This window comes from Pseudomonas sp. NPDC086112 (assembly GCF_044746425.1).
Taxonomy (GTDB): domain Bacteria; phylum Pseudomonadota; class Gammaproteobacteria; order Pseudomonadales; family Pseudomonadaceae; genus Aquipseudomonas.
Genome location: NZ_JBIVCD010000014.1, coordinates 1 through 50,322 on the forward strand (window position 1 = coordinate 1; position 50,322 = coordinate 50,322).

The window sequence follows — 50,322 nt, forward strand, 5'->3', positions numbered from 1 at the left end:
TCTTTGAGGAACTTGGTGCTGAAGGTCGCGAATGGGCCAAACAGGATGACGCGCTTGCCGTCCAGGACACGGGTGTCCAGGTGCGGAACCGACATGGGCGGTGCGCCAACGGAGGCTTTGCCGTAGGCCTTGGCCAGGTGTTGCTCGGCAATGGTCGGGTTTTCGGTCACGAGGAACGAGCCGCCAACCGGGAAGCCTGCGTATTCCTGGGCTTCAGGAATGCCGGACTTCTGCAGCAGGTGCAGTGCACCGCCGCCCGCGCCGATGAAGACGAACTTGGCGTCGGTTTCGGTTTTGGTGCCGTCTTTCAGGTTTTTGTAGCTGACGCGCCAGCTGCCGTCTGCGTTCTTGGTGATGTCTTGCACTTCGCTAGACAACTTCAAGTCGAACTTCGGCGTGGTTTGCAGGTGCGCGACGAACTGGCGGGTGATCTCGCCAAAGTTCATGTCGGTACCGATCGGGCTCCAGGTGGCCGCGACTTTCTGGTTCGGGTCACGCCCTTCCATCATCAGCGGAACCCACTTCTTGATGACAGCCGGGTCTTCGGAGTACTGCATGCCGGCGAACAGCGGGCTCGCTTGCAGGGCTTCGTAGCGTTTCTTCAGGAACTTGATGTTGTCATCGCCCCACACAAAGCTCATGTGTGGAGTGGAGTTGATGAACGAACGCGGGTTCTTCAGCACGCCTTGCTGAACTTGCCAGGCCCAGAACTGACGGGAGATCTGGAAGGCTTCGTTGATTTCAACGGCTTTCGCGATCTGAACGTTGCCCTTGTCGTCTTCCGGGGTGTAGTTCAACTCGGCCAGGGCGGAGTGACCGGTACCGGCGTTGTTCCAGCCGTTGGAGCTTTCCTGGGCGACGCCGTCGAGGCGCTCGACCATTTCCATCGACAAGTCGGGTTCCAGCTCATTAAGCCAGACACCCAGTGTTGCACTCATGATGCCGCCGCCAATGAGCAGCACATCGACTTTCTTTGCCTCTTCCGCGTAGGCGGACGTGATCCCCATCGACAAAGCCAGCCCCAGCAGGGCCGTGTTCAGTTTCTTAAACATCTGTAGCACCTATGATAAACGCCATCCGCCTCCAATCCTCAACATGAGCAACCCAAGAGTACGGGTACGCAGGCAGCGTGCCGTGGGTTCCTGCACTTACAAGGATTTGAAGGTGGGCACACAAGGCCGACGTGTCTCCATCGACCTCAGTTATATGTCCCTCGTGCACTGACTTTTTATCATTATTGGCTCAGTTACTTGAGCGACATTGATTCTGTCGGACGTCTGTGGACGTACGAACCGAATAAGTCAAACCAAGTTAATGCGACAGAATATCACGCCTCGGCCAGCCTGCGCGCCCGAAAGGACTCAACAGTCTAGTCGGGACGAGGTCCGCTCACGGCGTCTTTGCTCAAACGATCCAGCACAAACGCCTTGGCGTTGCGCGTCATCTGGTCGAGATGCCGGTCGCGCTGCTTCTCCGCATCGATCATCGCCCGCTTGCCGTGTTTCTGCAGCAGGTACGTATGTATCTGCCGCACCTCCAGAGAACTGTAGATTGATGTGACATCCAATAAGCCCATCAAGCCTTCAGTGCCGTGATCACGGGTGTTCATCAGTACCTGAGTGCCACGCACGCCCAGCACCTGGAAGCCCATCGACTCGAACCAGGGCACCTTGGCGACGGTGCAGGTCAGTTCGGCATGCGGGTAGCGATCGAGCATGTCTTGCAGCATCGCCCGGGCGACGCCCCGCCGCCGGTGGCTGGCCTGCACCGCCATGTACGCCACGCCGCACGCCTCGGGGTCGTCCTTGACCGGCAGGTACAGCAGAAAGCCGATGACCTGCTCAGGGTCTTCATCATCCGTGGCGACGATCAGTTCGACCGCAATGCCTTTGGCGCCGTTGAGCGCTTCGAGGTAGAGATGAACCTCATAGCCCACCGCGTATTGATAGACGTTGTACAACGGGTTGCTCGGCGCGATGCCCACCATGCTGATGTCGGTCAGGTTGTCGACGACCATCTGCAGAATCTGGCTGTTGATGGGCTCTGGGCATGGGGTGGCAAAGTGGGTGAGCTGGGGCATTGCGTTTTAGACTCCGGGTTAAGCCCGCTATTGTCACAGATCGAGCCCTCGCAGGAAAATCACCGCTCGGGCGCGACGATGCGGAAGCGGATGTTGATGTCGTTGGAGACAACATTGTCCGCCCACTCCCCTTCGCCGATCTTGAAGTCCCTGCGTTTCACGATGATGTCGCCATCGAAGATGCCGATGGCCTTCTCCGGCTTCAGCAGCACCTTCACCTGCAACTCACGCGTCATGCCCCTGAGCGTGAGGTTGCCGGTGATCAAGTAGCGATGGTCGCCCAGCGCTTTCACCCCGGTTGATTCAAAGGTCGCCACCGGATACTCCGCCGTGTTGAACCAGGCAGGCTTTTGCAGCTCGCTGTTGGCGTCGCTGCCCCCGGCGTCGATGCTGGCAAGGTCGATGGTCATCTTGGCCTGGGCCGCGGTGGGGTTCGCCGTGTCGAAATCGATTGTGGCGTCGAACTTGCCGAAGGTGCCATACGCCCTGGAGCCGAACTGGTTATAGGTGAAAGAGATCTTGCTGGCGGTGGTGTTCACCTGGGTGTATTCGACGGCGTGGGCGCAGGGCAAGGTGCCGACCAGGAGGATGGCGAGCAATGCGGCGAAACGCGGGAATCGAGGGGGCATGGGATTCTCCGGTTGAAGCGCCTTGGGATTCAATCACCGCACAGGTGTGTCAGTGGACTTAAGCAAATATTCGATGTTTATTCCAGTGGAGCAGTGCCCCTGCGCCTCAAAACCCCAGCCCTACAGCCTTTGGACTCGCAGGAAAGCCCCATGCGCCTAAAGTTGTGTTCTTGGCCGCCGACTCCCTTTTGTTAATCCCTCTTGCGAAGGACCGTAAAGTAATGAACCTGCAGCGTAAAATTGATGAGGTTTTCGCGGGAAAAGCCTTCGAACGGCCGCTGTTCTATTCCTGCCCGGGAGGTTTGCGATTTAGCCTTTCCGAAAAGGGAACTGCCATTGAACAGTTTCTTCTCGCGCTTCAAAAAGCACGATGCATTTGCGAGGACATTTTCCCTGACGAAGGATCGCTCGTTGTGTGTCTTCGTGTTCGCTCCGGGACAAATCCTTTTGCACTCCGACCTGTTTTAGCAGAGCTTCGGGCCGCGGGCTTCAGAATTCCCTCGAATCATTCCCGATGGCATAACCTCCTTCATCCGGACGATTGGTTTGATGAAAGTGAAGAAGAGTATTGGGTAAATGTCGCCTTTCATGCCCCTTTGTCGCTACTTCAGAATTTTCTATGGTGTGCATTGGCGAGGGACTTCGGAGACATTCGGCCCCGCCCGTTTTGTGACATCTACTTTTTCAACCTGAGCCTGCAGGTTATGGCATTTCCCTACGATGATCGCGGCATGGATGTCGTCGGTCCGAACAGGACTCCCTTGGCGCAGCTGTATCAGAAACATCAGCGTTATTTGTTAGCCCATGATCGGCCAGTGATGGATGAGACATTCCGCGTTTAGAATCTCATCGTTGATAACGCTGATCAACATCATCAATCAGACCGACTTGACCCCGAAAGCGCTGACAACAATCCCTAAACGGTCCTTTACCCACCGCGCCATTACTGGATAATGCCAAGCTGGCACCATCAGGCCCTGACCTTGATTTTTCAAGGTTTTTATTGCTACAGCCTGACAGTCGCCTTCAAGGATGGACGATCGACTACGGAACAAGGAGTCAGCACTGTGATGTCACCGCAAGATTCAGCAATACCGCTTACCCGCACTCAGAAATTCACTTCATTGATCACCCGCGGCATGGCAGGCCTCGGCGTCGTGCTGGGCGCCATGTGGGCGTTGATCACCTATGCCGTGCCAGACCCTAGCGTGTTCGGTTTCAGCTTTATCAGCTGGAAAAACGTGGTGTTGCTGGTGAGTACTTTTTTGTTTCTGGGGGCCGTTTCAATCGGCTGGCAGATTCGTAACTTCACGCCGATGCTCCGCGGCACATTGCAGTTTCTCATGGTTGCCGGCTTGTCTTTTGGCTTCTTCATCTTGGGCACCGAATACTCCAAGCCCTCTTTCGAGTTCGCCAAACTGCAAGCCAGGATCGTCGAAAACGAAGGCAACAACCTGCTCGGCAAACGCATGGAAGTGCTGGATAACGTACGCATAGAACTGGAGGGCTGCGAAAATATCGGCCGCTTGCCCACTTGCACATTTGAACTGACCAATCTGAACGTGGACCGCAGCTTTCGCTTCGACGACGGCACCCGACTATTCGACGAGTCTGGTGGCCCTCTCAAGTTCGAGTCGATCCGGGTAGGCCAGGTCGAGGACAACGCCTGGCTACGCTTCCCGCTGATTCGCAATGTACCGACACGGGTTACGCTGATCTTCCAGCAGAGCAACAGCAAGCTGAGCAAAACACCTGCGATCAAGTTAGTGTTTCGGGATGGGAATGATGAGGCGCTTACCGTTAAATTCAGTGAGATTGTAATGCGCTAGTTGTTGGAATAAAGGCACTCTACTGACCACTGGAAAGCCCTCGACGTTGAAGACTTTCCGGGTTTCAAACGGTAGCATCACCCACCCGAGGGATCAGGCGATCGGGTGAGCTTGGTAGATCTTGCTGACGATGGCCCGAGAAGAGGGAGTGTCAGTCGACATTGATGTTGCTTGGCACTGCGCCTTCGCGGGCAAGCCCGCTCCCACAGGTATTGCGCTTGGCTGACTGGCATTAGCGCCGTCCCCCTGCTGATCAGTGCGGCGCAGGCACATACTCTTCGGTAATAACGAGACTATGTGTAAGCCCCAATCATCCACTTCACTTTTTCCAGCGCCTCCCTCAATGCACCCATCTCCACAGAGCCCAGCGCCAGACGAAACGCATGCGGGACGTTGACCGAAGTGGCGAACGGTTCGGCGGTGGAAACCGAGACGTTTTCGCGCATCAATGCCATGGCGATCTGGTCCGCCCTTGCGTCTTCCGACAACGGCAGCCAAAGAAAATACGACGAGGGATGGCGAATGCAGCGCAGCCCCGCCAGTACCTCGCCGGCCACGACTTGCCTTGCTTGCGCGTCGCGACGCTTTTCGGCTTCCAGTTGCATGACGGTGCCATCGTCGAGCCAGGCAGTGGCGATCGCCGTCATCACGCCCGGAGTATTCCAGGTCGTCGCTTTGATCGTGCGCTCCAGCGCGGGCACGTGTTGAAGGGGGGCGACGACGAAGCCGACGCGCAGTCCGGTGGCCACGCTCTTGGAGAGGCCTGATACGTACACCGTTCTCTCAGGGGCGAGGTCCGCCAGCGGTGCGGGGGGATTTTCCGCGAGGAAGGCGTAAGCAGCGTCCTCAATGATCAGCAGCCCATGCCGACGCGCAATCGTCACCAGGTATTCCCGTTGATCGGCACTCATCACCCATCCCAGCGGATTGTGCAGGGTCGGCATCGTGTACACGGCCCGCACGCGCCGATGCTGGCACAGGCTTTCCAGCGCCTCCAGATCCGGGCCGTGATCGAGCACGGGAATGGGCACGATTTCAAGGTGCAGTGAGTCGGCCAGAGCCTTGAACCCTGAATAGGTCAAGGCATCCGCCGCAATCACGTCACCGGGTTGCAATAGCGCCATCATGGTCACGGCCAGCCCCTGCTGGGCACCGGTGACGATCAGCACCTGCTCTGCCTCAACCGCCAGGCCTCGGACGCGCAGATGGCGCGCCACCGAGGCGCGTTCATGCAGGCGCCCCGCGTGTGGCTGATAGCGCAGCAGCGATTCCAGATCGCCGGCCGATGCGAGCTGGCGCAGGGCATTTCGTAGCAGTTCTGCCTGCCCGGGAAGCGCCGGATAGTTGAAGTTCAGGTCCGTCATGCCAGCGGCAACGCTATGCTGGTCAATACTCTGGCCCGGCGACCATGACGTTTCCCTGACGAAAGTCCCCCGCCCCATCTCTCCGCTGACCAGGCCCATGGCTTCCAGCTCCGCGTAAACGCGGCTAGCCGTCACCAGCGCCAGGCCTTCCGTTGCCGCCAACTGACGGTGGGTCGGCAAGCGCGTGCCCGGCAACAGTCGTCCTGAGCGGATGTCCGCGGCAAATTCATCCACCAGTGATTTGTAGCGGGAACGAGGCATGCGCAAGTGTATCCATGACAATATTTTGATTGTATTGAGTTTCGTCCATAGGATGCCTCCCATGCAACCGGCATAAAGGGAGTCCTCAATGGAACGCACATCGAATCTGCAAACCCACACCACGGAAAAGACCGCGAGCGGCTGGCTCAACGGGTTCATCGGCGTGCTCATTTTCAGCGGCTCGCTGCCGGCGACGCGGGTGGCCGTTCTGGAGTTTGACCCGGTCTTTTTGACGGTTGCGCGGGCCAGCATCGCTGCCCTTCTGGCGTTGTGCATGCTGCTGCTTTTCAACGAGAAACGACCGGCCAAGAGTCAGCTTCTCTCCCTGGCAATAGTGGCCTTGGGCGTTGTATTGGGGTTTCCACTGCTGACGGCGCTGGCGCTGCAATATGTGACGTCTGCGCATTCCATCGTCTTCGTAGGCCTGTTGCCACTCGCCACGGCAGCCTTCGGCGTCTGGCGCGGTGGCGAGCGTCCCCGGCCGGTCTTCTGGTTCTTCTCAGTGTTGGGAAGCCTGCTGGTGGTAGGTTTTGCCGTTTCCCAAGGCCTGACCGCCTCTCCTGCGGGGGACATTCTGATGTTGCTGGCCATCCTCGCCTGCGGATTGGGCTATGCAGAAGGCGCAAAGCTTTCAAGAACACTGGGCGGCTGGCAGGTGATTTCCTGGGCCCTGGTGCTGTCGCTTCCCGTCATGGTGCCGCTGACCTGGTTCCTGACCCCGCCTTCGCTCTCGGGAATCACCCCGACCGCATGGATCAGCCTGGCTTATGTCTCGCTGTTCAGCATGTTTCTCGGCTTCGTGTTCTGGTATCGCGGGCTGGCCCAGGGCGGGATTGCCGCCGTCGGTCAGCTTCAGCTGCTACAGCCGTTTTTTGGCCTGGCGCTGGCGGCCACGCTGCTGCATGAGCAGGTCAGCCTTGGCATGTTGGGTGTGACCGTTGCGGTGATCCTTTGCGTGGTCGGTGCGCGCAAGTTCTCGAAATAGACGGCTCGCCGTCAGAAACCGACTGTTGGTCGGTCTGGCGGCTGCAGGAATACTAACCTTTTAAGGTAAGGCCTGAATTTGTCGTGGTGGACCGGCCTCCGAGACGTTCCCGGCCCACCGCAGTGCTCGATAGGAGGAATGAAAAATGGCCAATTTCGAGAAGAAAATGCCGGTGCAGACCGACGACGAAAAAACCGATCAGCAACCGACGGTGGCAGACCCTTGGCGGCCCCTGGAAAAACTGCGCCAGCAGGTCGATCACCTGTTCGAAGACTTCAATCGTGGCTCGGGGTTGACCCCTTTCCGGCGTGGGCTGTTCGATGTCGAACCGTTCTGGAGTCGGGAATTTATCGGCCGCAGCCTGCCTGCGGTGGACATTACCGAGAAGGATGAAAGCTTCGAAATCACCGCCGAACTGCCGGGCATGGATCAGGAAAATATCGACATCAAATTGTCCAATGGCAACCTGATCATCAAGGGTGAAAAGAAAGAGGACAAGGAAGAAAAAAGAAAGGGCTATCACTTGTCAGAGCGTCACTATGGCTCCTTCCAGCGGGCATTCAGCCTGCCCAAAGGCGTCGATGCCGACAAGATCGAAGCGAACTTCAGTAAAGGTGTGCTGAGCATTTCGCTGCCGAAGAAGCCCGAAGCCATGAACGCGGACAAAAAGGTGCAAATCAAATCAAGCTGAATCGCCCTTCGCGCGACAGAAAGCCCCTTGCCGGGAAACCGGTCAGGGGCTTTTTTTGTAGTCGCGAGGGCGCCAGGCAGAACCTGTCAGTCGACCCGGGGCAATGGCTTGACGATCGTCAGACTGGAGGGCGACCGGTTCAACACACTTTCGGCCGTACTGCCGATGAACATATCGATCCCGCGATGGTAGGTTGTCCCCAGTACTACCATGTCGAAGGCATGTCGTTGTACAAAATGTGCGATCACCTCAGAGGGAATCCCAGGCAGTAGATGTTGCTGTTGTTTCTCGATTCCGTAGCGCTCGGCAAGCACCTCAAAGGCCTCCAGCTGAGCATCGATGACCGCGTCTCTCAAACTGCCATCCAGTGTCGCTGTCGGCACGTTCACCTCAGACTCCCCCAACTCCGACCAGCCGTCGACGTTGAGCAGGTGCAAGGTGGCGCCGCAGGATTCAGCCAGCGTCGAGGCCAGGTCGAGAATCCGGTCATTAAGCCCTTGGGTCAGCGCCTCCAGATGGGACAGGTCGACGGTGGCGAGTATGCTCAACGGGTTTGGATTTACGGCATCGGTGACCAGGTGCAAAGGGGCCGGACAGTTGCGCAGCAACTGCCAGTCCAGAGGCCGGTGAAAGGCGCGATCGAGTGCCGACACGCGATGTGTGTCCTTGATCACCAGGTCCGCATGGAAGTCATTCACGTACTCAAGCAGATGCGCCAGGCTCGGTCTGGCCCAGACCACTTCAGTGGTCACCTGCAACCCTTCGCATCGTTGAAACCGGGCTTGCTGTTCCAGCCAGTGACGATGCACCTGCAAGTAACCTTCCCGTGCCTGGGCCATTGCGTCGTGGTCAAACAGGCCGGCCACCGCCAGTGCCTGGACATGGTCGAAAGCGACGATGTGCAACATTGCACCGGTTGCACAGGCCAGGGCTCGCGCCCGATCGAAAGCCGGGGTGCGGACCATTTCGGTCGGGGCAATCAATAGCAGACGTTGAATTTTCACCTCTACTCTCCTTGCAACATCGGCAATTGCATCGCGCGGGCCAACATGGCGGCCCGGTCGAACGCTGGAGTACGAGTCATGCCGAAAGGAGCGATCAGCAGTAAACGCTGTGTCTGCGACATAGGGCACCTCGGCGCACGGCCATCTCGATGCAGTGGGTAGAACCACAGAGTGAGCGCTTCAGAACCGGGGGATTTGATCTTTGTCAGCTATAGGGTCGACCGTTCTTCTGAATCGTCAGTTTGCTGGAAACAAACCCGAAAGCGGCTCTACAACGCCCCCCACCACACGTCGGGGCGCATGCTGCATCACTCGCCAGGTTGATAAAGATCAATCCCGTTCCTCCCGTCAGTGACAGGATAAAAAACAGAGCATCGGTGCCCAAACGCATGGGTGCCATGGAGCACAGGTGTTTCCGCAGTTTTTGACAGGAGCTTTGTCATGTCTGAGCAATTACGCTTCATGCTGGTCGTCTCGCCGCTCATGGAAAACAGCCCCGCGTTCGATCGGGCCGCCGCGTTGGCCAAGGCCGCGGGCGCGGCCCTGCACATCGTCGCCTTCGATTACCTGGAAGGTTTGGCAACGGCCAGCCTGGTCAATGAACAAGTGCAGGAGCAGATGCGGCTCGGGTATGTCGAGCGCCATCGCCAGTGGCTCGAAGAACAGGCCCGTCCCTTGCGTAAAATCGGTGTGCCTGTCACCACTGAGGTGGTTTGGGTAGAAAGACCGTTGCAGGAAATCCTCGTTCACCTCAAAGAACAGCCGATGGCAGTCCTGATCAAGGCTCTGGAGTACGAGTCGCTGCTGTCACGGATCATGTTCACGCCCCTGGATATTCATCTGCTGCGCGAATGCCCGGTTCCGCTGCATTTTGTCAGCCATGTGCAGCACGCGTTGCCACGCAAGATCGTCGCCGCGGTCGATCCCTTCCACAGCAATACTCAGTACAAGGATTTCAACGACAGGATTCTGCGCGAGGCGTCAAAACTGGCCAGTACCTGCAACGCCGAGCTCGATGTTATCTATGCCCATGACCTGTCATCGATCAGCGCGGACGAGTTCGATTTCGACAACAGCTCGACGTTTTTCTCTTCAGGCAAAGCCAAGACTCTGTTCGACGCACAGGGCGATGCCTTCCGCGAATTGGCCGAACGCAACGGTATTGCGCCGGAGCAACAGCACATGATCATGGGCAACCCGGCCAAGGTCCTTACCCATTACGCCGATGCGTACAACGTCGATGTGATTGTCATGGGCCGGGTCGGCCATCGTGGCATGGGTCGATTGGTGGGCAGCACCGTGGAGCATCTGCTGTACAAAATGCCGTGCAGTGTATGGGTGGTTTCACCTGAAGATCTGTAGAGGGACGCTGCGACAGCGCTCGGACACTACTGTCGGGCGCTGAGCCGCGCCATGAAACTCAGGACAATTTTTGGCACAGGTCCTTGCTCCTCTCATCCCCGGCCCTTTGCCGGAAAACCGGCCAAGGGGTTTATTGTCAGAGTGATGAGCTTGAGGGCTGATCGAGGGGGGTTAATTCAACACTGTCGCGGTACTCCGGCACCGAAACCGACCAGCCCAGTTCCAGACTGATACGCCGGCGCAGTACATCCGAGGCATTCGGTTCCCCGTGCACCACATAGGTGTGTTTCGGCGGCCGTTTGAACCCGCGCAACCACTGCATGATTTCATCCGCATCGGCATGCGCGGACAGCGTTTGCATCGGTACCACTTCGGCCCGGATCGGCACGTCTTGGCCATGGATACGCACCGATGGAGCACCGGCGATGATCTGCGCACCACGGGTACCGCCTGCCTGGAAGCCCGGCACCAGCAGCGTATTCAACGGGTTGGGTGCCAGTGCCTTGAGGTGATGAAGTACGCGCCCACCGGTGGCCATGCCGCTGGCGGCGATGATCACCGCCGGGGTGCGTTGCTGGTCCAGTTCGATAGAGTCTTGGGTCGAGCGCACGAAATGCGCGACATGGCACATGCCTTCGCATTCCTGCGGTGACAACCGGTGCTCGCTGCGAAAACGCTGGTACAGGCGCGTGACGTCGGTGGCCATGGGGCTGTTGAGGTAGATCGGCAGGTCCGGGATCGCCCGCTTCTGGACAAGCCTGTACAGGTAATACATCAGCAATTGCGCACGTCCGACCGCAAACGATGGCACCAGCGTGATGCCGTGGCGCAAAGCGGTGCGGGTGATGACCTGCGCCAGTTGCTCCTCCGGGGATTCAACAGGGTGCTGTCGGTCACCGTAAGTCGACTCCACCAGCAGGTAATCGGTCTGCTCGATGATTTCCGGGGCGAACATCAATGGATCGTTCGGCCGCCCCAGGTCCCCGGAACACACCAGCGTCATGCCATCGGCCACCACTTCCACCGTGGCGGCGCCCAGTATGTGTCCGGCGCAGCGCAACAGGATGCTCATGCCCGGAACAATCCCGACCCGGTGGTGCAACTCCACCGGATGCAACAGTTTCAGCGCCTGTTCGGCGTCTTGCTCGGTATAAAGCGGCAGCGCCGGAGTGTGTTTGGAGAAGCCATGGCGATTGGCAAACTCGGCCTCTTCTTCCTGCAAGCGGCCACTGTCACGCAGCAGGATTTTCACCAATTCACAGGTCGCGGGGGTGGCGTACACCGGCCCGCGATAACCGTTGCGCACCAGCACCGGTAAATAGCCACTGTGATCCAGATGGGCATGGGTCAGCACGATGGCGTCGAGGTCGCGAACCGGTACCTGGAAACGGTCCCAGTTGTGCAGACGCAGTTGTTTATAGCCTTGGAATAAACCACAGTCGATCAGCACATGGTGGTCGTGATGTTCCAGCAGGTACTTGCTGCCGGTCACCGTGCCCGCCGCACCGAGAAATGTCATTCGCATCGTCATTTCCTCAAGCCAGGTAACGCTTTACCCGACGGATAAACGCTTATCCATGGTTTCCCCTCGGTTCATCGCGGCAGGGAAGTGTCAGGCTGTGATGAACAGTATCTGGCGTTATCGCCGCGGGGCTCTGATTTTTGTCAACTAATGGCCGGCGAGTGATAGCCGGACGCACTCACAGAAGCCTTGTTGATTTAGCTCAATGTCTTGATGTCGTTCCAGTGTAGAAAAAACTGATCGGGCCAGGCTTGCGTCCGTTGTAATCCACGTATCAGACAGAGGGCATCACCATGAGCGACTTGAGTTTGCGTCAACATATTCTGGAAGAGCTTGAATTCCAGCCTGATATCGATGCTGCCAACATCGGTGTGACCGTGGACAACGGCGTCGTCACACTCTCCGGGCACGTCAAGAGCTACATGCAGAAAATCAACGCAGAACGCGCGGTAAAAAGCATCAAAGGAGTACGCGCGCTGGCCGAAGAAATTCAGGTCAGACCGGAGAAAAACGCTGGCACGGCGGATGACACCATCGCAGCCCGGGCCTTGAACATCATCGCGTGGAGCTCAGACGTTCCCGAGGATGACATCGAAATCACGGTGCAGAACGGCTGGGTCACCCTTGAAGGCGAAGTGGACTGGCAATACCAGAAAGAAACCGTGGAGCGGGCCGTGCACAAATTGTCGGGAGTGGTCGGCATCGACAACCTGCTGACCCTTCGTGCACGGGTGAATGCGGTCGATGTCCAGCAACGTATCGAAGAAGCCCTCAAGCGCAATGCCGAAGTCGATGCCAAGGAGATCCACGTCAAGGTCGAAGGCGACGTCGTGAAGCTTGAAGGCAGGGTTCATTTGTGGCGCGAACGCAAGATCGCGGAACGTGCAGCCTGGTCGGTGCCCGGTGTAAAGCAGGTTGAAGATCATTTGCTGCTCGCCTGAGTCAATGATCTGGGGAAATCGTGGATCGCACCGGCCGCGTTTCACTGGAGGTGCATGATGTTCGCGGTCACATTGATCAATACGCTGGTGGTGATCGTCGCAGTGGTGATCCACTACGAATGCCTGTTACGCCTCAATGACTGGTTGCCGAGGCTTAAACTCTGGAGCCGCTTCAGGATTGTCGTCGGGGTGTTCGGTGCTCTGCTGGCCCATGCCATAGAGGTGTGGTGCTTCGCGCTGGTTTATTACCTGATGGTGCGCTCCGGAGAATGGGGCAGCCTGATCGGCAATTTCGATGGTTCACTGATGGACTGCGTGTACTTTTCATTCACCACGTACACGACAATCGGTTTCGGCGATATTTCACCCGTGGGCAACCTCAAGTACCTGACGGGTCTGGAGGCCCTGACCGGTCTGGTACTCATCACCTGGACGGCATCCTTTCTGTTTATCGAAATGCAGAAGTACTGGAAGCGCAAATAACCCGCCGCCCTTCCCTTGCACGGATCGACTGAGACCGGCTTTTCATTAACGTCTGTCGAGATAACGGAACAGTTCCTCCTCCTGGTCAAAGTGCAGTTGCACAAGGGTATCCAGACGAATCAACTGGTGCTGAATCTCATCGGCGCAAGCCGTTGCAGGGTCGGCACTGAAGTCAGCGCTCATGCGCGCCAGCACATGGATAAGGCGAAAGATCTCTCGATGGGCATGGCTCAATGTCGACAAGGGGTCCTCACCCTGCATGCTTCGTGTCAGCAGCGGGTACAGGTTTTTTTCATCTTCGCGTTCATGGAGGGCCAGTGAGGTTTGCAGCTTATCCACCAGTTCACCCAAGTCGGCCTGTGCTTGCTCAAGTGGACGCAGGGCAAAGTCATTTGCCATCTTATGCAGATCGCTCAGCACCGTGGAAAGCTGATCGTGTTCATCCTGCAGGCGATCGATATGCTCCCCGGCAAGCTGTTGGTGCAGACCTCGCGACGGCATCAATGCACGCAGAGCATTGATAATGATCACCACGTCGATGCCTTCCTGCACAATGGCGCCGATAAGCGGCGGCAGGTAACCGAAGGCCGCCACAACCATGGCCAGCACGGACATGCCCATGCCGACCAACACGCCTTGGCGGGCGATGTGACGGGTGCGGCGGGCAATGTCCAGCGCCTCTACCAGACGATCCAGGCGATCCACCAGCAGCACAACCCCCGCGGCTTGCGCAGAGGCCGTGGCACCACTGGCCCCCATCGCCACGCCGACATGGGCGGCCGCCAGTGCGGGGGCATCGTTAATGCCATCGCCCACCATCAGTGTGCTGGCGCGCAGGCAGCCTTCCTGGACCGCACGCACTTTATCCTCAGGGGTCAACCCGGCACGCAGCTCGTCAATACCGGCAGACAGCGCAATCATCTCGGCGGTTTCCAGGCGATCACCCGTGAGCATGACGATTCTCTCAATGCCTCTGTTGCGCAGTCGACGCAGGGTTAGCGGGGTTTCCCGACGCAGGTTGTCCGAGAAAACCAGCAAACCGGCGAGTGCCCCATCCACTTCAATGAAACTGCCACTACACGCCAGGTAATCCATGTGGCGCAGCATGGTTGTGGCCCAGCCAGGCACGGGCATGTCTTTTTGCACAAACGACAAGGTGCCGAAGCGCACTCGCAGGCCATCGATCAGCCCGCAAAGACCCGCGCCCGGAATCTCCTCAACGTCCTGCGGCAGACTGAGCGGCAATCCACGCTGATAGGCCGCTGTGACAATGGCCTGGGAAATCGGGTGCGTCGAGGCCTGCGCCAGCGAAGCGGCCAGGCCAAGCAGGCGCTGCGGATCGAACGCTCCGTTGGTTTCAATCGACTGCAGACGGGCATGGCCGCTGGTCAGCGTGCCGGTCTTGTCGAGAAACACCTGCTTGACCCCGGCCAGCGCTTCCAGGGTCACGCCGTCCTTGATCAGGATCCCGCGCCGCGCCGCCCTGGAGATACCTGACATAATCGCGATCGGCACCGCCAGAATCAAAGGGCAAGGTGTGGCCACCACCAAAACCGCCAGCGCTCGCAAAGAATCTCCACTCATGTGCCAGGCGATCCCGGCAATCAGCAATGTCAGAGGAATGAAGAGCAATGCATAACGGTCGGCCAGACGCACGAAAGGCGCGCGCGAGCGTCGTGCGGCTTCGGCCAGGCGCACCACCCCGGCATAGGTGCTCTGCGCTGCCGTTCGCGTGGCTGTCAGGAGAATGGGCGCACCGACATTGGTCACGCCACTGGGCAATTGCTCCCCTGCCTGGCGGGTGACCGGCAGTGACTCACCGCTGAGCGCCGATTCGTCCAGAATGGCTGTAGAACTGAGGAGAAAGCCATCGACCGGTACCACCTCCCCCAAGCGCACAAGCAGTGTCTGCTGCGGTTGGATCTGCTCAACCGGTATCTGCCGTAAATCGCCACTTTCTTGCAGCCAGGCAAAGCGTGGCGCCCGGTCTACCAGCGCACGCAGCTCGCGTTCGGCGCGTTGTTTGGTAAAAAACTCCAGGATGCGACCTGACGCCAGCATCAAGGCAATCACCGCCGCCACCAGCGTCTGTTCAAAAAACAACGCCGCTGCAATCGACAGCAGTGCAATCAGATCTACACCGGCCTCGCGTCGGGCCAGGCGCCTGGCAATCTCGACGAGCAACACCAGGGCCATCACCAGACTACCTGCGGCCCAGAAAGTCGATGCCCAGTCAGACTTCCCGACGACCTGCGCAATGCCCCCGACCAGCAGGGTCAGGGTGGTGAGCAGCAATAGAGCCGGATCCAGCCACTTACCGAACATTGATGTGAGTTCCTGCACGCGACATGAATGGATAGAGCTTAGGACTCGAATGCCCGGCATGTTCGCAATGCGTCATCGGTATTGATCAGTATCGGCTTGATTATTTCGGTGGGTGGCGCCCTGCTCGCCTGGACGCTGCTAGCGGCCGAATCGGTGTTTACCCCGGCCAGGGAAAACGTCATGCCGGGGGCGCTCGCCGTGGAGAACAGCCAGGGTGTGCCGGCCAATGCGCTGTGGATCACCAATGGCTGCATTCAACTGTTCCTGCTGCTGACGCTGTATTCACCTTTCCATTTGGCGTATGACAAGCATCAGACGGTGGGGGTCGACGCTGGACGACTACCGTGCAAATACCGCTCGAACCAGTCGCCAGCCAGCCTGGCGACTGTTTCAAGCGCGCCTGTTTCTTCAAAAAGATGCGTAGCGCCCGGCACGACTTCCAGACGTTTCTCACACCGCAAGGCATGACTGCTTTGCACATTCAGATTGATCACCACCGGATCTTGCTCACCGACAATCTGCAGGGTCGCAGCCTTCACGCGGGCCAGCGCCGCACCCGCAAGGTCGGTCCGCCCTCCTCGGCTCACCACGGCATGCACCCGGTCCGCACGCTCGGCCGCTGCCATTAGCGCCGCAGCGGCACCGGTGCTGGCGCCGAACAATCCGATCCGAAGCTGTTGCAGTTCGGCATCCTGGCCAATCCAGTCGATCACCTTCACCAACCGCCCGCAAAGCAGTGCGATATCGAAACGCAGCTCCCGTGTCTGATTATCCAAGTGTTGCTCCGGTTCCGTGAGCAGGTCGAACAGTAATGTGCCCAGCCCTCGCCGGGCCAGCGACTCGGCAACTTGTTGATTACGCGGGCTTGAACGACTGCTACCGCTGCCATGGACGAAGACCACCAGGCCGACAGCGTTCTTGGGCAGACGCAGGTCGGCAGACAGCGCCACGTCCCCCAGGTCCAGCTTTCGATAGCGAGCCTCAATCATTTCAATCCTCCTGACCGGGAACACTCCCGCCGGATTCTCTGTGCCAGGCCCGTTGCAAAAGATCGATGACTTCATCGTCCGAGGTCTGGGAAAAGTTCATGTACCAATAACCGATCGACATCATCCACTCAGGAATGAGCGGGCAGATCACCTCATCGACTTCGCTATACAGGGCCTCTAGCGTATCAAGCGGTGCCACTGGCACCGCAACGACGATGCGCGACGGTGATTGCAGGCGCACCGCGTGTATCGCCGCCATCATCGAGGCGCCGGTCGCCAGGCCGTCGTCGACCAGAATCGCCACCTGATCCTTGAGTTGCACCGGTGCCCGCGTCCCGCGGTAGGCACGCTCGCGCCGCACCAGCTCCTGCGTTTCCCGTGCAACCACGTTATCGAGTGTGCGTTGATCGATACGGTTCGCCCGCAGCGCCTCTTCATTGACGATTTGTATGCCGCCACTGGCAATCGCGCCCATGGCGAACTCCTCATGGAATGGCACCCCCAGCTTGCGGACCAGTATCAGGTCGAGGCGCACCTCCAGGGCCGTGGCAATTTCATAGGCAACCGGCACGCCGCCACGGGGCAAAGCGAGAACGATGACATCGGGTCGATGAGCGTATTTGAGCAACGGTTCTACCAGTCTCCGACCGGCATCAACCCGGTCGCGCAAGAGGGTTTGCGATGAGGGGTTCTGAATCACTTGAAACCTCCCCGGCGATCACGCCTGTCGGTTCGTATCACTCCGCCCTGACTTCTCCAGACCGTGGGCAGCCGTCGCGTCCTCACTGAATCAAGCATCATCCTTAGTTTAGATTCCGCTCCTGAAGTCTCCTTGTTGTTGATTTATATCAAGTGCCCGCGCAAGGCTGTCCAGTGGTCCTCCCAAGGCGCATGCTCTACACAGCCCTTACGTTATGATTCACCCATCGGGCTTTCGACGGGAGACTGCCATGCCTACTCTGCCTTCGAGTCAGCGGTTGCGCTTGTACGACAGCGATGAACTCGAATTGGTGCTGCAGGCAATGGCGCGCCAGGCCGCAACACTGTTGCCGCCCGCTCAAGCGGCATTGGTCGGCATCCAGCGCCGTGGTGAGCCTCTGGCACAGCGTTTACGGCAACATCTGTCACGTCAGACCGGCCAGCCAGAACTGCCTCTCTACCCACTGAAGGTCAAGCGCTATGCCGATGACCTCAAGGTGCTGCATGCACACACTGCACTGACCGAGAACCCGCTTCTCAACACGCTGGACCTTGCCAATACCACCCTGCTGGTTGTCGATGATGTGCTGTTTGAAGGCCACTCGCTCCTGCGCACCTGCGCGTACCTGGCGCAACTCGGTGCTCGTCGGGTCTACACGGCAGTACTGGTCGACCGGCATGTCTGCCAGCAGCCGATCCATGCCGATATTGTCGGCGTGCACCTGCAAGTGGCCGCCCATGACATCGTCGAATGCAACGTGCCGCCCTATGAACTGGAGTTTTGCATTGAAGTGCTGCGTCATGGCGCCGCCCGCTGACTCGCTTTCCAGCCAATTGAGCGTAGTCGGCAAGGTCCGCCCCTAGACTGCCAGAACGCTGCAAGGCACCTGATACAGGATATGTTCGGTGGTGCTGCCCACAAGCTTGTTCAAGCCGTGAGACTGCACCCTGCCCATCACGATCACATCCACGTGTTGCTCAAAGGCGAACTCACTCAGCGCCGAGACGGGATGTCCCAGGATGAAATGCCGACGGTCAGACGGCACACCGTATCGACCGGCCAACTTGAGGAACGATTTCTCCAGGGCTTTACGCATTTGCCTGGTCAGTTCCGACAGCGTCAGACCACCACCGCCCATATCACCCAGATAGTCTGTCGAAGTGTCGCAGGCGTACAGCAGGTGCAACTCGGCATCACACTGCAGCGCGAGCCCGGTAGCCTGCTGGATAATCCGCTCATTCAGCTCGCTGTCTGAAGGGTCGGTATCGCAAGCATCAACCGCTGCCACCACCTTGCGCGGCAAGGCATGGCCACTGGCGCCCACCAGATAGACCGGAATCGGACAGTGGCGCAGCAGGTGCCAATCCTGAGGGGTGAAGAGCGCGCGCTTGAGCGCAGATTCATGCTGAACTTCCTTGATCAACAGGTCGGGCTGCATTTCCGTGACGTGATCAAGAATGTCCTGCTGCAGGTCATCGGCCCAGGCCACCTCCGTCGTCACTTCGATCCCCCGACCACGGATATTTTTTGCCTGACTCTGCAGCCAATCGCGATGGTCCTGCAGGTAACTCTCCCGAGCCGTTTCCCGCACGCCCTCTTCCAGCAGGGACAGAATGTCCAACGACTTTATCAAGGCAACGATGTGCAAAGTTGCCCCGCTGGCCTTGGCCAGGGCCGCTGCATGGTGTATTGCAGGCGAGTGGCGCAGGGCCGGGTTGATGATCAGCAATAACCGTTGGTACTGGCTCATGATCTGACTCCAGACAGGTGGCTTTTCAACGCCTGCACTACCTGTTGCGGGAGGCAGCCGTTGCGTCCTCGCTGGGTCAAGCACCAGCGTTAACCTCAGACTCCTCCGTTGGGATCTCCCTGGCGTTGATAAATATCAAATACCTGCGCCAGGCAGGCTACCCGCATAAACCTGCCTGGTAAGCGATAGCAGTTTGTGCGCGTCGATGCTTCTAGTCGTCACGCGTCCAGCTGACGCTCAGCCCGTACTCATTATCGTTGTACTGATAATCGGAGTGTCCTTTGAAAGCCGCTTCAAGTGCGTGACCCAGACGGTTCGCGAGATGGATACCGGTGGTGGTCACAATCAGCGCATCCTCTGAGTCGGTCAGGCTGATGAGGCGCTCCAGGGCATGTTCCGCTTTTTCCTGTTCCTCGGTATTTTTGATCAGGTTGACGATTTCATTCAGATGCTCAAGCAAGAAGCTGCCCGATAGCGTCAGCGTGCCGGCAGGCCTGTTGTCATTGGTACGCCGACAGGCTGGGCAGATCATCGATTGCGCGTCATGAATCACCGTGTTTTCAGGAATCTTCCAGGTCCAGTTACCCGCTTGATAAGCGGCTCCACACTCCGAACAGATGGCAGAACCTTCGACTCGCGGCAAACAATACGGATCATGCGCCGGGGTTTTGAACAGGTTGTTTTTTTGACTCTGCTGATACTTGTCCATGGTCTTTTCCTCACAAATGACTTGGATAAAAATCCCACGCGAAGCCGTGCTTTCAAATCGCCCCCTTGCAGTGGCGCGCATTGAAAACACCGTGAACCTCAAGACTTAATTTGGACCCGGTTCCTTGCTGCACAGGTTGATAATTGTCAATTCGGGCCAACAACCGACAGTCGGTCACCCCGCTATTGCCAGGGTCCGCATGGCGTAGCGCTTCACCCGCGAGGGAGAAGCTGAAGCAGGCTATCTTTAGTAAAGGGGTCGGTCGCTGGCCTGTAGAAACAGGGTGTCGCTTTTCAATGACTTTTCATCCCCTGGGCGTGGAACAACCCTGACCGCGCGGTGGCGGCCCGTTATAAACGACCCTGCGTTCCCACTCTGAGCCAAGGCCATGAAAAAGAACGACCAGTGGAATCTGTCCTACTTCGCGATCGCTTTTATCGTGCTGAGCCTCGCACAGATTTTCTTCGGCGAGCGCCAGGCGGTGCAGCCCCTCCCGTACAGCCAATTCCTGCAACTGTTGAACGAGCAAAAAGTCAGTGATTTGCGGGTCGACAAGGACCAGATCAGCGGCAAGTTGCAAGAGCCCATCGACGGACGCGAGCGGTTCTCCACCGTGCGGGTCGACCCGGCGCTGGCGACCGAACTGTCTCAATCGGGCGTCGGTTTTACCGGAACCACCGAAAACACCTTTTTGAACAGCCTGTTGGGCTGGTTGTTACCGTTTGTCCTGATCATGGTGTTCTGGAATTTCCTGTTTCGCGGGATGGCGGACAAACAAGGTCTTGGTGGGCTGATGAATGTCGGTAAGTCCCGGGCCAAGGTGTTTGTCGAACGCGACACCGGGGTCACCTTCGCCGATGTCGCGGGCATCGACGAAGCCAAGGCCGAGTTGGTGGAGATCGTCTCGTTCCTCAAGGACAAGGCCAAGTACGCACGCCTGGGCGCACACATTCCCAAAGGCACCTTGCTGGTGGGCCCGCCAGGCACCGGCAAGACGCTGGTGGCCAAAGCCATCGCAGGGGAAGCCGGTGTGCCGTTTTTCTCGATCTCCGGCTCCGAGTTCGTCGAGATGTTCGTCGGGGTCGGCGCAGCCCGGGTCCGCGACCTGTTCGAGCAGGCCAGGCAGGCGGCGCCCTGCATCATCTTCATCGATGAACTCGACGCATTGGGCAAGATGCGCGGCGTCGGTACGCTGGGCGGCAATGACGAAAAAGAACAGACCCTCAACCAGTTACTGGCCGAGCTGGATGGCTTCGATCCCCGTGAGGGCGTGGTGTTGCTGGCCGCGACCAACCGGCCTGAGGTCCTCGACCCGGCGTTGTTGCGGGCCGGGCGCTTCGACCGGCAGATTCTGATCGACCGCCCCGACCGCAAAGGTCGGGAGGCGATCCTCAAGGTCCATCTCAAGAAAGTCATTGTGGAGCCAGGGCTTGATGGCGCACGTATCGCCGAGATCACCACCGGTTTCACCGGCGCCGACCTGGCCAATCTGGTTAACGAAGCGGCCATCGTCGCCACTCGACGCGGCGCCGAAGCGGTCAGCCTGAACGATTTCACCGCGGCCGTAGAGCGGCTCATCGCGGGGCTTGAACGCAAGAGCAGCCTGCTCGATCCCGACGAGCGCCGGGTAGTGGCCTATCACGAAATGGGGCATGCTCTGGCCGCCAGCACGCTGCCGGCGATGGATCCGGTGCATAAAGTGTCGATCGTGCCCCGCGCCATCGGCTCGCTCGGCTATACCCTGCAACGACCGACCGAGGATCACTTCCTGATCAGTTGCCAGACCCTCAAGGACCGGATTGTCGTGCTGATGGCCGGGCGCGCCGCCGAAGACCTGGTCTATGGCCAGATCTCCACCGGGGCCGCCGATGATCTGGGCCGCGCGACTGATATCGCCCGCCAATTGATCACCCGGTTCGGCATGAGCGCCGAACTCGGACAATCGGTGCTGGAGCGGCAAAACGCAACGTACCTGGGAGACCGCATGGCCACGGTGGGCGAGAAGGATTATTCGGAACAGACCGCCCGGGAAATCGACCTGGGTATCCGCGCCCTGCTCGATGAAGCCTACCAACGGGCCAAGGCATTGCTGGAGAGTCGTCGGGCCGACCTGGATGAGGGGGCCCGCCTGTTGCTGGAAAAGGAAACCCTCACCCCCGAGGAATTCCCGCCGCTGATGCCACTCAAGCCTGCCCCGGCATTACCGAAACTGTGATAACCATCAAGCCCGGTTATCCGGCGCCGGTGTCCATTGCCACTGCATCACTTCGGGCATGTCTTGCCCGTGTTCGATGAGATAAAGCTTGTGCTTCTCCATCGTCGCCCAGTAGCGCGCCCGGGCGGTCTGGAGCTGATCATGCAGCCGGGGCACGCGCTCGATGACATCCAGTGCCAGCTGATAACGATCCAGGTTGTTGAGCACCGCCATGTCGAACGGTGTGGTGGTCGCCCCCTCGTCCTTGAAGCCGCGGACATGAAAGTTTTCGTGATTGGTGCGCTTGTACAGCAGTCGGTGGATCAGCGCGGGATAGCCGTGGAAGGCGAAAATCACGGGTCGGTCGACGGTGAACAGTTCATCGAATGCGTTGTCCGGCAAACCATGGGGATGGTGGTACGACGGTTGCAGCACCATCAGATCGACGACATTGATCACCCTCACCCGCAAATCCGGCACGTATTCGCGCAGCAAGGTGACCGCGGCCAGGGTTTCAAGGGTCGGAACGTCGCCGGCACAGGCCATGACCACGTCGGGATCGCTATCATCCTGGCAGGCCCAGTCCCACCGTCCGATACCGACCTGGCAATGACGAATCGCCGCATCGATATTCAACCATTGCCATTCCGGTTGCTTGCCGGCCACGATCACGTTGACGTAATTGCGGCTTCTGAGGCAATGATCGGCCACCGATAAGAGGCAATTGGCGTCGGGCGGCAGATAGATCCGGACCACGTCCGCGGTTTTGTTCGCCACCAGATCAATGAACCCCGGATCCTGGTGGGAGAAGCCGTTATGGTCCTGGCGCCAGACATGGGACGTGAGCAAATAGTTGAGCGAGGCAATGGGTTTGCGCCATGGCACTTCAGCGGCGGTTTTCAGCCATTTGGCATGCTGGTTGAACATCGAGTCGACGATGTGGATGAACGCCTCGTAACAGGAAAAAAGCCCATGCCGGCCCGTCAGCAAATAGCCTTCGAGCCAGCCTTCGCACACCTGCTCGCTCAGAATCTCCATCACCCGGCCATCGGCTGCCAGATTGACGTCGTCGACGCCCAGTGGCTCCATCCATGCCTTGGCGCTGACTTCATACACCGCATCCAGCCGGTTCGAGGCGGTTTCGTCCGGGCCGAACAGACGAAAATTGTTCGACGTCAGATTGTCTTTCATCACGTCTCGCAAAAACGCTCCCAGCACCCGTGTGGCTTCTGCGCGCAGACCACCGGGAACCTCGATGTTCACCGCATAATCGGTGAACCGCGGCAGCTCCAGCGGTCGCAACAGCAGCCCACCGTTGGCGTGGGGATTGGCGCTCATTCGCCGGTGGCCGGTCGGCGCCAGGGCGGCGATTTCGGGCAGCAAGGTGCCATTGGCGTCAAACAGCTCGTCAGGGCGGTAGCTGTAGAGCCATTCCTCCAATTGCCGCAAGTGCGTGGGTTGCTGAAAATCGGCCAGCGGGACTTGATGCGCGCGCCAGGTGCCTTCGACCCGACGACCATCGACGAATTTCGGTCCCGTCCAGCCCTTGGGCGTGCGTAATACCAGCATCGGCCACAAGGGCCGTTCCGGTGGGCGGGTTTGCGGCCGTTGGCGCGCGATCCGTTGAATTTCACGAATCTCCAGCACCATGGTGTCCAGCGTCCTGGCCAGGGCCTGATGAACCTCTGCCGGGTCATCCCCTTCGACGAAATACGGATCGTAGCCATAGCCATACATCAACGCCGATAGCTCCTCCTCGCTGATGCTGGAGAGCACGGTCGGGTTGGCGATTTTGTACCCGTTCAGATGCAAAATCGGCAGCACCGCCCCGTCACGCGCCGGGTTGAGAAACTTGTTGGAGTGCCAACTGGCCGCCAACGTCCCGGTTTCGGCCTCGCCGTCGCCAATGACACACGCCACCATCAAATCCGGGTTATCGAACGCGGCGCCGTAGGCATGGGCCAGGCTATAGCCCAGCTCGCCTCCTTCATGGATCGACCCCGGAATCTGCGCTGAAACATGGCTGGAAATGCCGTAGGGCCAGGAAAACTGCCGGAATAGTCGAGTCAGACCGTTAGTGTTGCACCCCACCGACGGGTTGAATTCGGTGTACGTCCCTTCCATGTAGGTCTGGGCCACGACCGCCGGGCCGCCATGCCCGGGGCCGGCGATGAAGATCATGTTCAGGTCGTGGGTCGTGATCAGGTGGTTGAGGTGCGTATAGATCAGGTTCAATCCCGGCGTCGTGCCCCAATGCCCCAGTAGCCGTGGCTTGACATGCGCCAGCGTCAGCGGCTCCTTCATCAGCGGGTTGTCCTTGAGGTAGATCTGCCCGACCGCCAGATAGTTGGAGGCCCGCCAGTAGGCATCCAGCCCTTCCAGTTGCTCGGCACTCAAAAAATCGCTCATGACGTTCTCCGCGAGGGGCTCGGTATACCGATTAAACATGCGCCAATTCTGGGAGTCTGCAACGCGCAAGACTTGATTTACATCAAGTCCTGCGCCGGCCGCCCCGTCTCGACGAGGACGAGCCTTTTCCCGCTCGTCGATTGCCCCCGTAAACGCCCGATTTAAGTTGCGATCCAAACTATCCTTTACCCACTATCAGGGGGCTACAAGTGATGCCCGAAACCCGACCCTACCAACATCATTATCTGAAGGCCGCGTGCTCCAACTGCAGCGTCCTGGAGTTATGCCTGCCGATCGGCTTGACCGGTCAGGAGGTCGAGCGGCTGGATACCCTGATCGTTCAGCGGGTAAAGGTGAAAAAAGGTGCCGCCCTGTACCGGGCCGGTGATCCGTTGCGCTCGCTGTATGCGGTACGCATTGGTGCATTCAAGACCAGCATGCTGTCGGTCGATGGCCGCGAGCAGGTGACCGGTTTTCAGATACCCGGCGAGATGCTCGGTCTGGACGCCATCAGCGACGATCGGCACGCCTGCAGCGCCTTTGCCCTGGAAGACAGCGAAGTCTGCCCCCTGCACTACGCACAACTGGAGAAACTCGCCCAGGAGTTGCCCTCACTGCAACACAACATGAACAAGCTCCTGAGCCGGGAGATCGTGCGTGATCACAGCATGCTCATGATGATGGGTAACATGAACTCCGATGAACGCCTGGCAACCTTCCTGCTGAACCTGTCGCAACGGCTGAGCATTCGCGGGTACTCGTCCAGAGACTTCGTGCTGAAGATGCGCCGTGAAGAGATCGGCTCGTATCTGGGCCTGCGCCTGGAAACCATCTGTCGGGGCATCGCTCATCTACGGGATCAGGGGTTGGTCGAGATTTCCGGGCGTAATGTCAAAGTCCTGAATCTGGAGGGGCTCAAGCAATTGGTCGTCGGCTGTCACCAGCAGTCGCCCCCCTGACGCCCCAGGTGCATCGGCTTTTGGAGAATCGTCATGCGCGCGATGGTTTTGCATGCCCCCGGCCAGCCGCTGCAACGGGAGGAGCGTGCCATCCCGATACCCGACGCACGCCAACTGTTAATCAAAGTCCTGGCCTGTGGCGTGTGCCGCACCGACCTGCATCTGGTGGATGGTGAATTGCCGCAAGCAGTGCTGCCGCGGGTGCCGGGCCACGAAATCGTCGGTGAAGTGACGGCGGTGGGTACCAACGTCGCGCCCGACTGGGTCGGTAAGCGCGTGGGCGTTCCCTGGCTCGGCTGGACGTGCGGTGAGTGCACATTCTGCCGCTCGGGCCGGGAGAACCTCTGCGATCGCGCCCGGTTCACCGGCTGTCACCTGGATGGCGGTTATGCCGAGTACACCGTTGCCGACGCCCATTTCTGTTTTCCCATCCCGGACGCGCTCTCGGCCGCCGAAGCCGCACCGCTGCTGTGTGCCGGGCTGATCGGTTTTCGCGCCTTGCAAATGGCCAAAGGGGCGCGTCATCTGGGTCTTTATGGCTTCGGCGCGGCGGCGCATCTGGCGATTCAGGTGGCACGGGGCCGGGGGCAGCAGGTGTATGCCTTCACCCGACCGGGCGACAGCGAGGGCCAGGCCTATGCCCGAACCCTGGGCGCCGAATGGGCAGGTCCCTCGGATCAACCGCCGCCGCACCCGCTCGACGCCAGCCTGATCTTCGCCCCCGTCGGTGCGCTGGTGCCACTGGCGCTGGAGGCCACCGTCAAGGGTGGCTGTGTGATTTGCGCGGGCATCCACATGAGCGACATTCCCAGCTTCCCTTATCGATTGCTGTGGGGCGAACGCAGCATCCGTTCAGTGGCAAACCTGACTCGCGAGGACGGCACGGCGTTTTTTGCAGAGCTGCGTCATACGCCCGTGCACAGCGATGTCACCTGTTTCGCCCTGGACGATGCCAATCAGGCACTGGCCAGCCTGCGGGCCGGTCAGGTCAAAGGCGCGATTGTGCTCATCCCCTGACACGCGATCCCGGCTGTTTGACCGCCAGAATACTGCCCGGCACCGAGTAAAGCGCCCGTTCCGTGTTGCTGCCGATCAACCGATCGAACCCCACCCGATGCACCGTGCCCATTACAACGACATCGGCCAGATACTCCTCGACAAACTCACTCAGCACCGGCGCCGGCAGGCCCATGATGAAATGCCGGCGCTCCGGTGGCACGCCATAGCGATCGGCCAGGCTCACAAACGCCTGGTGCAGGGATTGCCGCAGCTCCTCCATGAAGTCCACGTTCCACCCGCCGCTGACCAAGGGCGCATCGCCATTGAAGGCCGGCGACAAGTCATACGCGTACAGCAGATGCAGCGGTGCATCGCATTGCAGGGCCAGTGCATTCGCCGATTGAATGATGGTGTCGTTGAGGCCACTGATTTGCGTCGAGGGGTCGAACGGGTCCACTGCCGCCACGATCCGGTGCGGCAAAGCGTGACGGGCCTGATTGACCAGATGCACCGGCACTTGGCATTCGCGCAGCAGATGGCAATCCAGAGGGGTGACAAACACGCGCTTGAGCAGCGGCTCCAGCGTGACGTCCTTGATCAGCAGGTCGGGCTTGAGCTCTTCGACGCACCTCAGGATGTCCAGCAATGGATGAGTGGTGAAGACCACTTCCACGCTCACTTTCAGTCCCTCACCGCTGAGGCGCTGAATTTCTTCCGCCATCCAGCGGCGATAGCGGCGCAGATAGCGCTGGTACTCCGCCTCATCGGTTTTTTCTTCCCACAAATGGATGATCGGGGCCGGTTCTATGAACGCCCGCACATCCAGAATCGCCCCGCTGACCTTGGCGAGGGCAACGGCGCGCTGCAAGGCCGGGGATTGGTACAGGGTTCGGTCGGCGATCAGCAACACACGTTGATATTGACCCATCACACACCTCGATTCGGTGCCGGTCCAAAGCGCCGGTATGTTCCCAGACTGCGCTCGTTACCCCCTGGCCCGGTTGATTTACATCAGATGCAAGCGTTTGAGCCTGCCTGTCACGAGTGTCTGATCCAGATCAGATTCAAGCGCCGCCAGCGGCGTAAAAAAGAAATGAACCGCGTGGTTCGTTGCGACGCGCGAGCCTTTCAACCCGAATGGAGAATTGCACCATGCTCACTGTTAAAGACCACAATGACCGAGCGGCCGCCGCCTACGCTGCCGTCTCCGGACAGTACTGGATTGAAGCGCTCAGGGACGGGCGCCATGTGCTGATCCGGCCGCTGACAGAAAAAGACCGCGAACGTGAATATGCTTTTATCAAGCAGCTGTCCCCGGAGTCGCGGCACATGCGCTTTCTGGCGCAAGTCAATGAGCCCGGCACGGCCATGCTCGACCAGTTGATGGATGTCGACGGCAAGAAGCGGTTGGCTTACATCGCCCTGATCCATGACAACGGCAAACTGATTGAAATCGGTGTCAGCCGCTATGCCGCCACCGCCGACACTGAGTGTGAATGTGCCGTGACGGTTGCCGATGAGTACCAGCATCTGGGCTTGGGCACCACGCTGATGGAGCATTTGATCAAGGCCGCGCGCAAGAATGGTTTTCGTCAGATGTATTCCGTCGACGCCGCCAGCAATGCCCCCATGCGCGATTTGGCCAAAGCCCTGGGCTTTGAGACCCGTCACGATCCCGATGACAGTCGTCAGGTCATTCATAGCCTCTATCTGTAAAAAAAACGCCCCTCGGCGTGATTGGATCCGCCGAGGGGTGTTTCAACACTCAGGGCTCTAACAACGAGTGCCGACCCGCCGTTCGGTGTTTTTTTCAACGGTGTCCGCCAACAACGCTAGGCTTACAAACAATGTGGTGATCATCGCCATTTTGCAGGGAGCGCAAAAATGGAAATCATTAACCGTTGGCAAAACCTCTCCCTCAGGATGGCCCAGGGAGGAATGCCGCAATGAAGCTTTCCAATCATTACAAATGGACTGCCTTGGGCGCCATTGCGCTGACTCTTTTCAGCGTACTGATATTTTTGCTGATCAAATCCTATTCCTACGACACATCGACCTACTTCGAGTCGCGCGACTTCGTTCGCCAACTCAAGCAGTTCGATGCCAACTGGAACGTGAAGGTTCTGAGAGCCAAAATCGGCCTGAACGACAATTTGTTTCTGGGAGCCCCCGCTGAAGCAGAACAGCGATGGGCGCAGCTCGACAACCTCAATGCGACCGGCCCCCTCTCGACCCTTTGGCAAACTCGACGCGAGGGTTATCTGGATGCGGTAGAAAACAAAACCCGACTGGTTGAGCAATTCAAACAGCACAACACGGCCTTGCGAATATCATTCGAGGCCCTGCCTGAGCTGGAAGATAACATTCGGGTGTTGCTGGAAGATTTCAACGACAAACGCCCGAAAGTGGATGCTGTGGCGGCCTCAGTGGTGTTCGATGTTACGTTGGACACCCTTGAATACGCCCTCTATGTCTCCAGCGAAAGGGCTGAGGAAATCTCCGGACATATGAAGTATCTGAATGAATACATCAATCAACTGCCGCCCGAACAGCGCCCGCCTTTCACTGCCTTTGTAGACGCGGTGAATGCCATTGTTCGAGAACAGCCCATCGTCAATGATCTGCTTGATCGCATCAGTGTGATTCCGGTCGCACGGCAGTTGGACAGCATCAACGAATTATTGAACGAGAAACAACGGCGCACCAGCGCGACAGACCGCCAATATCACCTTTACCTGGGCATATGCGCCGGCATCATGGCCCTGCTGTTGTTGTATCTGGCCGGCCGCCTGATTCGCAGTTATGCCCTGATCAACAAGATGAACAATGAGTTGCAAACGGCAAACGAGCGACTGGAGCAACGCGTCGAGGAACGCACCCGCGAACTGCTGGAAGCCGAGCGCGAACTGGTCGATGCCGCGCGGATGGCCGGCATGGCGGAGATCGCGAGCAATGTGCTGCACAACGTAGGCAATGTGCTGAACAGCGTTAACGTCTCGGCAGATGTGATCACCCGCAAATTGGCGGCCAGCAAAACCCTTGGCCTGGGTAAAGCGGTAAACATGATGAACGAGCATGCCGAAGACCTGGGGCAGTTCATGACCTTCGATGAAAAAGGCAAACTGCTTCGCGGTTACCTCAATCAACTGGTCGACTCCATCGCGACCGAGCAATCGAGCATCGTTGACGAACTGTCGCAACTGACCAAAAGCATCGATCACATCAAGGACATCGTTTCCACTCAACAGGCCTATGCCGGTGCCGCCAGGCTGGTCGAGCCGTTGAACGTCGTCGATCTGTTCGAGGATGCGTTACGCATGAATTCCGGCGCCTTGAGTCGACACCATGTCGTCGTCACCAAGGACTACCAGGACACGCCAACGATCATCGGCGACAAACACCGACTGCTGTTGATCCTGATCAACCTGATCAGCAATGCCAAATATGCAATGTCCAAGGTCAGCGACCATCAGCGCCAGATGACGCTGGGCGTCAAGATTGTCGATAACACAACGCTGCGCCTCAGCGTAGAGGATCAGGGCGAAGGGATCGCTGCCGAAAACATCACCCGCATCTTCAATCACGGCTTCACCACGCGCAAGGAAGGTCATGGTTTTGGCCTGCACAGTTGTGCGCTCGCGGCGGTAGAGATGAACGGGCATCTTCGCGTGCATAGCGATGGACCGGGCCACGGAGCGGTTTTCACCCTGGAGATTCCGCTGGAAACGGCGCATGCATTGCCGACCGCTGGAATGTCAGTTAGTTAAGCGCAGAACCTGTGGGAGCGGGCTTGCTCGCGAAAGCGGTATGTCAGGCGACATCAATGTTGACTGTGCCGTCGTCTTCGCGAGCAAGCCCGCTCCCACAGGGACTGCGCTTGATTCACTGGCATTAGTCGTCCCGCCAACACGACTACCCCACCAAGGCCATCAACTGTTGACGCTGCGCATCCGTGAGCATCGGGCCAAAACCGGCACCGGCGTTTTCCGCCATGTAGCGCGGGTTGCTGGTACCGGGGATGACACAGGTCACCGCCGGATGAGCCAGCAGGAACTTGAGCGCCAATTGCGCCCAGCTAATGACCCCCACTTGCGCGGCCCATCCCGGCAGCGGTTTGCCTTTCAAACGCACGAGCAAACCGCCGCCGCCGAAAGGTCGATTGCAGATCACCGCCACACCGCGCTCACGGCACAGCGGCAGGATTCGCTTCTCGACACCGCGGTCGTCCAGGGCATAGTTGATCTGCAAAAAGTCCATCGGTTCGGCTTTCAATACCGCTTCCACCTCGTCATACGCCGACGCGGTGTAATGGGTGACGCCGATGTAGCGGATGCGCCCTTCTGCCTTCCATTGGCGCAGGGTGGGCAGGTGGGTTTTCCAGTCCAGCAGGTTGTGAATCTGCATCAGATCGATACGGTCGGTCTGCAACAGCTTGAACGACTGTTCCATCTGCGCGATGCCTTCTTCGCGACCCTGGGTCCAGACCTTGGTGGCCAGAAACGCAGGCGAACGAGGCCGATGGATCGACAGCAATTCACCGGTCGTCTGCTCGGCGCGACCATACATCGGCGAGCTGTCAATCACCGTGCCGCCCTTCTCGAACAACGCGATGAGCACGGCGGGCAGTTGCTTGTAGGCGGAGTCGGAAGGCGCGACATCAAAGCCACGATAGGTGCCCAACCCGACCATGGGTAACGGCTCGTTGCTGGAAGGAATGGCTCGGGTCAGCATGTTCTTGCCTCCTGTTTCCGTCGACGGCGCCGATGCGGCATAGGCCGGATCGAAGGTGAAGACCGCCGAAACACCGGCAGCCAGCGTGAGTATTTTTCTACGGCTGAAAACAATCATAGGCAAAGACCAGTCAGTAACACGCAACCCTGTGGGAGCGGGCTTGCTCGCGAAGACGGCGGCACAGTCAACATTGATGCTGCCTGACACACCGCTTTCGCGAGCAAGCCCGCTCCCACAGGAATTGCGCTTGATTGACTGACATTGGGCACCTCTCCTGTACAGCTGAATTTGCTGAACTACACTTTGGCCGCACTCAGGCAATAGCTGTCTCAAGGCCCAAAGCAGTCCATGTCGTCCACTAAACTTAGCCGAATGTCGCGCACCCTGATGTCTCTCTTCGCATTCGTTGCCGTTGCGTACCTGGTGCTCTGCGCGGCGCTGTTCGTCTTTCAGCGCGCCCTGATCTACTACCCGCAACCACGCGCGATCGACGCGCCCGAAACATTGCTGACGCTGCAAGTCGCCGATGCGCAAGTGCTGGTGACCGTCAGGCCACACGACGGCCCGAAGGCGTTGATCTACTTTGGTGGCAATGCCGAGGACGTTTCCCGCAGCCTGCCCGATTTTTCCCAGGCCTTTGCGGATCATGCGATCTACTTGCTGCATTACCGAGGCTACGGTGGCAGTTCCGGGTCGCCGTCCGAGGAGGCGATTCAGCAAGATGCCATGACCTTGTTCGACATGGTCTACAACACCCATCCCACTATCGCCGTGGTCGGGCGCAGCCTGGGTTCGGGCGTCGCCGTGCGCCTCGCCAGCCAACGCCCGGCCTCGCGCCTGATCCTGATCACGCCCTACAACAGCCTTGAAGACCTCGCCGCCCGGCAGTTCCGTTGGTTCCCGGTGAAGTGGCTGCTTCAGGACAGGTTCGAATCCTGGAAATATGCCTCTCACATCACGGTCCCGACGCTGTTGATGGCGGCCGAACACGACGAAGTCGTACCGCGCTCAAGCACGGAGCGGCTCTACACGCATTTCGCCAAGGGCGTGGCCTCGCTGCAGGTCATACCGGGCACGGGCCACAATTCGATATCCGAGAGCCCCCAATACTTGAAACTGCTAGGCGCCGCGTTGTAAGGGCCCGCAGGACGACTGGCACATCAGGGGACAGTCACAAAATCGACATCAACGCTTAACATTTTTTTTACATATGAGCAGGCACGGTATACGGCGGCGGGCACTGCGCTCATGAGCACCGCGCAAGCTTGGGATAAACAACGGAGCAAGGCATGGAGCCTACAGTGGTATCAACCAAAAAAAATAAGCTGATCAACACACACTCAGGGGTAAATGTCATGCAAAGGCCTCCTTTGCGCACGGCGGGGATTGGTCGCGCACAGGCGCGGGCCTCATGACGGTTCTGGTCACGGGCGCCGCCGGTTTCATCGGGTATCACACCGTCAAGCGATTGTGTCGGGAAGGCCTTGAAGTGGTCGGCATCGACAATCTCAACGACTACTACAGCGTGGAACTCAAACATGCACGGCTCAAGGCGTTGGAATCCTTGCCGGGCTTTCGTTTCCAGACTCTGGACATCGTCGACAAACCGGCCTTGATGGCGCTGTTCGAAGACCATGCTTTCACCGAGGTTGTGCACTTGGCGGCCCAGGCGGGCGTTCGCTATTCGCTGGACAACCCGGACGTCTATGCGCAGTCGAATCTGGTGGGTTTTCTCAATGTGCTGGAAGCCTGTCGGCATCACCGCCCCGCGCATCTGATCTATGCCTCGAGCAGCTCGGTGTACGGTACCAACCGCAAAATGCCGTTCAGTGTCGAAGACGCCGTCGATCATCCCATTTCGCTGTATGCAGCCACTAAACGAGCCAATGAACTGTTGGCGCACAGCTACTGCCACCTCTATGGCCTGAAGGCCAGCGGTCTTCGCTTTTTTACCGTTTACGGGCCTTGGGGGCGCCCCGACATGGCGCTGTTCAAGTTTACCGAGGCGATCATCAAAGGCTTGCCGATCGACATCTATAACCATGGCCAGATGTCGCGCGACTTCACCTACATCGACGACATCGTCGAAAGCATCGCTCGCCTGCGCTCAAAACCACCGGTGCCGAACGGGCCAGAGGATGGCGTAAACCGAATCTTCAACATAGGCCGCGGCCAGCCAGTGCCGCTGCTGGAATTCGTCGATTGCCTGGAAGCGGCATTGGGCATCAAGGCCCAACGCAACTTCATGCCGCTACAGGCGGGCGATGTGGTCAAGACCTGGGCCGATATTTCGGCACTGGCCGAGTGGGTCGACTTCCGCCCTCAGGTGACGGTTGAAACAGGCGTGGCGGAATTTGTGAAGTGGTATCGCCACTTCTACCAGATATGAAACGTGAGCCCTTGATAATAAAAGACCAAGGCGCAAGGGGGACTCTATGAGCCAAGACATTTTTGTATCTGTATTGATTCCAGCAAAAAACGAAGCGAACAACCTCAAACCTTTACTTGAGGAAATCCGCACCGCACTGGCCGATGAGGCTTACGAAATCATTGTCGTGGACGATGGCAGTACCGATTCCACCTTGCATGAACTGCGGCAGATGAAAAACAACGGCCTGAGCGCGTTGCGCATCCTGCGTCATGAGCGTTCGCTGGGACAAAGCACCTCGCTCTACCATGCAGCGCTCAATGCCCGGGGCCAATGGCTGGCGACACTCGATGGCGACGGACAAAACGACCCCGCGGACATCCCCGGGATGTTGGCGCTGGTGCGCGGTGAACAAGGTCTGGTAGACGTTCAGTTGGTGGCTGGTCACCGGGTCAACCGCCGCGATACCGCCAGCAAGCGCTGGGCCTCGCGTTTCGCCAACGGCCTGCGCAGCCGCCTGCTCAAGGACGCCACGCCGGACACCGGCTGCGGGCTGAAACTGATCGAGCGTGCGGCGTTTCTGCGCTTGCCGTACTTCGACCATATGCATCGGTTCATTCCTGCGCTGATCCAGCGTCACAACGGCCGCATGATCGTCCATCCGGTCAACCACCGGCCCCGCACGGCCGGGGTGTCCAAATACGGCAACATCGACCGTGCCCTGGTGGGTATTCTCGACCTGTTCGGCGTTTGGTGGCTGATCAAGCGCACACGGCTGAATACCAATGCACAGGAGATCGAAGGATGAACCTCTCCCGCGAAACCCTATGGCTGGTGATCGGCTTCGGTGGCCAGATCGCCTTTACCGGGCGCTTCGTCTTGCAGTGGCTGTACAGCGAATACAAGAAACGCAGCGTGATCCCGGTGAGCTTCTGGTACCTGAGCATCGTCGGCAGCACCTTGCTGTTCGCGTACGCCATTTACCGGCAAGACCCGGTCTTCATTGTCGGCCAGGCCTTTGGCTCCATCGTCTATTTGCGCAACTTGCAATTGATTGCCCGCAGCAGACATTTAAAGGACTGAGCCATGCGCAAAACCCTGTCGCCCGGGATCGAATGCCTGGGCCTGATGCTGCTCGCCTTGCTGTTGATCGGCGCCGGGCTGGGGCTGCGTCAACCGCAGAATGTGGACGAAGAACGTTTCCTCGGCGTGGCCCTGGAAATGCTGCACAACGGCGCGTGGTTCATCCCCCACCGCGCCGCGGAGATATACGGCGATAAGCCGCCGATCTTTATGTGGACGGTGGCGTTCTTCGCGTGGCTCACCGGCCTGCCCGCCCTCGCCCTCTATATTCCGGGGCTTTTGTCGGCCGCCACGGTCACGGCCATCGTCTACGATCTGGGTCGCAGATTATGGAATCAGCGCATCGGTCGGACGGCGGCGCTCTTGTACCTGGCCACGTATCAGACTTACAGCATCTTGCGAACCGGGCAGATCGACAGCTTTTTGATTCTGTTCACGTCGCTGGGCTTGTACGGGCTGGCGCGACATCTGCTGCTTGGGCCGGCGTGGCGTTGGTTCTATGTGGGCTGCGCCGCCATGGGCATAGGCGTGATCACCAAAGGGGTCGGCTTCGTCCCGGTCCTGATGCTGATTCCGTATGCCTACGCGGTGCGCAAAAACTGGTCCGGTGTGGTGGCCATGCCGGGCGAAGCGCGCAAGTGGTTCCTGGGCTTTTTGGTTGCGCTCGGCGCCATCGCCATCTGGCTGCTGCCCTTGGCGCTTTCCATTGTGCTCAATGGCACTGCGGATGAAATCGCCTACGCGCGAGAAATCCTGCTGCGCCAGACGGCGGCACGCTATGCCGCCGCGTGGGACCACCGCGAACCGTTCTGGTATTTCTTCGTCAACGTGATCCCGCAATACTGGCTGCCGTTGGTGCTGGCCCTGCCTTGGCTGGTGCCGGCCTGGCGCCGGCAACTGCGCAAACACGACGGTCGAGTGCTAGTGCTGCTGGGCTGGGTCGTGCTGGTGGTGTTGTTCTTCTGCCTGAGCAGCGGCAAGCGCAAGTTGTACATCTATCCGGCGCTGCCAGGGCTGGTGCTGGTGGCCGCGCCGCTGATTCCATGGCTGCTCAAGCGCTGGTTCGGTAAACGCCCGCGCGGTCGGCGAATATTCCAGGCGCTGGTGGTGACCTGGTTTGTTCTGTGGTTCGCCCGCGGTTTCGTCGAGCCGATCAAGGAAGGTCCCAACCCCCATGAAGCGATTATGGCGCAGGCGGCAACCATGACCCACGGCGCTGACCTGGTGCTGGTCAACTGGCGCGAGGGCCACTGGTTATTCGCCCGGCAGCCGATCGTGCATTTCGGCGTTAGAAACTCCTCGGTCGAACAAGCGGCACAGTGGCTGCGCGACCACCGTGAGGCGTACGCCCTAGTGCCGGACGGAGTGTTGAGCCAGTGTTTCAATCCTGAAGCCGCCCATGCGCTGGGCGAAACGTCTCGTGCGCAGTGGTCGATCGTAGGCGCCGATGCCGATAACGGCCGTTGCCATCCCGGACAGCCACCCAAGGTCTATCGCTTCAGCTGGGACAAGGAAAAGTCATGAGAAAGGCATGGAAGCCGGGAATATTTTTCATTGTTGTATTGCTTGGCGCCTACGCGGTTTCGGTACATTTTATGGTCCACCGGCAGCTGTATGCGCACTGGCAAAACCTCTGGCACGGCAATCAGGCGCCGGACAAAAACATCTGGCTGCCGGACTATAAGGCCGTGATCCAGGCCAAGCCTATTGCGAGCGTCACCGATTTGTCCGGCATCACCTATGACCCGGACCGGGATCGTCTGTTGGGGATCACCAATAGTTCTTCCATGGCGATTGTCACGCTGAGCCGTAACGGCGATCTGCTTGAACGTTATCCGCTGATCGGGTTCCAGGACACGGAAGGCATTGCTTACTTGGGTAAGGGGCGAGTGGTGATCGCCGATGAAGTGTTGCAGCGACTGTACGTCGTCACTTTGCCGAGTACCCCTGGCCCTATCCATGCGCAAAACGCACCGTTTCTCGCCATCGAGATCAACCTGAGCGAACACAACAAGGGCTTTGAAGGCGTGACATATGATCCGGTCAATGATCGCGTCTTCGCGATCAAGGAACGCGACCCGCGGCAGCTGTATTCGGTCACGGGCATGCTCGCGTCCATCGACGGCTCGTGGCAGGTCCGCATCAAGGACTTGACGAACTGGATCGACCGCAGCGTCTTCGGCATGGACCTTTCCGAGGGTTACTACGATCCTCGGACCGGTCACTTGCTGCTGCTGAGCGAGCAGTCCTCCAACCTGACCGAACTCGATCAGGACGGAATTTTCGTCAGCATCCGCTCCTTGCTCGGTTTGACGGATGACCTCGAAAAAACCATACCGCAAGCCGAAGGCATGACCATGGACGCCGATGGCGAGCTTTACATTGTGAGCGAGCCCAATCTGTTTTATCGGTTCAGTAAATCGAAGGCCGCTGTGGCGGAGAGTCAGCAGAAGCATTAGATGGACTGGCCTCATCGCGAGCAGGCTCGCTCCCACAGGGGATCTGCTATGAATCCATTTTTTGCGATCGCCGCAGATCAAATGTGGGAGCGAGCCTGCTCGCGATGAGGCCCGCAAGAACACCCTCCTGTTTCCGGTTAAATCACACCGAATCAGGCCCAGCTTCAGCCGCCGCCATGTGCGCCTTCAAAAACCCGATAAACGCCGTCACCTTGGGTGATGGCAAATGCTCCCGAGCTGTCACCGCATTCAGGTCCTGTGGCGGCCCGATCCATTCCGGCAGCACCCGGCGCAGTCTTCCCGCGTCCACATCGGCCTGCATGCTTTGATCCATGCCCAGGCTCAACCCTTCGCCGGCACACAATGCATCTTTTAGCAGGGCAGGATCATTGGCAATGATGGTCGGCTCAACCCGATAACTGCGCATTTTGGCGCCAGCCTTGCGCAACGGCCAAACGTAACCCACATCGCGACGAGCCTGATGCAGCACCAATGTGCGGTGTTGAAGCAGTTCGTCCGGCGTCGCCGGCAGGCCGTGGCGCTCGATGTACTCAGGCGCGGCGTAGATGCCCGTGGCGTAACTCGCCAGGCGGCGGGCGACCAGACTGGAATCCGGCAAGGCGCCGAGGCGCAGCGCCACATCAACCTCCTCGCCGACCAGATCCAATGGCACGTGGGACGCCAGAATCTCCAGTCTGATGTGCGGGTACGCCTGACGAAAACCGGCCACCAACGGTGAAAACCAACTGACCCCAAACGAGTACGGCACCGTCACCCGCAGCCAGCCGCGCGGATCATCGCGCAGTTGATGCACTGCCAGCTCGGCGTGTTCCAGGGTGGTGGCGATGTCCTTGCACTGATCAAAGTAAACCGCCCCCGCCTCGGTCAGGCTCAACTGGCGCGTGGTACGGCGCAACAACTGCACACCGATGGCCTGTTCCAACTCGCGCACGCGGCGGCTGACGGTCGTCTTCGGAATCTGCAAGGCATGGGCGGCGGCGGTGAAACTGCCCAACCTCACCACGCGCACAAACACCAGCGTGTCATTCAAGTCCCGGATCATTCGAGCCACCTGCGAGGGAAAATCAAGATGGCCCAATTGTGCCACTGACGGCACATTTCATACCGCTTTTATGGGCTAATCAGCGCCGCGGGCGGCACCTATCATCGGGGCTCTCAACTGGAGAACTCCCATGAATCTGAACGAATATGTAACCTACGACGGTATCGGTCTCGCGCAATTGGTGGCGACTGGCGAAGTCACGTCGGCTGAACTGGCGGAGCTGGCCATTGCCGCCGTGCAACAGGTCAACCCGCAAATCAACGCGGTCATTGAACACTGGTCGCCCACTGTCACCGAGGGCACGGGGCCGCTGGCCGGAGTGCCCTTCCTGATCAAGGACCTGGCGATTACCTCGGCCGGCCGCCGCGTTGAGCTGGGCAGCCGATTGGCCCAAGGCCTGGTGGCCGAGTCGGATTCGTACCTGATGCAACGCTTCAACGCCGCCGGCCTCGCCACCCTCGGACGCACCACCACCCCGGAAATGGCCTTTAGCACCGAGACCGAATCCGTGCTCCAGGGCCCGACCCGTAACCCGTGGGACACTCGGCTGTCGGCCGGCGGTTCGAGCGGTGGTTCGGGTGCCGCGGTCGCTGCCGGCATCGTGCCGATTGCCCATGCCACTGACGCTGCGGGTTCGATCCGCGTACCGGCATCTTACAACGGGCTGGTCGGGCTGAAACCGACTCGCGGCAGAGCCTCGAACGGCCCGGCGCTCGATGAGGTATTTGCCGGTTTCGGCGTACAACTCGGTCTGTCGAGAACCGTCCGCGACAGCGCGGCGTTGATGGACATCGTCCAGGGCTATGCGCCGGGCGATCCTTACTACACCGCCGCACCGGCCGAAGGTTTTCTGGCGCAGGTGGGACGCGATCCAGGACGATTGCGCATCGGCCTGCTCGACACACCGTGGAACGGCGCCGCACTGGATCCCGAGATTGCTGAGGCCACCTTGGCCGTGGCCCGCGAACTGGAAGCGCTCGGTCATCGCGTGGAACGAGTGACCGCACCACTCGGTACGTCGTGGGATTCATTCGTCCAGGCCAACGCCCACATCTGGTGTGCCACCCTCGTGCGCTGGATCGACGGGCTCGCCGCCACCACTTCACGGCCCATCGACCTGAGTACCCTGGAGCCCGCCACCCTCGCCTGCTACGCCTATGGCCTACAGGCCCGCGCCGTGGAGTTCGCCGGCGCGCTGGAAGTGCGTAACCTCATCGCCCGCAGCGTGGCCGGTTGGTTCGACGACTTCGACGTACTGCTGACGCCGACCCTGCCGCGCCTGCCCCACGCCCTCAACACCTACAGCCGTGGAGCGCAAACCATGGACGGTTTGCAATGGACTGCGCGGGTCTTCGAGCACTCACCGTTCACACCGGTGTTCAATGTGGCGGGGACGCCGGCGATGTCGTTGCCGCTGGCCATGTCCCGCCAGCAGGATTTGCCCATCGGCCTGCAATTTGCCGCGCGATTCGGGGCTGAGGAGGTGTTGTTGCGGTTGGCCGGGCAGTTGGAGCAGGCGCTGCCGTGGCATGAGCGCAAGCCGCAGATTTGGGTCGGCGATAACTGAGTCAATGCCCCGACAACGACAGAGGTGACGGCTGTAGATGTCGATTAAACATTGTCTGTTTATCAGTCTGTGGGTTTTGTAGTGGATGGGACGGCCTCTTCGCGAGCAAGCCCGCTCCCACATTTAATCGGTGCTGATCACAAATTTCGTGATCACAGTAGATCCAGTGTGGGAGCGGGCTTGCTCGCGAAGAGGCCCGCAAGAACACCCTCAAAAAGGCAATCCGATATACGCAGTCCGTTTGCCAATGCCTGTCAGTTAACAGCCGACGCACTCCCTGTAGCAGCTGGCGAAGCCTGCGTTCAGCTGCGAAGCAGTCGTAAAATCAGGCAAACGGTACTTTCAGGTGGGACCGTGTACACCGATTTGCGAGGACTTCGTCCTCGAACGCAGCCTCGCGGGCTCGGCAGCTGCTACAGATTGGACTGCTACTCACGGATAACTAAACCCCTTAACCAACGTCAACTCCCCCACCGCCCGCATCGGCACCAGGAACGTTTCCATCTTCTCGTTCGGCGTCCCCTCCTCGGTAATCACCGTAATCTGCGCCATGGTCAGCGGCTGGACCGCATCCTCCTGCCCCTCCTCATCACTGCGATACCCGCCACCGTAGTAGTTCACGTAGACCAGGTATTGCCCCTTGATCGGCGCCGGCATGGCGAAGATTTCCGGGCCGTAGCCGGTGGTGACGTCGACGTCGAGTGCGCCGCCGTTGGCCGCGACGCGGTCGCCGTACCAGATGTGGCCACCATCAGGCGTGACGACATGCAGGTCGAGGTCGGTGCCGTCGCTGTCCCAGGCCAGCAGCACTCGCAACTTGGCCGGGGTGGCGCCGCCGCTGGTGTTGAGGAACTGGGTACGGTGGCGTTGTTGACCATCAGGGCTGCGGACTTCAACGCTGTTGCTGCCGTTGGGGAATGAGAACGGACGGTCGAAGCGGCCGGCGGGGTCGAGCTTCAGTGGCATGCTGACACCGTTGACGATCAGCTTGCCTGGCTCATTGCCCTTGGGCGTCGCGTTGATCTGGCCAGTGATACGCGCGGTATTGGCTTGCCCCACTGGTGTGTTCACCGAGGACGCCGGGTAATTAACCGTCTGACGAAAGTTTTCACCTTCGCCTTCGGGCGCACCCGTGCGCCAGCCGCCGATGGGGGTGTCGATTTTGACCGCGCTATTGGCAGCGAACGTGGTCGGCCATACGCAAAAGGAACATAGGAACAGGAGGACCTGTGGGTAACGGAGTTTCATGGCCTATTCCAGCAAGAGGTGGCGGGCGAGCCCTTCGATGTAGGTTTCATCCTGGCCGTTGGGGTGTGCTTCGAAGGCCAGGTGCAGGTATTCGTGAGTCAGGTCGAGGCGGTCTTGCAGCGACAGCACGCCGCGCACGTAAATGCGCTGGCGTTCGCGGTCGACAAAAGGACGGCCGAAGGCCAGGCGGCAGACGGCGAAGGTGTTGACTTCGTTGTAGCCAACCTCGCTTTCCAGCCGTGGTCGCCAGCCGCGGCGTTGTTTCTGCAGCCAGTCTTGCGCGGCGGGCAATGCATCGCAGGAAGCCACTGGATTGTCCCAGCGGCTGAGGCTGGCGCGCGGGTAAGCGTGCAGCAGGATGGCGTCATAGCGTTGACCGGCATTGGCCTGTTCGACGGCTTGCAGCCAGGAGAGCTTGTCCGGCCCCGGTTGGTCGGAGTGATAGGTGACGTTGCTGCCGGCGAGGACCAGATCGCTGGTCCACGCGGCGATGTTGCGTGATTCGGTCGCGGCCGGGCGTGGGGCGACGCGCTGTCGGCTGCTGCTGTCGTCGATGCTCAGGCAGTCGCCGTTGCGGGTGGCGTTTTGCAGCAGGTAGGTGCGGATCGCGACGCTCAGGGCTTTGGCGGCTTCGGCGGGTTCCGGTCTGGCTTCGCGCTGCAGGACGCGGGCGACGTATTCTTCGCGATCCAGGCGGGCGACGAGTTTGTCTTTGAGCAAGAACAACTCACCGTCGCTGTGGATATCGAGTTGATTGCCGTTGGCGAACTCGACGCGATAGTCGCCTTGCAAAGACCCGGGCGCTAACACGCGATCTCCCGACAGCACACGTTTCAGCGGATAACGCGCGAACAGTCCAACCTCGACGCACTTACCCGCCTCGGCGGGCCATGACGAGGGCAACACCGTTGCCAACGCCGGACCATAAGCGCGCAAGACCATTTGACTGGTACCGCGCCCACCGGCCCAGATCGGCGTGCCGTCCGCCGTCCAGCCAGCGAACCCGCCCTGACGCGACGAAGGATCCTGATCCCCCAACCAGCTCCAGGTTTTCACCCGCAACCGGCCGCCAAGCTCACCGACGACATTGCCGTCAGCGGCATTCAGCACCACATCGAGCAACACCCACCGCGCCTGATCCTGCGCCGGCATCACGGCCAATACCTTCAGCAACTCAGCCACCGAAACCCGGGTCTGCGGTTGCAACGACGGCAAGTCCAGCAGCCACTTCGGTGCTTGTCTCGCCTGCCAATACTCGCGCCATTCAGCACCGGCAATGCCCAGGCGCGCAGGCTCAAAGTACAACCCACAAGACTTCACCAACGCCTGATCGCGCTCAATCCTGCCGCCCGCCGTGCAGCAATACACTTCTTCCTTCGATTGCCCGCGACACTCATATGCCGGCTCACGCGCGCCGGTGTCCACCAGCCAGCCGTAGACAAACAGCTTCCACAAACTGCCCAGCGGCGTCTGCAGATCAGCAGGCAATGGCTCACGCGAGATCACCTGAGTCTGGCTCAACGAAAGCAATTCATCCTTGAAGCCCAGTCGCAACGGCTCGTCCTGCGCTGTCGCCAGCGCAGGGATCAAACACAACAGCCACCAGACCAAACGCCGGGTCATGTCAGTTGACCGTGACCTGGCCGAGCGCCTGCTTCTGTTCCTGAGCCTGGTTCTGCGGTGCGTAAACCTGAGTGAAACGCACCGGCGGCAGGTTGAACTGACCTTTTTGCGAGAAGCGCACCAGATGACGCAGGCGCAATTCACCGCTCAAGGCATCCACCGGAACCGCATAAGCCATTTGCCCCGGTTCGAAACGCGCCTTCTCCAGCGAAGTCGGCTCGGTGCCGGCCTTGCCCATCAGCTTGATGCCCCACGTGGTGCGCTCGACGTCCGCACCCGGCGGCAGCGGCACTTCGAGCATGCCGTAGCGCAGCGGTTTCGCGGTTTTGCTGGTGATGATCACTTCGTCCAGGTACAGGCTGTCGCTGGACAATGGCTTGGTCCCGACCGCTTCGAGTTTGAATTCGAACGCTTCGTCACCCGGCACCAGGCGCGACAGGCGACGGGTGATGGTCACGGCCATCGGGGTCACTGGCGGTTTCTGGGTCTGATAGCTCAGCGCGGCACGCAGCGGGCGTTCTTGCGTCCCGCTCAGCGACAACGTTGCAGGCACGGTTGCAGCGCCTTGCCATGTCCAATACATCTCACCGGTATCACCGTACTTTTTCTTCCAGCCTTCGCCCGGTGCCAGTGCGATGGTGGGCGAGGCCTGTTCGATGCTGCGTTGCAGCCAGGTCAGCGCCAAGGCGCGTTCCAGGGTCGATTGCTGCGGCAACAGGCGTTGCAACAGCGCTTGCGCATGCGCCTGATCGAAGGCTTGCAGCGACAGGTTCAACGCTTCGACAAACGGCTGGGAACTGGCGGCCACTTGTTGCTGCGCTGCCTCCAGTTGACCATTGAAAGCCTCCGGCAGATTGACCTTGGCCTGACGCGCCAACGATGCGGTCAACAGCCGAGCACTGGCCAGCCCCAATGCCGAATCCGGATCGCTCATGACGAGGCTCTCTTCGCCATCGTCCATCACGCTCGCCGCATGCCCTTCGCCGGCCTTCACCAAGTCGTCGATCAAACCACTGAGCAACGTGTTCACTGGCAATTGCATCTGCTTGGCAAACGATAGAATCAACGCCCGCTGCAACAGCGGCGTGTTCTGCGACTGCTTGGCGTACACCTCCAGCACCCGCTGCCAATGCTCCGGCGGCAGGCTCAGTTCCAGCGCTTTGCTGGCGTGCCAGTCGGCGTAATAGGCATACGCGGTGAGGAACGCATCCGGCTCACCGTCAAAGCCCCACCAGGTGAAGCTCGCCGACGGGCCGGCCATTTGCACCAGCCGCAGACGGCTGTTCTGCATGATCAAACGCAAGCGATCACGGATCTGCGGGTTCGACGACAAGGTTGGATAAGCGATGCTCAACGGCAGCAAACGGCTGGCGGTTTGCTCGACGCCGCCGTACGGATAACTCAGCAAATCATCGAGCGCCGAACGGAACAGCGCTTGCGGGCTGTCATCCAGACGCAGGCGAATATCCGTGGCGTCTGCGGGCAAGGTCAACGGCGTATCACCGCTGGCCACGTCCAGGCTTTGGCTTTGCGTTACCTGCCAGCCTTCGCCGGTCGCGGTCAGGCGCACGGCCAGGGCATCAGCGGTTTTGCCGTCCTGCACCAGTTCGGCGGTCCACTCGCCATTGGCCACTGTGAACGCGGGCAAGGCGATGTAGTTGATGCCGTTGTTCAACGTGACCGGGACACGTTGCTCGGCGCCCGCGTAATGAATCACCAGCTCAGCCTTGACCGGTTTCTCGGCCTGACTGAACGCGAACACACCGAGATCCGGTTTGTCGCCGTTGCGGAACTTGGTCGGGCCGCTCCACTTCAGGTACAGCGGTTTTTCCGAGCGTACGAACTGCTTCTTCTGCCCGACCTGACCGTCATCGGCGATGGCGCGGGCGGTGATGCGCCAGCGCGTCAGCGAGTCCGGCATCTTGAAGGTAAAGCGGGTTTTACCATTCGCATCGGTGATCAATTCAGGCTGCCACGCAGCGGTGTCGACGTCTTCGCGACGCGGCCGCTCCAGCACTTTCACGCCGCGCTCGCTGCGGTTGGCTTTGCCTGGCGCACCTGGGCTGCCCGGCAATGCCACGTCGTAGCTGATGAACGACAAACTGGCGCTGGTGCGCACGTTGTTGCGGCGTGGGTGATAGAAGAACTGGTCGATGGTCGGCGCGACTTCCGGTTGCAGGGCGTAAACCATCTCGTCCACGACACTGACCGTCAGGTGCGCCGGAATGGCTTTGCCGGCGAACTGGGTAGCGAGATCGACAGTGACGGTATCCCCTGGTTGATACGCTTCTTTGTCGGTGGTGATTGCCACATCGATTTGCGGCGCGATCACCTTGATCCCGGCGTTCTGGAAGCTGTACTGACCGCCCTTGGTGTAGAGCACGGAGAAGGTCAGGTTCGGCGCGAAGTTGTCCTTCACCAGAATGCGCGCGCGGTATTGGGTTTCGCTGAGTTTTTCCATCTTCAGCCAATCGCTGCCCTTGGACAGCAGCGCCGTGGCCTCGACCTTGTCGCGTTCCAGCGACAACAGCGCATCGATAATCGGCTCGGGGAAAGTGATCAACGCGAGGGCTTCGTCGCCGGCCTTGTACTCGGGTTTATCGAGGACGATTTCCACGGTGCCGGGCACGGCTTTGACGCCGTCGCCGGTGACCGAATGACCGGTCGCGCCAAGCACGCGGCCGTGATCATCTTTCAACGTCAGGTTGTAAGTGCCCGGACGGTCGAAGGCCAGGGTGAAGCCTTTATCTTTGGCGGCGAGTTTACCTTCGCCAGTGGTCTGATCCTCCAGACGCACCCAGCTGTAGCTGCTCGGGTTGACCGCTTTGCTCTGCTCGCTGCCCCCTTCGTTGGCATAGCTGAAGGCAACCTTGCCGCCCACCGCGCTGAAGCGCTGAGGCGCGCTCAGGCGGAAACTCGCAGCACCGCGATCGATGAGGATTTCCTTGGTGGTCTTGACCCGATACGCCGCGCCATCGCTGGCGAACACGGTGAGCATGTAGCGGCTCGGTTTCTCAGCGGCGGGCAGGTCGAGGCTGGCGTTGCCCTTGGAATCAGTGGTCAGTTCGGCGCTGGTCAGTTCCACCGGGAATTGCCCGAGGTATTGCAGCTCGTTATCGACCATCGACAGTTGTTGGGCACGCAGGCTAAGGCTCAACTTGGCGTTGGCCACCGGTTTGCCATCCGGGTACAACAGCACCAGACTGCCCTTCACCGGTTCGCCGGTGCGGTAATCCTGCTTGGCCAGGTTCATGGAAATTTCGAAGTGCGGCTTGATGTATTCAGCGACGCGGAAGGCGCTGCTGTAGGCCTGATCCTTGTAGCTGAAACGCAGCTCATAGCCGCCTGCCACGGCGTTGTCCGGCAACTGGAAACGGCCCTGAGTACCGGCCTTGGAATCAAGCTTCAGCGCCAACGATTGCAGCGCCGTACCCGTAGCATCGAGCACAGTCACATTCACGTCGGCAGCAGTCGGTGCCACGGAATCCCGCGCATTCTTGAACTCGCGGCCGACGATTTTCAGCGACACCCAATCCCCCGGCCGATATAGAGGCCGGTCGGTGAACGCATAGAGTTTGGTGTCGTAGATTTCGCTGTCGTAATAGAAGTTCTCGGAGACGAACACCCCGCCCTCTTCGTCCTCGCCGATCACGAACGAACGCTCCGGGCTGACGTGTTTCAGACGCAGCAAACCATCGGTGTCGGTTGCGCCGCTGCTCATCACGCCCAGGCCGTCGGTCCACAGCACATTGACCTTGGGCACCGAACTGCCTTCGTGTTTGCGCGCGGCCCACACCAGCAATTCATCGCCAGCAATCTTGCTCACGGCCACGGTGTTGGAGACGAAAACCATGGTGGTCGCGCGGTATTTGCCGACCAGCGCTTCCACCAGATACAGGCCTGGCTTCAGGTTGCCCAACGGGATGTACACATTGCCCGGCGAGACACTGACGAACTCGCTGGAAGAACCGGCCAGGTTCACGCCTTCAGGCGGCTGGATCGGTTTGGCTTGCCACAGCGGATAACGGAATTGACTGACCACCGGCAGGCCTGGAATCAAGGCGAATTGCGGCTGAGCGTCGTAGGGCGTTGGCGCGGCGATGGCGGTGCCCATCTTCAGTTCCGGCACTTCCTCGGTGACTTGTTTACGCGACTCGTAGGAAAACGCCCGCTGCATCACCCGACGGGATTTGCGGTACCAGTTGTCCCACAGGTACGCGAGGGTGTTCGACAGGCCTTCGCCCTTGAACTGGCCGTCACTGACCACGCGGTGCAGGTTCTTCTGGCGCTTGAGGAAATCCAGCGGCTTGTCGATGCGATACACGCGAATGTCCGCGCCGCCGTAAGGTTCCATGCGGAACCGGCGGTAATCGCGGCCCGGCGCTTCAAGACGAACCATCGCCTGTTCGTCGCTGGCGAAACTGCTGTCGGCCAGCAGGAAAAAACTTTCACCGGCCACCGGCGTGTAGCCGCTTGGCTCAACGGTGTCTTCGGCGTTGACCGTGGCTAAAGGCGCCAGAAGGGCCAGCAACAGTGGAATTCGAGAGCAAATGCGCAGCATGCGGGCACCAATCATTGGGAGAGGAAGTTCAGTCGATAGACGCCGATGAAGTTGGGGTTGGCTGCGTCGGGTATCCATCGGGTGTCCTTCCATGTCATGAGTTGTTGCAGGCTTGCGGAGCGCATGCCGTTGTCAGTGGGGGTGGTAGTGCCGGTGTGATAGGCGATGAAGCGGCCCATCCAGATCATCAGGTGCTGGTCGTCGCCCTGATCGAAAAACATCAAGTCGCCGGGTCGGGCCTGGGCCAGATCACGGCCAACCAAATGGCTGTTGAACTGGATCAGTTTGATCGCGTTGACGTAAGGCCCGACCTTGCCACCGCCCTGCTGCCATTGCTGGGCAAGGCTGCGTTGGGCATCGCTCAGTTGCAGTTCGGGCGGCAGGTAGCGATTGGACAAGCCATTGCTGCGCAGCCATTTGTCGTCATGGACTTTCAGCGCTTCGTTGGCGGCAAACCGCACCAGCCCGGCGCAGTCCTGCTGATACCAGCGCGGGCTCGGGCCTTGGGTCAGTTGTTCCTGGGCGATGCGCACGAACCAGGCGCGGAATACCTGGGATTGCTGCGGGTCGAGCGCTGCGGCTTCGCTGGCAAAGGTGCGAGTCCCCAGCAGCAACGCCAGCAGGCCGAGGCCTCGGATAAGTGCTGTCACAGGGCTTTCCACTCCAGCGGCAGCCATTGCCAGTGGCCGTCGGGCTCGCTGCCTTTAGGCAAGGTCAGGGCATATTTGCCATAGCCGCCGAGGGTGCGCAGTTTCGGGATCAGGTAGGTTTGCGCGGCGTTGTAGAACACCGGCTCCATGTCTTGCGGCAGGCTGTCGAGGGTTTCCTGTTGCATCAGTTGCGCCATGGAGTCCGGGCCGAAATAGATCGGCATCAGCAGGTCTTTCGGCACGACGTCAGCCATGGGCGGGAAGCGTTTGTCGAGGGTGCCGAGGGCTTTGTCGACCAGTTTGTCGTCAAGGGAGAACAGCAGCGTCGAACCGTGGCGAGCCAGGCTGACGCGCATAAAGGCTTTGCCGGTGATCGCGTCCGGTTGCTCGGCATCCTTGGCTTTATAGGGGCCGAAATTGGAGCTGACCTGGCGCTGCCACTGATGGGTCTGGCCTTCCTGTTTCTCGACCACCGGGAACGCGTGCTCGGCGACGTTGCCTTCGTAGGCGCCGACCATCGAGCCGAACAAGTTGCCCAGATCGCCGTCGAGCTTGGCGCTGTCATCGTCATTCAGGCTGGCCACCAGCAGCGGCGTGTACAGCCGCGAGTCGGCGTACCAGCACAAGCCGGCGGCACCGGCCATGTGTTCGGTCAGGGCTTGGGCCACGGCGTCGTCGGCACCGAGTTTCACCAGCAGCGGTTTCTGTTGTTCGGCGGCCAGTGGCAAGGTCACGCAGGCGCTGGCGCCCATCGGCATGGCTTGCCAGATCGGTTTGAAGTCGAAGTCTGGCTGGTTTTCCAGTTCATCCATGGCGAGGAAGCTGTGCCAGCCCTTGTCGTCCATGTCGAAACGCAGGCCGGCGAAATTCGGGATGAAGCGCTGGTAACCCATGGCCAGAACGCTGGAGTTGACCGAAAGACGTTGTTTTACCTCAGGCGCGCGGGGTTGCAGGCCGAAGGCTTCGGGGAACAGTTTCTGGCCGCCGAGCAGTGCTTCCAGCGATTCGGTCGAGACCATGCCGGGTTCGTCGACTGGACCGTGGCCGGCGTCATAAAGCTTGGCCGGATTGGACAGCACCACCAGTTTGTCGCCATGAGAGGCGAACAGCAGCGCTTTGCTGTTGTTGTAGGTGAGTTGATAAAGCGGCACCACATCGCCGGCGACCTTGATTTCAGCCAGCTTGCTCAGCTGCGTATCACCCAGCGCCACTTTCGCCAGCGGCTCCAGCACCTTGGCCAGCCCGCCGCGATCCATCACCAACAGGAAATCCTTGAGACGCCCATCCGCACCGCGCCACAGCGCCACGTCCGCCGGTTGATCGAACAGCTGCTCGATCAGGCTGTCCTGCAACTTCAGGTCATGCTCGTAAATGATCCGCCGAAGACTGCCGATCAAACCGAGACGATCGGCGTGGGCCTGGTAATAGAAGACGAAATCTTCGGTCAGGGTTTCCTTGAGAAACGGTACCGCCAGCAGATCCTTGGGCAGTTGGCTCAGGGAATGGGTTTCTAGCAGACCGTCCGGCCGGCTCATGCCCAGTTTGTCACTGGCCAGTTCCGCAGGCGGGGCCTTGGGTTTGTTCAGGAACCACCCCAACCCGCCCGCCACGCCGGCCACCAGGCATAGCCCGAATACCAGCGCCGGCCAGCGACGGGAAGTGTTGGCGGCAGGTGCATCGGCGGCAGCCGGGGAAACAGTGTTATCACTCATGTTCACAAACCCAATTCATCCGTGGTGCGGGATGTTTAATAGTTGAAAGTCTTGACCAGCAGCAGGTCGCCGATCGCTCGCAAAGGCACGATGAAGGTCTCGCGTTTTTCGTCGACGGTGTTTTCGTTGAGCACCAGATTGATTTGCGAGGTGATCACCTCGTTCTGGTTGCTGGTCTCATCGAAGTTATAGCCGCCGCTGCCGAAGTTGCCCCAATAGTTCACGTAAACCAGATAAGTGCCATGCATCGGCGCGGTCATGGTGAACATTTCCGGGCCGGGGCCATCGACCCCGTCCGGGTCCAGGCCGCCGCCTTTGCTCATCGCCGGGCGAGCCCAGAACGCATGCTGGCCGTCGGGCGTAATGATGTGCAGATCGAGTTCGGCCTTGGGATCGTCCCAACCCAGCACCACGCGAATGCGTGCCGGCGTGCGCAGGTTGTTGGCTTCGTAGAATTGAACGCGCTTGAGCGACTTGCCCTCGGAACTGCGCACTTCGACGCTGTTGGACCCGGCGCCGAACGCATACGGCCGGGCGAAACGCCCTTGGTCGTCGGTGTACAAATTAAGGGGATTGCCGTTGACCGCCAGGCTGTGCGGCGGTCGGAGCGTGCCGAGGGCCTTGAGCTGGCCTTCGATCATCGTGCGATTGCGCTGCACGCCCCGGTCGATGGGCGGCGTGGGATAAGCGACTCGCGGATTTTCACTACGGTCCAGCAGGCCGTGATAACGCCAGCCGCCCACCGGTTCCGACAACTCGGCCGCGGGCTCGGCCCATGCCACCTGGGCGCAGACCAGCGTGATCAGCAGTGAAAGAACACAACGCATGTAACGCCTCCTGCCATGCATAACGAAGCCTTGCGCCCGATCCTCGGCGCGTTATTTGAACTGACTGCTGGGAAGGCGCTTGAGTAGCCTCAAATAAGCCTTCGAACTTCAAAACATGATGGGTGCAGACGCCCAATGCCAGTCAGTTAAGCGCAATCCATGTGGGAGCGGGGGTGGGGGGGGCGGGGGGGGGCCCCGCCACAAGTAAGTAGGCCGATAAAACCCGATACGCAGGAAACCCCCAC

General features: G+C 59.6%; 41 protein-coding genes and 1 pseudogene. 21 read left to right on the forward strand and 21 right to left on the reverse strand.

From position 1 onward, the window contains the following. From ACIPLA_RS12530 to ACIPLA_RS12540, 3 genes are all read right to left on the reverse strand, one after another. The coding region (locus ACIPLA_RS12530) for a malate:quinone oxidoreductase (RefSeq protein WP_401173300.1) at window positions 1-1,052 on the reverse strand (1,052 nt) is incomplete at its 3' end. Window positions 1,053-1,369: 317 nt separating this feature from the next. Next, the gene (locus ACIPLA_RS12535; protein ID WP_401173302.1) at window positions 1,370-2,080 is read right to left on the reverse strand and encodes a GNAT family N-acetyltransferase; all 711 of its coding nucleotides are present in this window, start codon (window positions 2,078-2,080) and stop codon (window positions 1,370-1,372) included. Between the two features lie 59 nt (window positions 2,081-2,139). Continuing rightward, complete coding sequence (locus ACIPLA_RS12540) at window positions 2,140-2,709, reverse strand: YceI family protein (protein ID WP_401173304.1); 570 nt, start codon at window positions 2,707-2,709, stop codon at window positions 2,140-2,142. Window positions 2,710-2,930: 221 nt separating this feature from the next. On the opposite strand from ACIPLA_RS12540, the gene ACIPLA_RS12545 reads away from it, so the two are divergent. Both ACIPLA_RS12545 and ACIPLA_RS12550 read left to right on the forward strand, forming a co-directional pair. Beyond that, window positions 2,931-3,551: a DUF3885 domain-containing protein gene (locus ACIPLA_RS12545; protein WP_401173306.1), complete on the forward strand. Its 621-nt coding sequence runs from the start codon at window positions 2,931-2,933 to the stop codon at window positions 3,549-3,551. 141 nt (window positions 3,552-3,692) lie between these two features. Beyond that, window positions 3,693-4,538, forward strand: a complete 846-nt coding sequence (locus tag ACIPLA_RS12550; protein ID WP_401173308.1) for a hypothetical protein — start codon at window positions 3,693-3,695, stop codon at window positions 4,536-4,538. A 293-nt stretch (window positions 4,539-4,831) separates the two neighbouring features. Here the strand turns inward: ACIPLA_RS12550 and ACIPLA_RS12555 are convergent, their stop codons facing one another. Further along, a complete protein-coding gene (locus ACIPLA_RS12555; protein ID WP_401173309.1) occupies window positions 4,832-6,163 on the reverse strand; it encodes a PLP-dependent aminotransferase family protein in 1,332 nt (443 codons plus the stop codon). An 88-nt stretch (window positions 6,164-6,251) separates the two neighbouring features. On the opposite strand from ACIPLA_RS12555, the gene ACIPLA_RS12560 reads away from it, so the two are divergent. Next, window positions 6,252-7,148 (forward strand): DMT family transporter, encoded by an 897-nt coding sequence (locus ACIPLA_RS12560; protein WP_123494027.1) that lies wholly within the window; start codon window positions 6,252-6,254, stop codon window positions 7,146-7,148. Between the two features lie 145 nt (window positions 7,149-7,293). Then, window positions 7,294-7,839, forward strand: a complete 546-nt coding sequence (locus tag ACIPLA_RS12565) for an Hsp20/alpha crystallin family protein (protein ID WP_123494025.1) — start codon at window positions 7,294-7,296, stop codon at window positions 7,837-7,839. An 86-nt stretch (window positions 7,840-7,925) separates the two neighbouring features. Here ACIPLA_RS12565 and ACIPLA_RS12570 read toward each other — a convergent pair whose 3' ends face one another. Beyond that, window positions 7,926-8,843, reverse strand: coding sequence for a universal stress protein (locus tag ACIPLA_RS12570; protein WP_218394551.1), 918 nt, complete (start codon window positions 8,841-8,843; stop codon window positions 7,926-7,928). A gap of 441 nt (window positions 8,844-9,284) precedes the next feature. Between ACIPLA_RS12570 and ACIPLA_RS12575 the strand changes: the two genes are divergently transcribed. Then, the gene (locus tag ACIPLA_RS12575) at window positions 9,285-10,205 is read left to right on the forward strand and encodes a universal stress protein (protein WP_218394550.1); all 921 of its coding nucleotides are present in this window, start codon (window positions 9,285-9,287) and stop codon (window positions 10,203-10,205) included. 136 nt (window positions 10,206-10,341) lie between these two features. Here the strand turns inward: ACIPLA_RS12575 and ACIPLA_RS12580 are convergent, their stop codons facing one another. Next, the gene (locus ACIPLA_RS12580) at window positions 10,342-11,730 is read right to left on the reverse strand and encodes an MBL fold metallo-hydrolase RNA specificity domain-containing protein (RefSeq protein ID WP_401173311.1); all 1,389 of its coding nucleotides are present in this window, start codon (window positions 11,728-11,730) and stop codon (window positions 10,342-10,344) included. 290 nt (window positions 11,731-12,020) lie between these two features. Between ACIPLA_RS12580 and ACIPLA_RS12585 the strand changes: the two genes are divergently transcribed. Beyond that, on the forward strand, window positions 12,021-12,668 hold the full coding sequence (locus ACIPLA_RS12585) for a BON domain-containing protein (RefSeq protein WP_123494015.1): 648 nt from the start codon (window positions 12,021-12,023) through the stop codon (window positions 12,666-12,668). 57 nt (window positions 12,669-12,725) lie between these two features. Beyond that, window positions 12,726-13,151 (forward strand): potassium channel family protein, encoded by a 426-nt coding sequence (locus ACIPLA_RS12590; protein WP_401173313.1) that lies wholly within the window; start codon window positions 12,726-12,728, stop codon window positions 13,149-13,151. Between the two features lie 45 nt (window positions 13,152-13,196). On the opposite strand, the gene ACIPLA_RS12595 is transcribed toward ACIPLA_RS12590, so the two are convergent. Continuing rightward, window positions 13,197-15,476, reverse strand: a complete 2,280-nt coding sequence (locus ACIPLA_RS12595) for a heavy metal translocating P-type ATPase (RefSeq protein ID WP_401173315.1) — start codon at window positions 15,474-15,476, stop codon at window positions 13,197-13,199. Between the two features lie 75 nt (window positions 15,477-15,551). Between ACIPLA_RS12595 and ACIPLA_RS12600 the strand changes: the two are divergent. Next, window positions 15,552-15,761 (forward strand): annotated as a pseudogene (locus ACIPLA_RS12600) (amino acid permease); the annotation flags it as partial. A 26-nt stretch (window positions 15,762-15,787) separates the two neighbouring features. Here the strand turns inward: ACIPLA_RS12600 and ACIPLA_RS12605 are convergent. Together ACIPLA_RS12605 and ACIPLA_RS12610 are read right to left on the reverse strand one after the other, a co-directional pair. Beyond that, window positions 15,788-16,465, reverse strand: coding sequence for a dienelactone hydrolase family protein (locus ACIPLA_RS12605; protein ID WP_401173317.1), 678 nt, complete (start codon window positions 16,463-16,465; stop codon window positions 15,788-15,790). A gap of 1 nt (window position 16,466) precedes the next feature. After that, window positions 16,467-17,162 carry a phosphoribosyltransferase gene (locus ACIPLA_RS12610; protein WP_401173439.1) on the reverse strand — a complete coding sequence of 232 codons (696 nt, stop codon included), beginning with the start codon at window positions 17,160-17,162 and terminating at the stop codon, window positions 16,467-16,469. Between the two features lie 253 nt (window positions 17,163-17,415). Between ACIPLA_RS12610 and ACIPLA_RS12615 the strand changes: the two genes are divergently transcribed. Then, the gene (locus ACIPLA_RS12615) at window positions 17,416-17,982 is read left to right on the forward strand and encodes a phosphoribosyltransferase family protein (RefSeq protein WP_218394545.1); all 567 of its coding nucleotides are present in this window, start codon (window positions 17,416-17,418) and stop codon (window positions 17,980-17,982) included. 42 nt (window positions 17,983-18,024) lie between these two features. On the opposite strand, the gene ACIPLA_RS12620 is transcribed toward ACIPLA_RS12615, so the two are convergent. Together ACIPLA_RS12620 and ACIPLA_RS12625 are read right to left on the reverse strand one after the other, a co-directional pair. Beyond that, the gene (locus ACIPLA_RS12620) at window positions 18,025-18,915 is read right to left on the reverse strand and encodes a universal stress protein (RefSeq protein ID WP_218394544.1); all 891 of its coding nucleotides are present in this window, start codon (window positions 18,913-18,915) and stop codon (window positions 18,025-18,027) included. Window positions 18,916-19,126: 211 nt separating this feature from the next. Next, complete coding sequence (locus tag ACIPLA_RS12625) at window positions 19,127-19,624, reverse strand: BCAM0308 family protein (RefSeq protein ID WP_123494005.1); 498 nt, start codon at window positions 19,622-19,624, stop codon at window positions 19,127-19,129. A gap of 388 nt (window positions 19,625-20,012) precedes the next feature. Between ACIPLA_RS12625 and ftsH the strand changes: the two genes are divergently transcribed. Further along, a complete protein-coding gene (gene ftsH, locus ACIPLA_RS12630) occupies window positions 20,013-21,839 on the forward strand; it encodes an ATP-dependent zinc metalloprotease FtsH (protein WP_401173320.1) in 1,827 nt (608 codons plus the stop codon). 6 nt (window positions 21,840-21,845) lie between these two features. On the opposite strand, the gene ACIPLA_RS12635 is transcribed toward ftsH, so the two are convergent. Continuing rightward, complete coding sequence (locus ACIPLA_RS12635) at window positions 21,846-24,227, reverse strand: phosphoketolase (RefSeq protein ID WP_401173322.1); 2,382 nt, start codon at window positions 24,225-24,227, stop codon at window positions 21,846-21,848. A gap of 212 nt (window positions 24,228-24,439) precedes the next feature. Between ACIPLA_RS12635 and fnr the strand changes: the two genes are divergently transcribed. Beyond that, window positions 24,440-25,186, forward strand: coding sequence for a fumarate/nitrate reduction transcriptional regulator Fnr (gene fnr, locus ACIPLA_RS12640; RefSeq protein WP_401173324.1), 747 nt, complete (start codon window positions 24,440-24,442; stop codon window positions 25,184-25,186). Between the two features lie 33 nt (window positions 25,187-25,219). Next, window positions 25,220-26,203 (forward strand): zinc-dependent alcohol dehydrogenase family protein, encoded by a 984-nt coding sequence (locus tag ACIPLA_RS12645; protein ID WP_401173326.1) that lies wholly within the window; start codon window positions 25,220-25,222, stop codon window positions 26,201-26,203. Here the strand turns inward: ACIPLA_RS12645 and ACIPLA_RS12650 are convergent. Then, window positions 26,193-27,113, reverse strand: a complete 921-nt coding sequence (locus tag ACIPLA_RS12650; protein WP_218394539.1) for a universal stress protein — start codon at window positions 27,111-27,113, stop codon at window positions 26,193-26,195. The two genes, ACIPLA_RS12645 and ACIPLA_RS12650, sit on opposite strands and share 11 nt — an antisense overlap. A 224-nt stretch (window positions 27,114-27,337) precedes the next feature. Between ACIPLA_RS12650 and ACIPLA_RS12655 the strand changes: the two genes are divergently transcribed. Further along, entirely contained in the window at window positions 27,338-27,901 is a 564-nt protein-coding gene (locus ACIPLA_RS12655; protein WP_218394538.1) for a GNAT family N-acetyltransferase, read from the forward strand. A gap of 230 nt (window positions 27,902-28,131) precedes the next feature. Continuing rightward, complete coding sequence (locus ACIPLA_RS12660) at window positions 28,132-29,952, forward strand: DAHL domain-containing protein (protein WP_401173329.1); 1,821 nt, start codon at window positions 28,132-28,134, stop codon at window positions 29,950-29,952. A gap of 145 nt (window positions 29,953-30,097) precedes the next feature. Here ACIPLA_RS12660 and ACIPLA_RS12665 read toward each other — a convergent pair whose 3' ends face one another. After that, window positions 30,098-30,916, reverse strand: coding sequence for an aldo/keto reductase (locus ACIPLA_RS12665; protein ID WP_401173441.1), 819 nt, complete (start codon window positions 30,914-30,916; stop codon window positions 30,098-30,100). A gap of 348 nt (window positions 30,917-31,264) precedes the next feature. Here ACIPLA_RS12665 and ACIPLA_RS12670 point away from each other — a divergent pair, with 348 nt between their 5' ends. From ACIPLA_RS12670 to ACIPLA_RS12695, 6 genes are all read left to right on the forward strand, one after another. Then, window positions 31,265-32,053, forward strand: coding sequence for an alpha/beta hydrolase (locus ACIPLA_RS12670; protein ID WP_401173331.1), 789 nt, complete (start codon window positions 31,265-31,267; stop codon window positions 32,051-32,053). A gap of 274 nt (window positions 32,054-32,327) precedes the next feature. Then, window positions 32,328-33,305, forward strand: coding sequence for an NAD-dependent epimerase (locus ACIPLA_RS12675; RefSeq protein ID WP_401173333.1), 978 nt, complete (start codon window positions 32,328-32,330; stop codon window positions 33,303-33,305). A 46-nt stretch (window positions 33,306-33,351) separates the two neighbouring features. Beyond that, window positions 33,352-34,092 (forward strand): glycosyltransferase family 2 protein, encoded by a 741-nt coding sequence (locus ACIPLA_RS12680; RefSeq protein WP_008008384.1) that lies wholly within the window; start codon window positions 33,352-33,354, stop codon window positions 34,090-34,092. Further along, window positions 34,089-34,367, forward strand: coding sequence for a lipid-A-disaccharide synthase N-terminal domain-containing protein (locus tag ACIPLA_RS12685; RefSeq protein ID WP_008008386.1), 279 nt, complete (start codon window positions 34,089-34,091; stop codon window positions 34,365-34,367). The genes ACIPLA_RS12680 and ACIPLA_RS12685 overlap by 4 nt, the downstream gene beginning before the upstream one ends. 3 nt (window positions 34,368-34,370) lie before the next feature. Continuing rightward, on the forward strand, window positions 34,371-35,891 hold the full coding sequence (locus ACIPLA_RS12690; protein WP_401173336.1) for an ArnT family glycosyltransferase: 1,521 nt from the start codon (window positions 34,371-34,373) through the stop codon (window positions 35,889-35,891). After that, complete coding sequence (locus ACIPLA_RS12695; RefSeq protein ID WP_401173338.1) at window positions 35,888-36,826, forward strand: SdiA-regulated domain-containing protein; 939 nt, start codon at window positions 35,888-35,890, stop codon at window positions 36,824-36,826. The genes ACIPLA_RS12690 and ACIPLA_RS12695 overlap by 4 nt, the downstream gene beginning before the upstream one ends. Window positions 36,827-36,968: 142 nt before the next feature. Here the strand turns inward: ACIPLA_RS12695 and ACIPLA_RS12700 are convergent, their stop codons facing one another. After that, window positions 36,969-37,889, reverse strand: a complete 921-nt coding sequence (locus tag ACIPLA_RS12700) for a LysR substrate-binding domain-containing protein (protein ID WP_401173340.1) — start codon at window positions 37,887-37,889, stop codon at window positions 36,969-36,971. Between the two features lie 130 nt (window positions 37,890-38,019). Here ACIPLA_RS12700 and ACIPLA_RS12705 point away from each other — a divergent pair, with 130 nt between their 5' ends. Beyond that, window positions 38,020-39,456 carry an amidase gene (locus ACIPLA_RS12705; protein WP_401173342.1) on the forward strand — a complete coding sequence of 479 codons (1,437 nt, stop codon included), beginning with the start codon at window positions 38,020-38,022 and terminating at the stop codon, window positions 39,454-39,456. Between the two features lie 432 nt (window positions 39,457-39,888). On the opposite strand, the gene ACIPLA_RS12710 is transcribed toward ACIPLA_RS12705, so the two are convergent. The 6 genes from ACIPLA_RS12710 to ACIPLA_RS12735 are packed head-to-tail and all read right to left on the reverse strand — an operon-like array spanning window position 39,889 to window position 50,077. Continuing rightward, the gene (locus ACIPLA_RS12710) at window positions 39,889-40,704 is read right to left on the reverse strand and encodes a YfaP family protein (protein WP_401173344.1); all 816 of its coding nucleotides are present in this window, start codon (window positions 40,702-40,704) and stop codon (window positions 39,889-39,891) included. Window positions 40,705-40,707: 3 nt separating this feature from the next. Continuing rightward, a complete protein-coding gene (locus ACIPLA_RS12715) occupies window positions 40,708-42,327 on the reverse strand; it encodes a DUF2300 domain-containing protein (RefSeq protein ID WP_401173345.1) in 1,620 nt (539 codons plus the stop codon). Between the two features lies 1 nt (window position 42,328). Beyond that, the gene (locus ACIPLA_RS12720; protein ID WP_401173347.1) at window positions 42,329-46,903 is read right to left on the reverse strand and encodes an alpha-2-macroglobulin family protein; all 4,575 of its coding nucleotides are present in this window, start codon (window positions 46,901-46,903) and stop codon (window positions 42,329-42,331) included. After that, window positions 46,900-47,565, reverse strand: a complete 666-nt coding sequence (locus tag ACIPLA_RS12725; RefSeq protein WP_256348518.1) for a DUF1175 domain-containing protein — start codon at window positions 47,563-47,565, stop codon at window positions 46,900-46,902. The genes ACIPLA_RS12720 and ACIPLA_RS12725 overlap by 4 nt, the downstream gene beginning before the upstream one ends. Further along, on the reverse strand, window positions 47,535-49,250 hold the full coding sequence (locus ACIPLA_RS12730; protein ID WP_401173350.1) for a DUF2138 domain-containing protein: 1,716 nt from the start codon (window positions 49,248-49,250) through the stop codon (window positions 47,535-47,537). The genes ACIPLA_RS12725 and ACIPLA_RS12730 overlap by 31 nt, the downstream gene beginning before the upstream one ends. A gap of 35 nt (window positions 49,251-49,285) precedes the next feature. Beyond that, complete coding sequence (locus tag ACIPLA_RS12735) at window positions 49,286-50,077, reverse strand: YfaP family protein (RefSeq protein ID WP_401173351.1); 792 nt, start codon at window positions 50,075-50,077, stop codon at window positions 49,286-49,288. Window positions 50,078-50,322 lie beyond the last annotated feature (245 nt).

Excerpts from the sequence above, each read along its gene's own strand:
- ACIPLA_RS12565 (WP_123494025.1), top strand. The coding sequence starts at position 7,294 with ATGGCCAATTTCGAGAAGAAAATGCCGGTGCAGACCGACGACGAAAAA.
- ACIPLA_RS12615 (WP_218394545.1), top strand. The coding sequence starts at position 17,416 with ATGCCTACTCTGCCTTCGAGTCAGCGGTTGCGCTTGTACGACAGCGAT.
- ACIPLA_RS12645 (WP_401173326.1), top strand. The coding sequence starts at position 25,220 with ATGCGCGCGATGGTTTTGCATGCCCCCGGCCAGCCGCTGCAACGGGAG.
- ACIPLA_RS12580 (WP_401173311.1), bottom strand. The coding sequence starts at position 11,730 with ATGCGAATGACATTTCTCGGTGCGGCGGGCACGGTGACCGGCAGCAAG.
- ACIPLA_RS12540 (WP_401173304.1), bottom strand. The coding sequence starts at position 2,709 with ATGCCCCCTCGATTCCCGCGTTTCGCCGCATTGCTCGCCATCCTCCTG.
- ACIPLA_RS12660 (WP_401173329.1), top strand. The coding sequence starts at position 28,132 with ATGAAGCTTTCCAATCATTACAAATGGACTGCCTTGGGCGCCATTGCG.
- ACIPLA_RS12635 (WP_401173322.1), bottom strand. The coding sequence starts at position 24,227 with ATGAGCGATTTTTTGAGTGCCGAGCAACTGGAAGGGCTGGATGCCTAC.
- ACIPLA_RS12715 (WP_401173345.1), bottom strand. The coding sequence starts at position 42,327 with ATGACCCGGCGTTTGGTCTGGTGGCTGTTGTGTTTGATCCCTGCGCTG.
- ACIPLA_RS12625 (WP_123494005.1), bottom strand. The coding sequence starts at position 19,624 with ATGGACAAGTATCAGCAGAGTCAAAAAAACAACCTGTTCAAAACCCCG.
- ACIPLA_RS12710 (WP_401173344.1), bottom strand. The coding sequence starts at position 40,704 with ATGAAACTCCGTTACCCACAGGTCCTCCTGTTCCTATGTTCCTTTTGC.
- fnr (WP_401173324.1), top strand. The coding sequence starts at position 24,440 with ATGCCCGAAACCCGACCCTACCAACATCATTATCTGAAGGCCGCGTGC.
- ACIPLA_RS12655 (WP_218394538.1), top strand. The coding sequence starts at position 27,338 with ATGCTCACTGTTAAAGACCACAATGACCGAGCGGCCGCCGCCTACGCT.
- ACIPLA_RS12685 (WP_008008386.1), top strand. The coding sequence starts at position 34,089 with ATGAACCTCTCCCGCGAAACCCTATGGCTGGTGATCGGCTTCGGTGGC.
- ftsH (WP_401173320.1), top strand. The coding sequence starts at position 20,013 with ATGAAAAAGAACGACCAGTGGAATCTGTCCTACTTCGCGATCGCTTTT.
- ACIPLA_RS12680 (WP_008008384.1), top strand. The coding sequence starts at position 33,352 with ATGAGCCAAGACATTTTTGTATCTGTATTGATTCCAGCAAAAAACGAA.
- ACIPLA_RS12650 (WP_218394539.1), bottom strand. The coding sequence starts at position 27,113 with ATGGGTCAATATCAACGTGTGTTGCTGATCGCCGACCGAACCCTGTAC.
- ACIPLA_RS12720 (WP_401173347.1), bottom strand. The coding sequence starts at position 46,903 with ATGATTGGTGCCCGCATGCTGCGCATTTGCTCTCGAATTCCACTGTTG.
- ACIPLA_RS12695 (WP_401173338.1), top strand. The coding sequence starts at position 35,888 with ATGAGAAAGGCATGGAAGCCGGGAATATTTTTCATTGTTGTATTGCTT.
- ACIPLA_RS12590 (WP_401173313.1), top strand. The coding sequence starts at position 12,726 with ATGTTCGCGGTCACATTGATCAATACGCTGGTGGTGATCGTCGCAGTG.
- ACIPLA_RS12690 (WP_401173336.1), top strand. The coding sequence starts at position 34,371 with ATGCGCAAAACCCTGTCGCCCGGGATCGAATGCCTGGGCCTGATGCTG.
- ACIPLA_RS12730 (WP_401173350.1), bottom strand. The coding sequence starts at position 49,250 with ATGAGTGATAACACTGTTTCCCCGGCTGCCGCCGATGCACCTGCCGCC.
- ACIPLA_RS12700 (WP_401173340.1), bottom strand. The coding sequence starts at position 37,889 with ATGATCCGGGACTTGAATGACACGCTGGTGTTTGTGCGCGTGGTGAGG.
- ACIPLA_RS12585 (WP_123494015.1), top strand. The coding sequence starts at position 12,021 with ATGAGCGACTTGAGTTTGCGTCAACATATTCTGGAAGAGCTTGAATTC.
- ACIPLA_RS12670 (WP_401173331.1), top strand. The coding sequence starts at position 31,265 with ATGTCGTCCACTAAACTTAGCCGAATGTCGCGCACCCTGATGTCTCTC.
- ACIPLA_RS12605 (WP_401173317.1), bottom strand. The coding sequence starts at position 16,465 with ATGATTGAGGCTCGCTATCGAAAGCTGGACCTGGGGGACGTGGCGCTG.
- ACIPLA_RS12575 (WP_218394550.1), top strand. The coding sequence starts at position 9,285 with ATGTCTGAGCAATTACGCTTCATGCTGGTCGTCTCGCCGCTCATGGAA.
- ACIPLA_RS12735 (WP_401173351.1), bottom strand. The coding sequence starts at position 50,077 with ATGCGTTGTGTTCTTTCACTGCTGATCACGCTGGTCTGCGCCCAGGTG.
- ACIPLA_RS12560 (WP_123494027.1), top strand. The coding sequence starts at position 6,252 with ATGGAACGCACATCGAATCTGCAAACCCACACCACGGAAAAGACCGCG.
- ACIPLA_RS12705 (WP_401173342.1), top strand. The coding sequence starts at position 38,020 with ATGAATCTGAACGAATATGTAACCTACGACGGTATCGGTCTCGCGCAA.
- ACIPLA_RS12725 (WP_256348518.1), bottom strand. The coding sequence starts at position 47,565 with ATGGCTGCCGCTGGAGTGGAAAGCCCTGTGACAGCACTTATCCGAGGC.
- ACIPLA_RS12555 (WP_401173309.1), bottom strand. The coding sequence starts at position 6,163 with ATGCCTCGTTCCCGCTACAAATCACTGGTGGATGAATTTGCCGCGGAC.
- ACIPLA_RS12535 (WP_401173302.1), bottom strand. The coding sequence starts at position 2,080 with ATGCCCCAGCTCACCCACTTTGCCACCCCATGCCCAGAGCCCATCAAC.
- ACIPLA_RS12665 (WP_401173441.1), bottom strand. The coding sequence starts at position 30,916 with ATGCTGACCCGAGCCATTCCTTCCAGCAACGAGCCGTTACCCATGGTC.
- ACIPLA_RS12620 (WP_218394544.1), bottom strand. The coding sequence starts at position 18,915 with ATGAGCCAGTACCAACGGTTATTGCTGATCATCAACCCGGCCCTGCGC.
- ACIPLA_RS12545 (WP_401173306.1), top strand. The coding sequence starts at position 2,931 with ATGAACCTGCAGCGTAAAATTGATGAGGTTTTCGCGGGAAAAGCCTTC.
- ACIPLA_RS12595 (WP_401173315.1), bottom strand. The coding sequence starts at position 15,476 with ATGTTCGGTAAGTGGCTGGATCCGGCTCTATTGCTGCTCACCACCCTG.
- ACIPLA_RS12675 (WP_401173333.1), top strand. The coding sequence starts at position 32,328 with ATGACGGTTCTGGTCACGGGCGCCGCCGGTTTCATCGGGTATCACACC.